This window comes from Arcicella sp. LKC2W (genome assembly GCF_034931005.1).
Taxonomy (GTDB): Bacteria; Bacteroidota; Bacteroidia; order Cytophagales; family Spirosomataceae; genus Arcicella.
The window spans coordinates 1-57,671 of record NZ_JAYGIN010000027.1; the positions used below are offsets into that span (position 1 = coordinate 1).

At 34.8% G+C, this 57,671-nt stretch carries 53 protein-coding genes (1 of these 53 running past the window's edge); 30 read left to right on the forward strand and 23 right to left on the reverse strand.

Annotated elements, in window-relative coordinates; all coding sequences use genetic code 11:
- Nucleotides 1-241: 241 nt before the first annotated feature.
- Together VB796_RS19725 and VB796_RS19730 are read right to left on the reverse strand one after the other, a co-directional pair.
- Complete coding sequence (locus VB796_RS19725; RefSeq protein ID WP_323348309.1) at nucleotides 242-778, reverse strand: RNA methyltransferase; 537 nt, start codon at nucleotides 776-778, stop codon at nucleotides 242-244.
- An 11-nt stretch (nucleotides 779-789) separates the two neighbouring features.
- Nucleotides 790-1,887 (reverse strand): hypothetical protein, encoded by a 1,098-nt coding sequence (locus VB796_RS19730; RefSeq protein WP_323348310.1) that lies wholly within the window; start codon nucleotides 1,885-1,887, stop codon nucleotides 790-792.
- Nucleotides 1,888-2,032: 145 nt separating this feature from the next.
- Between VB796_RS19730 and VB796_RS19735 the strand changes: the two genes are divergently transcribed.
- The 4 genes from VB796_RS19735 to VB796_RS19750 all read left to right on the forward strand — a co-directional run bounded on the left by VB796_RS19735 (nucleotide 2,033) and on the right by VB796_RS19750 (nucleotide 4,828).
- Complete coding sequence (locus VB796_RS19735; RefSeq protein ID WP_323348311.1) at nucleotides 2,033-2,221, forward strand: hypothetical protein; 189 nt, start codon at nucleotides 2,033-2,035, stop codon at nucleotides 2,219-2,221.
- A gap of 272 nt (nucleotides 2,222-2,493) precedes the next feature.
- A complete protein-coding gene (locus tag VB796_RS19740; protein WP_323348312.1) occupies nucleotides 2,494-2,763 on the forward strand; it encodes a DUF2934 domain-containing protein in 270 nt (89 codons plus the stop codon).
- A 54-nt stretch (nucleotides 2,764-2,817) separates the two neighbouring features.
- Nucleotides 2,818-3,855 carry a thioredoxin family protein gene (locus VB796_RS19745; RefSeq protein WP_323348313.1) on the forward strand — a complete coding sequence of 346 codons (1,038 nt, stop codon included), beginning with the start codon at nucleotides 2,818-2,820 and terminating at the stop codon, nucleotides 3,853-3,855.
- A gap of 73 nt (nucleotides 3,856-3,928) precedes the next feature.
- Nucleotides 3,929-4,828 (forward strand): ROK family protein, encoded by a 900-nt coding sequence (locus tag VB796_RS19750; RefSeq protein WP_416233533.1) that lies wholly within the window; start codon nucleotides 3,929-3,931, stop codon nucleotides 4,826-4,828.
- A 109-nt stretch (nucleotides 4,829-4,937) separates the two neighbouring features.
- On the opposite strand, the gene VB796_RS19755 is transcribed toward VB796_RS19750, so the two are convergent.
- Nucleotides 4,938-6,158 (reverse strand): ABC transporter permease, encoded by a 1,221-nt coding sequence (locus VB796_RS19755; RefSeq protein ID WP_323348314.1) that lies wholly within the window; start codon nucleotides 6,156-6,158, stop codon nucleotides 4,938-4,940.
- Between the two features lie 63 nt (nucleotides 6,159-6,221).
- On the opposite strand from VB796_RS19755, the gene VB796_RS19760 reads away from it, so the two are divergent.
- From VB796_RS19760 to VB796_RS19790, 7 genes are all read left to right on the forward strand, one after another.
- Nucleotides 6,222-7,124, forward strand: coding sequence for an Rpn family recombination-promoting nuclease/putative transposase (locus VB796_RS19760; RefSeq protein WP_323348315.1), 903 nt, complete (start codon nucleotides 6,222-6,224; stop codon nucleotides 7,122-7,124).
- Nucleotides 7,121-8,302, forward strand: coding sequence for a DUF1343 domain-containing protein (locus tag VB796_RS19765; RefSeq protein WP_323348316.1), 1,182 nt, complete (start codon nucleotides 7,121-7,123; stop codon nucleotides 8,300-8,302). Before VB796_RS19760 ends, VB796_RS19765 begins: the two co-directional genes overlap by 4 nt.
- 48 nt (nucleotides 8,303-8,350) lie before the next feature.
- A complete protein-coding gene (locus VB796_RS19770; protein ID WP_323348317.1) occupies nucleotides 8,351-9,304 on the forward strand; it encodes a hypothetical protein in 954 nt (317 codons plus the stop codon).
- A gap of 103 nt (nucleotides 9,305-9,407) precedes the next feature.
- Entirely contained in the window at nucleotides 9,408-10,298 is an 891-nt protein-coding gene (locus VB796_RS19775; RefSeq protein ID WP_323348318.1) for a hypothetical protein, read from the forward strand.
- A 4-nt stretch (nucleotides 10,299-10,302) separates the two neighbouring features.
- Nucleotides 10,303-11,778 carry an MBOAT family O-acyltransferase gene (locus VB796_RS19780; protein WP_323348319.1) on the forward strand — a complete coding sequence of 492 codons (1,476 nt, stop codon included), beginning with the start codon at nucleotides 10,303-10,305 and terminating at the stop codon, nucleotides 11,776-11,778.
- A gap of 96 nt (nucleotides 11,779-11,874) precedes the next feature.
- Entirely contained in the window at nucleotides 11,875-13,431 is a 1,557-nt protein-coding gene (locus tag VB796_RS19785; protein ID WP_323348320.1) for a sodium:solute symporter, read from the forward strand.
- A 24-nt stretch (nucleotides 13,432-13,455) separates the two neighbouring features.
- The gene (locus tag VB796_RS19790) at nucleotides 13,456-14,391 is read left to right on the forward strand and encodes a dihydrodipicolinate synthase family protein (protein WP_323348321.1); all 936 of its coding nucleotides are present in this window, start codon (nucleotides 13,456-13,458) and stop codon (nucleotides 14,389-14,391) included.
- 98 nt (nucleotides 14,392-14,489) lie between these two features.
- Here the strand turns inward: VB796_RS19790 and VB796_RS19795 are convergent, their stop codons facing one another.
- From VB796_RS19795 to VB796_RS19805, 3 genes are all read right to left on the reverse strand, one after another.
- A complete protein-coding gene (locus VB796_RS19795) occupies nucleotides 14,490-14,861 on the reverse strand; it encodes a glyoxalase (protein ID WP_323348322.1) in 372 nt (123 codons plus the stop codon).
- A 194-nt stretch (nucleotides 14,862-15,055) separates the two neighbouring features.
- Entirely contained in the window at nucleotides 15,056-17,308 is a 2,253-nt protein-coding gene (locus VB796_RS19800; RefSeq protein WP_323348323.1) for a DUF5916 domain-containing protein, read from the reverse strand.
- Between the two features lie 162 nt (nucleotides 17,309-17,470).
- Nucleotides 17,471-19,096: a sodium:solute symporter family transporter gene (locus VB796_RS19805; RefSeq protein WP_323348324.1), complete on the reverse strand. Its 1,626-nt coding sequence runs from the start codon at nucleotides 19,094-19,096 to the stop codon at nucleotides 17,471-17,473.
- 245 nt (nucleotides 19,097-19,341) lie between these two features.
- Between VB796_RS19805 and VB796_RS19810 the strand changes: the two genes are divergently transcribed.
- Complete coding sequence (locus tag VB796_RS19810) at nucleotides 19,342-19,950, forward strand: DUF4230 domain-containing protein (protein ID WP_323348325.1); 609 nt, start codon at nucleotides 19,342-19,344, stop codon at nucleotides 19,948-19,950.
- 12 nt (nucleotides 19,951-19,962) lie between these two features.
- On the opposite strand, the gene VB796_RS19815 is transcribed toward VB796_RS19810, so the two are convergent.
- From VB796_RS19815 to coaBC, 3 genes are all read right to left on the reverse strand, one after another.
- Nucleotides 19,963-21,510 (reverse strand): NFACT RNA binding domain-containing protein, encoded by a 1,548-nt coding sequence (locus tag VB796_RS19815; RefSeq protein ID WP_323348326.1) that lies wholly within the window; start codon nucleotides 21,508-21,510, stop codon nucleotides 19,963-19,965.
- 151 nt (nucleotides 21,511-21,661) lie between these two features.
- On the reverse strand, nucleotides 21,662-22,618 hold the full coding sequence (locus tag VB796_RS19820; RefSeq protein ID WP_323348327.1) for a DUF4835 family protein: 957 nt from the start codon (nucleotides 22,616-22,618) through the stop codon (nucleotides 21,662-21,664).
- A 22-nt stretch (nucleotides 22,619-22,640) separates the two neighbouring features.
- Nucleotides 22,641-23,855 carry a bifunctional phosphopantothenoylcysteine decarboxylase/phosphopantothenate--cysteine ligase CoaBC gene (gene coaBC / locus VB796_RS19825; RefSeq protein ID WP_323348328.1) on the reverse strand — a complete coding sequence of 405 codons (1,215 nt, stop codon included), beginning with the start codon at nucleotides 23,853-23,855 and terminating at the stop codon, nucleotides 22,641-22,643.
- 233 nt (nucleotides 23,856-24,088) lie between these two features.
- Here coaBC and VB796_RS19830 point away from each other — a divergent pair, with 233 nt between their 5' ends.
- Entirely contained in the window at nucleotides 24,089-25,147 is a 1,059-nt protein-coding gene (locus VB796_RS19830; RefSeq protein ID WP_323348329.1) for a sensor histidine kinase, read from the forward strand.
- A 39-nt stretch (nucleotides 25,148-25,186) separates the two neighbouring features.
- Here the strand turns inward: VB796_RS19830 and VB796_RS19835 are convergent, their stop codons facing one another.
- Complete coding sequence (locus VB796_RS19835; protein WP_323348330.1) at nucleotides 25,187-27,088, reverse strand: beta-N-acetylhexosaminidase; 1,902 nt, start codon at nucleotides 27,086-27,088, stop codon at nucleotides 25,187-25,189.
- 261 nt (nucleotides 27,089-27,349) lie between these two features.
- On the opposite strand from VB796_RS19835, the gene VB796_RS19840 reads away from it, so the two are divergent.
- On the forward strand, nucleotides 27,350-27,913 hold the full coding sequence (locus VB796_RS19840) for an isoprenylcysteine carboxylmethyltransferase family protein (protein WP_323348331.1): 564 nt from the start codon (nucleotides 27,350-27,352) through the stop codon (nucleotides 27,911-27,913).
- A gap of 62 nt (nucleotides 27,914-27,975) precedes the next feature.
- Here VB796_RS19840 and VB796_RS19845 read toward each other — a convergent pair whose 3' ends face one another.
- Together VB796_RS19845 and VB796_RS19850 are read right to left on the reverse strand one after the other, a co-directional pair.
- Nucleotides 27,976-28,617, reverse strand: a complete 642-nt coding sequence (locus VB796_RS19845; protein WP_323348332.1) for a T9SS type A sorting domain-containing protein — start codon at nucleotides 28,615-28,617, stop codon at nucleotides 27,976-27,978.
- A 271-nt stretch (nucleotides 28,618-28,888) separates the two neighbouring features.
- Nucleotides 28,889-30,649, reverse strand: a complete 1,761-nt coding sequence (locus VB796_RS19850) for an OstA-like protein (protein WP_323348333.1) — start codon at nucleotides 30,647-30,649, stop codon at nucleotides 28,889-28,891.
- A 191-nt stretch (nucleotides 30,650-30,840) separates the two neighbouring features.
- Between VB796_RS19850 and tilS the strand changes: the two genes are divergently transcribed.
- From tilS to VB796_RS19890, 8 genes are all read left to right on the forward strand, one after another.
- A complete protein-coding gene (tilS, locus tag VB796_RS19855; protein ID WP_323348334.1) occupies nucleotides 30,841-32,172 on the forward strand; it encodes a tRNA lysidine(34) synthetase TilS in 1,332 nt (443 codons plus the stop codon).
- A 271-nt stretch (nucleotides 32,173-32,443) separates the two neighbouring features.
- A complete protein-coding gene (locus tag VB796_RS19860) occupies nucleotides 32,444-32,950 on the forward strand; it encodes a sigma-70 family RNA polymerase sigma factor (protein ID WP_323348335.1) in 507 nt (168 codons plus the stop codon).
- A gap of 46 nt (nucleotides 32,951-32,996) precedes the next feature.
- Nucleotides 32,997-33,587: a hypothetical protein gene (locus VB796_RS19865; protein WP_323348336.1), complete on the forward strand. Its 591-nt coding sequence runs from the start codon at nucleotides 32,997-32,999 to the stop codon at nucleotides 33,585-33,587.
- A 26-nt stretch (nucleotides 33,588-33,613) separates the two neighbouring features.
- A complete protein-coding gene (locus tag VB796_RS19870; protein WP_323348337.1) occupies nucleotides 33,614-34,489 on the forward strand; it encodes a TraB/GumN family protein in 876 nt (291 codons plus the stop codon).
- 129 nt (nucleotides 34,490-34,618) lie between these two features.
- Complete coding sequence (locus VB796_RS19875) at nucleotides 34,619-35,455, forward strand: MOSC domain-containing protein (protein ID WP_323348338.1); 837 nt, start codon at nucleotides 34,619-34,621, stop codon at nucleotides 35,453-35,455.
- Complete coding sequence (locus VB796_RS19880; RefSeq protein ID WP_323348339.1) at nucleotides 35,448-36,269, forward strand: hypothetical protein; 822 nt, start codon at nucleotides 35,448-35,450, stop codon at nucleotides 36,267-36,269. Before VB796_RS19875 ends, VB796_RS19880 begins: the two co-directional genes overlap by 8 nt.
- 28 nt (nucleotides 36,270-36,297) lie before the next feature.
- A complete protein-coding gene (locus tag VB796_RS19885; protein ID WP_323348340.1) occupies nucleotides 36,298-37,548 on the forward strand; it encodes an MFS transporter in 1,251 nt (416 codons plus the stop codon).
- An 83-nt stretch (nucleotides 37,549-37,631) separates the two neighbouring features.
- Complete coding sequence (locus VB796_RS19890; protein WP_323348341.1) at nucleotides 37,632-38,630, forward strand: NADP-dependent oxidoreductase; 999 nt, start codon at nucleotides 37,632-37,634, stop codon at nucleotides 38,628-38,630.
- A 58-nt stretch (nucleotides 38,631-38,688) separates the two neighbouring features.
- Here the strand turns inward: VB796_RS19890 and VB796_RS19895 are convergent, their stop codons facing one another.
- Both VB796_RS19895 and VB796_RS19900 read right to left on the reverse strand, forming a co-directional pair.
- Nucleotides 38,689-40,029, reverse strand: coding sequence for a thioredoxin family protein (locus VB796_RS19895; protein ID WP_323348342.1), 1,341 nt, complete (start codon nucleotides 40,027-40,029; stop codon nucleotides 38,689-38,691).
- Nucleotides 40,030-40,198: 169 nt separating this feature from the next.
- Nucleotides 40,199-41,422 (reverse strand): thioredoxin family protein, encoded by a 1,224-nt coding sequence (locus VB796_RS19900; RefSeq protein ID WP_323348343.1) that lies wholly within the window; start codon nucleotides 41,420-41,422, stop codon nucleotides 40,199-40,201.
- Nucleotides 41,423-41,454: 32 nt separating this feature from the next.
- On the opposite strand from VB796_RS19900, the gene VB796_RS19905 reads away from it, so the two are divergent.
- Nucleotides 41,455-41,862: a DUF1801 domain-containing protein gene (locus tag VB796_RS19905; protein ID WP_323348344.1), complete on the forward strand. Its 408-nt coding sequence runs from the start codon at nucleotides 41,455-41,457 to the stop codon at nucleotides 41,860-41,862.
- 55 nt (nucleotides 41,863-41,917) lie between these two features.
- Here VB796_RS19905 and VB796_RS19910 read toward each other — a convergent pair whose 3' ends face one another.
- Entirely contained in the window at nucleotides 41,918-42,481 is a 564-nt protein-coding gene (locus tag VB796_RS19910; protein WP_323348345.1) for a hypothetical protein, read from the reverse strand.
- Between the two features lie 260 nt (nucleotides 42,482-42,741).
- Here VB796_RS19910 and VB796_RS19915 point away from each other — a divergent pair, with 260 nt between their 5' ends.
- The 6 genes from VB796_RS19915 (at nucleotide 42,742) to lpdA (ending at nucleotide 49,666) form a co-directional block, all read left to right on the forward strand.
- Complete coding sequence (locus VB796_RS19915; RefSeq protein WP_323348346.1) at nucleotides 42,742-45,480, forward strand: 2-oxoglutarate dehydrogenase E1 component; 2,739 nt, start codon at nucleotides 42,742-42,744, stop codon at nucleotides 45,478-45,480.
- Nucleotides 45,481-45,570: 90 nt separating this feature from the next.
- Nucleotides 45,571-45,774 carry a hypothetical protein gene (locus tag VB796_RS19920; protein WP_323348347.1) on the forward strand — a complete coding sequence of 68 codons (204 nt, stop codon included), beginning with the start codon at nucleotides 45,571-45,573 and terminating at the stop codon, nucleotides 45,772-45,774.
- Nucleotides 45,771-46,211 (forward strand): PIN domain-containing protein, encoded by a 441-nt coding sequence (locus VB796_RS19925; protein ID WP_323348348.1) that lies wholly within the window; start codon nucleotides 45,771-45,773, stop codon nucleotides 46,209-46,211. The genes VB796_RS19920 and VB796_RS19925 overlap by 4 nt, the downstream gene beginning before the upstream one ends.
- 47 nt (nucleotides 46,212-46,258) lie before the next feature.
- Nucleotides 46,259-47,803 (forward strand): 2-oxoglutarate dehydrogenase complex dihydrolipoyllysine-residue succinyltransferase, encoded by a 1,545-nt coding sequence (odhB, locus tag VB796_RS19930; protein WP_323348349.1) that lies wholly within the window; start codon nucleotides 46,259-46,261, stop codon nucleotides 47,801-47,803.
- 76 nt (nucleotides 47,804-47,879) lie between these two features.
- A complete protein-coding gene (locus tag VB796_RS19935; RefSeq protein ID WP_323348350.1) occupies nucleotides 47,880-48,179 on the forward strand; it encodes a hypothetical protein in 300 nt (99 codons plus the stop codon).
- Nucleotides 48,180-48,262: 83 nt separating this feature from the next.
- Nucleotides 48,263-49,666, forward strand: a complete 1,404-nt coding sequence (lpdA, locus tag VB796_RS19940) for a dihydrolipoyl dehydrogenase (protein WP_323348351.1) — start codon at nucleotides 48,263-48,265, stop codon at nucleotides 49,664-49,666.
- A 54-nt stretch (nucleotides 49,667-49,720) separates the two neighbouring features.
- Here lpdA and VB796_RS19945 read toward each other — a convergent pair whose 3' ends face one another.
- The 8 genes from VB796_RS19945 to nusB form a co-directional block, all read right to left on the reverse strand.
- Nucleotides 49,721-51,721 carry a M56 family metallopeptidase gene (locus VB796_RS19945; RefSeq protein WP_323348352.1) on the reverse strand — a complete coding sequence of 667 codons (2,001 nt, stop codon included), beginning with the start codon at nucleotides 51,719-51,721 and terminating at the stop codon, nucleotides 49,721-49,723.
- Between the two features lie 31 nt (nucleotides 51,722-51,752).
- Nucleotides 51,753-52,106, reverse strand: coding sequence for a BlaI/MecI/CopY family transcriptional regulator (locus tag VB796_RS19950; RefSeq protein ID WP_323348353.1), 354 nt, complete (start codon nucleotides 52,104-52,106; stop codon nucleotides 51,753-51,755).
- A gap of 147 nt (nucleotides 52,107-52,253) precedes the next feature.
- Entirely contained in the window at nucleotides 52,254-52,841 is a 588-nt protein-coding gene (gene coaE / locus VB796_RS19955; RefSeq protein ID WP_323348354.1) for a dephospho-CoA kinase, read from the reverse strand.
- Nucleotides 52,842-53,009: 168 nt separating this feature from the next.
- Nucleotides 53,010-53,684 carry a hypothetical protein gene (locus VB796_RS19960; RefSeq protein WP_323348355.1) on the reverse strand — a complete coding sequence of 225 codons (675 nt, stop codon included), beginning with the start codon at nucleotides 53,682-53,684 and terminating at the stop codon, nucleotides 53,010-53,012.
- A gap of 98 nt (nucleotides 53,685-53,782) precedes the next feature.
- Nucleotides 53,783-54,094 carry a preprotein translocase subunit YajC gene (gene yajC / locus VB796_RS19965; protein WP_323348356.1) on the reverse strand — a complete coding sequence of 104 codons (312 nt, stop codon included), beginning with the start codon at nucleotides 54,092-54,094 and terminating at the stop codon, nucleotides 53,783-53,785.
- A 108-nt stretch (nucleotides 54,095-54,202) separates the two neighbouring features.
- The gene (locus VB796_RS19970) at nucleotides 54,203-54,640 is read right to left on the reverse strand and encodes a DUF1573 domain-containing protein (RefSeq protein WP_323348357.1); all 438 of its coding nucleotides are present in this window, start codon (nucleotides 54,638-54,640) and stop codon (nucleotides 54,203-54,205) included.
- Nucleotides 54,641-54,737: 97 nt separating this feature from the next.
- Nucleotides 54,738-55,037, reverse strand: a complete 300-nt coding sequence (locus tag VB796_RS19975) for a YtxH domain-containing protein (protein WP_109743719.1) — start codon at nucleotides 55,035-55,037, stop codon at nucleotides 54,738-54,740.
- A 150-nt stretch (nucleotides 55,038-55,187) separates the two neighbouring features.
- Nucleotides 55,188-56,345, reverse strand: a complete 1,158-nt coding sequence (gene nusB, locus VB796_RS19980) for a transcription antitermination factor NusB (RefSeq protein WP_323348358.1) — start codon at nucleotides 56,343-56,345, stop codon at nucleotides 55,188-55,190.
- Nucleotides 56,346-57,063: 718 nt separating this feature from the next.
- Here nusB and VB796_RS19985 point away from each other — a divergent pair.
- A protein-coding gene (locus tag VB796_RS19985) for an ABC transporter ATP-binding protein (protein ID WP_323348359.1) crosses the window boundary here: on the forward strand, nucleotides 57,064-57,671 show its 5' portion. It continues 1,180 nt past the right edge of the window; only the first 608 of its 1,788 coding nucleotides appear in the window; it begins with the start codon at nucleotides 57,064-57,066; the stop codon falls past the right edge of the window.

Genomic DNA, 57,671 nt, shown 5'->3' on the forward strand with positions numbered 1-57,671 from the left:
GTTAAAATGAATATTTACGTCGATGAAAGAACAATTAACAAACAAAAATTTGGACAACAACTTGGACTTTTCTAAGTTTACAAATAATCAAAAAAGTCAACCTATTTTAGGACGGGACAACCCTTAACCCTTAACTCATAAACCCTTAACTCATAAACTCTTTACTCATAAACTCTTTACTCATAAACTCATAAACTCTTTACTCATAAACTCATAAACCCTTTACTCATAAACCCTTAACTCATAAACTCCTCAAAACCTTACTTACAAAATCCCAAGAAACTACGCCTGCTGTTACTGAAATATTGAGGGAATGTTTTGTGCCATATTGTGGAATTTCTAAACAAAAATCAGCTTGCTCTACAACACTTTGATTGACCCCAAAAACCTCATTACCAAACACAAAAGCATATTTCTGATTGACTTCAGGTTGAAAATCAAGTAATGATACACTGTTTTCTACCTGCTCAACGGCTGCCACAATATAACCTTCTGCTTGGAGCTTTTTTACTAATTGCACAACATCTTCAACGTGTTCCCAAGTTACGGTTTCATCTGCACCGAGTGCTGTTTTTTGAATTTCTCGGTGTGGCGGTGTTGCCGTAATACCACATAAATATACCTTTTCAACCTTAAAAGCATCGCTCGTTCTGAAAACCGAACCGATGTTATTCATACTTCTTATATCATCCAAAATAAGTACGTAAGGAAATTTATCCGTCTCTTTAAACTCCTCAACCGAAAGACGATTCAAATCGTCCATTGATAATTTTTTCATTTATATTTAATTTATCTAATTCCTAAATTTCTCATTTTTTCAATTGTAGAACTTTGCCACTTTTGTTGTTCAAAAACATTGATACTGTGGTTGGTTTCATCGTCATAATTTTTCTGAATTTTATTCATTTCACGGTACATTTCGATAAAAAGAAGCTGTAATTCGCTATCATAATTATCAACGGTCAAAATCTGTTTGGCTTTTTCTTTAAAGCGTTCAACGACGAGTTTTGTCAAATCAAAATGTAATTGTTCATGAGCAATACTATAATCGGAAAGACTCGTGGAGGAAGTCCAAGACATACTTTTCAACATATAAACCTTCATCTGTAAATCTATCGTCAAAATACCATCTTCCAATTTCAAAGGAGCTAAATACTCGAAATTATTAAATATTTGGGCAGAAAACTTTGTACTTCGAGGCATTTCACCCTTAAAATCATTCCAAGCCATTTTTCGTGTTGGCGACCAAAATATGGTGTCTCCTTTTTCTGGATTATCCAATAAATAATCTGGCTTAACAATCAAATTAATGGACTTTATCAGTTTAGGATTTTTATCATAATTTTCGTCCATCCATTCATCAAAATAATTGACTGATTTTTCGAGAACTTTACTTATCAATATTTCATAATTATTATAATCTCCCAACGAACGTGTATAAGTAATAGCAGTCTGAAAATCAGCCAATTCTATTTCGGTCGTATCCCGTTGAAAACTGTATGAAACTTTTATTTTACACTTCCCTTTTATGCTTGAATTTTCAATATTTTCATTCACAAATAACTCTTTAACTTTAAAAATAATAGCATAATCTGAGGCATTTTTACTAAATGCCTTTGACAAATAGGTTTGAAGCGTTTTTACAGTTCCTCCGCTTAATTTTAGTTGTTTTTCAAGTTTATTTATCCCATAAACCTCCCCTATCTTGCCTCTATCTCGACGCTCATCCAAAATCTTTGAGAAATAAAAATGATTAGGTTTATGCCTTACAGATTCGTATTTCAATGAAATCCATTTGTCTGAATATTGGGCAGATACTTTAAAAGATTCAATGAAAAAAATGGATAGAACAATCAAAAAAAGCTTGATTTTTTTATATTTATTCATATCTTGGGTATAATTTATAAACCAAAATTTTAAAGACCTCAAAAATACAATACTTTATATCTCAAAACAGAAATTTCAAACAGAATCAATTGCGTGTGTCAAACGCTAATTTGAATATTATTCTTTAATTCTAAAATCAAAAACTATGTCAGCATCACAACAAAGTCACCAAGACAGTAACGAACTTTCCACATTTCAACTCATCGCTATATTTTGCATATTTTCGTTCCTTCTCATTTGGTTGGGCGATACTTTCACGGCAACCGTAGGTATTCTTGGCGAAATTATCATATTTGCCTTTGCATACAATGAAAAACATAAATTAGTCGATTGATTTATAAAAAGCGATTTGCTATTTGCGACAAACAAAAAACTTAAACCCCTAATAAACAATCAGTTACCGCTTATTAGAATTATTAGTAGCCAATAGCGAAAATAGCTTATCGTAGAAAACAGACTAACAAAAAAGTGAGCTGAATAGAAATATTATTCAGCTCACTTTTTTATTTACCAAAATCTGAATTTACCTCGAAACGCACAGCTTTGTAGAATTTATTGATTTTATTTTGTTAATTCGCACCTGTGAAAAACTAACAAAATCCCCTTATGCCTTACGATATTACCATGTGCGGGGGCGGTGATTGCCCAATAAAAAAACTATGCTACCGTTATACTGCCGAAATTGAAGGACGACAAGATTTCTTCGGAAGTATTCCATTTAATTTTATCCTAAATAAATGCGAACATTTCTGGAAAGATGCTCAAATTGATGCAAAAATTCGGCTACGGGCATATCAAATTTGGGAAAGTTCAGGGCGAAACCCTCAGGCTGATTCTGTGGCTCATTGGCAACAAGCAGAACAGGAATTTTTGTAGCCTAAATGAGTTTCATACTAAACATTGTAAAACATTAAATTTTATCATCATATCATGTTAAAAAACATAACCCTATTCACCATTCTTTTATTTACGCAAACGTTAAATGCTCAAACCAAAGGCATTTCGTTTGTAAAAACAGGACTTAAAAGTGCGTTTGAAATTGCCAAAAAACAAAACAAACCCGTTTTTATAGAAATCTACGCAAACGGTTGTCCTCACTGCGAAAACTTCAAAAAAACTTTTGATACCAACCCCAAAGTTGGAGCATATTATAACCAACGTTTTGTATCGTATCAAGTAGAAGTTAATTCAGCAGAAGGACGTGCTTTACGCCAAAAACACAATATTTATGTGGTTGCAACGCCAACGATGAGTTTTTGGGATAAAGATGAAAACCTACTTCATATTCAACCTGCGGGCGATGAACAAAACAATGAAGCGTACCTAAAAACGCTGGCTGACCGTGCCATTGACCCAACTAAAAACACGGCTTCGTATAAAGGTTATTTTGAGCAAGGCGTTCAAGAAGATAATTTTTTGATAGAATACGCTTATATGTGTCGTATGATTTGTGATACAACGTACAACATTGCGGCGATGAATACTTACGCTAAAAAACAAGAAGCAGCAGGATTTACAAGTCCAAGTAACTTTTTAGTATTACAAAAAGTTGTACTTGATGATGAAAATACTTTATTTAAACACGTGGTGAATAATTTGGACAGTTATTACGCCAAATATGGTAAAAAAGAAGTGGTTTCTACCGTTGAAAATATCGTCATGTACAGTTTATATTGTAGCCGTGCCAGTAATTATTCTTTAGAAAAATTGGCAACGATGAAAGATAATTTACGTAAAATTGGAATTGATAAGCAGTCAATAGCAGGACGTTTTCTATTAATTGAAACCCGTGCATTATTCAAGGCTAACCAAGCAGCAAAAGCCATCGAAGTAATTGACGAATTCTATAAAGGCGTTAAGACCATTGATAAAAAGGATGCCGAATTTATCGAAAAATACGTGCGTGGATACGTACAAGACAATACACAATTGAGCAAATTACAGTGGATTTTCAATAAGACTAAATAGACACAAACTACTCATTTACAATAATTTATCATATTAAATATAAACTTATCATTAAAAATACAATTACAATCTGATGAAACTTTGGGGTATAGATTTAGGCGGAACAAAAATTGAATGTGCCGTATTAGACAGTGAAAATAATTTATCGGTAATAGCCAGAAAGCGTGTACCTACTGAGGCCGACCAAGGTTATGACCACATTCTCAGTCAAATTGTAAAATTAGTCAATTTAGTTTCGGAAGAATTGGGGGAAAAACCCAATAAAATTGGCTTTGCAACGCCAGGTGTTCTTGACCCAGCAACGCAAACCATGAAAAATTGCAATACGGTTTGCATGAACGGCAATCCGATGCACGAAGATTTAGAAAAAGTATTAGGTGTTCCTGTAAAAATTGCCAACGATGCCAATAGTTTTGCTTTGGCTGAGGCATTGATGGGTGCGGGCAAAAACTATCCAAATGCGGAGTTAGTTTTTGGCGTAATTATGGGAACTGGCGTTGGTGGAGGTTTGGTCGTTCACGGAAAAGTAATTGGTGGACATCACGGTATTGGTGGCGAATGGGGACATAATATTTTGGAAGAAAATGGTGATGCTTGTTACTGCGGAAAATCAGGCTGTGCCGAAAAAGTTATTTCGGGAAGTGGCTTAGAGAATTTTTACGAAAAACAAACAGGAAATCGCTTGAAATTAAAAGAGATTTTGGAAAGATACGAAGCCAAAACCGACATTCATGCAGAAGCCACAATAGACAGAATGCTGGAATATTACGGTCGTGGAATTTCAACTTTAATCAATGTCCTTGACCCTGATTTAATTGTGATTGGCGGCGGCGTTGGCAATATTGATTTACTTTATACTGAAGGCTACGAGCGTATAAAAAAATACATTTTCAATAACAAAAAAGTAACTACGCCCATCGTAAAACCACTTTTAGGGGATAGTGCAGGTGTTTTTGGTGCAGCGTTGTTGTAGTAGTAGTAACACAGACTTTAGTCTGTTTACATGAACAGACTAAAGTCTGTGTTACTTTACTTCCAAAACACTAACCACTACTCAAATACAGACTAAAGTCTGTGTTACTTTACTTCCGAAATACAATTGCCTTGACAGGTTCAATTCTTGTGATGACAAAAGTTGGAATAATTAAGACCAAAATTACTAAGGAAACCGTAGCGAGATTGAGTAAGAAAATTACTCGCCAATCCAACATAATCGGAACGGTATTCATATAATAATTAGCAGCATCAAGCGGAATAATTTTATAATATTTTTGGAGTAAACAAATGCCAATTCCTAAGATATTCCCGTAGGCTAATCCTCTAAAAATCATTGAAAATCCACTCCACAAAAAGACTTTCCTTATTTGCCAATCACTTCCTCCGAGAGCCTTCAAAACACCAATCATGGGCGTGCGTTCGAGCATCAACACTAAGAGAATTGAAATCATATTGAAACAAGCAACGAATAAAATTAAAGTCAAAAAAATAACCATATTTCTATCCAACATTCCGAGCCAATCAAACAAGCCCATAAATGTATCCGTGATTTTCTCCATCTTCATGTCGGGTTGCAGTTTATCTTGAATAATTTTAGTAGAAGCATTCAATTGGTCAAAATCTCTCACATAAATTTCATAACTCCCAACAGAATCTGCTCCCCAGCCATTTATTCGTTGAATCAATCCCATGTCACCAATGATAAGATTTTTGTCAAATTCCTCCAAACTGGTTTCATAAATGCCTTTTACATTCAATTTTCGGGGACGGTCAGGAGCATTCAAGAAATAAATAATAGGAGAATCTCCTACTTTCAGTTGTAATTTATTGGCTATAATTTTACTTATCAAAATGTCTTTTGAATAAGTGGTATCGGTAAAAGAAATTTGTTGTCCTTCAATAATATTTGGTTGAAAACGCTCAAAATCGAAGTCTTTACTAATGCCTTTCATCACAACACCCAAAATATCCTGACGGGTTTTCAAGATTCCTGCTTTTTGAATAACAGTCTGTAAATGAGTCACATCAGGAATATTTTTATAGTTTCTGAATAAATCAGATTGTTTCGTAATTGGGTATTCTTCGTATGATTCATTGGCTGAAAACTTAGCCACTTTAAGATGTCCAGAAAGACTAAATAATTTTTGATTGATGGCATCTTTGAATCCAAACAAAACGGCAAAGGCAAGAATCATCACCGCCAGCCCAACCGCAATACTACCCACACCAATTTTGGTAACAGTACCCGAAAAAGAGGAAGTTTTAGTATTTTGAATACGTTGGGAAATGAAATAGGGAAAATTCATGCGGTATTTTGTAAATTTGTTTTATCGTACAAATGACGTTTATTTCAAGTAAAAATCAAAAAGATGCTTAAAGATAAATATATTAACCCTTTTACAGACTTTGGCTTTAAAAAACTGTTTGGAACAGAGCCAAATAAAGATTTAATGATTGATTTTTTGAATCAGATTTTACCAGAAAAGCATCAAATCAAAGATTTAACATACACCAAAAGTGAATACTTAGGAAATACTGACCGTGATAGAAAAGCCATCTTTGACCTATATTGTACAAGCGAAAAAGGGGATAAATTTATTGTTGAAATACAAAAAGCAAAACAGAATTTCTTTAAAGAACGAAGTATTTATTACTCAACATTTCCTATTCAAGAACAAGCTGTTCGAGGGGAATGGGATTTTCAATTATCAGCAGTTTATACCGTAGGCATTTTGGATTTTGTTTTTGCAGAAGACAAAGAAGAGCAAAAAGTTCTTCATGTTGTTCAATTGAAAGACCAAGATAGTGAAATATTTTACGATAAACTGACGTATATCTATTTAGAAATGCCCAATTTTCAGAAGACTGAAGAGCAATTAGAAACACATTTTGATAAATGGCTTTATGTTTTCAAAAATCTTCATCGCTTAGAAAATATTCCCAATAGATTACAGGACAAAATTTTCAAAAAGTTATTCAAAGCAGCAGAAATTGCCAAATTTTCCAAACAAGAGTTTGAACAATATGAAGACAGTTTGAAGTATTACAGAGATTTGACAAATGTCACAAACACAGCTTATTTAGAAGGTGAGAAGAAAGGGAAAGAAGAAGGAAGAGAAGAAGGAAGAGAGGAAGGAATAATGGAAGGAATGAAGTTGAAAAACATTGAAATTGCTCAGAAAGCACTGACTGAAAATGTACCCATAAATGTTATTTCTGTCTTAACAGGGCTTTCGGAAGATGAAATCATCAAACTAAAAAATAATCTATGAAACTGCAAGCTATCAAAAACATCATCATCGCTTTTCTTTACTTTATGGCTTCTGCTTGTGCTTCGAGCCAAACAGAAACGAATAAAAACCTTAAAACTGGAGCAGAACAAACCAATCTTTACATTTCAGATTTGAAAAGTAAAACCGTCGCTTTGGTTGTTAATCACACTTCCACAATTGGCAAAACTCACTTAGCAGATTCTTTGATTTCTTTAGGAATAAAAATCAAGACGATTTTTGCTCCTGAACATGGTTTCAGAGGAACGGCTGATGCAGGAGAACACGTAAAAAATGGGATTGATAAAAAAACAGGATTACCGATTGTTTCTTTGTACGGTTCAAACAAAAAGCCTTCTGCGGCTCAATTGGAAGGTATTGACATCGTAATTTTTGACATTCAAGATGTTGGAACAAGATTTTATACGTACACTTCTACCATGCACTACGTTATGGAAGCGTGTGCGGAACAGACTAAAGAATTATTGATTTTAGACCGTCCAAATCCAAACGGACACTATGTTGATGGAGAGGTTTTGAACAAAAAATTTGCTTCATTTGTGGGTTTAAATACTATTCCAGTTGTACACGGTTGTACAGTTGGCGAATTGGCTCAAATGATAAATGGCGAAGGCTGGTTAGGGGGCAACAAAAAATGTAACTTAAAGGTTATCAAGTGTTTAAACTATAACCATTCAATGCCTTACTCCCCTCCTATTGCACCATCACCAAATTTGCCAAACTTACAATCAATGTTATTGTATCCTTCTATCTGCTTTTTTGAAGGAACTGTTGTGAGTGTGGGACGTGGAACGGATAAGCAATTTCAAGTAATTGGCTCACCAAATCCTAAAAACGGGAGCTTTACTTTCAAGCCTGAAGATAAAGCAGGAGCCACTAATCCACCGCAAGAAGGCAAATTATGTTATGGTTTAGACTTATCAAAAATCAACGCTCGTAGCTCTAAAATTAACTTAAAATACGTGATTGATTTTTACAATAATTCAGAAGATAAAACTAAGTTTTTCAGTAGTCCTTCATTTTTTGACAAATTGGCAGGAAGTGATTCTTTACGTAAACAAATTATTGCGGGCGTGTCTGAACAACAAATTAGAGCTTCGTGGAAAAATGATTTGGATAAGTACAAAGCTATTCGTAAAAAATACTTAATTTATGAATAATCAACAGTAAATCAATCACTTATATCTAAAGACAACACAATATTTATTTTGAAACTTATTCGTTTTTTTACAAAAATATTATTCATTGCCATTGTTCCTTTAATTACAATTGATGGACTACGAAAGGCAGATTTGACATTTGACCCTCGTTCTGGAAATGCTTATTTAGCTACTTTCATTGATAAAATGCACTTGCTTGACTCTGTACCTTCGCCACGACTGATACTAATGAGTGGCTCAAGCATGGCTTTTGGTGTGGATAGCGATTTACTATCAAAAGAGTTAGAAATCCCCGTTGTAAATGCTGCATTACACTTCAATTTGGGCAGTAAATTCATGATGGAACAACTTACGTCCACTGTCAAAAAAGGAGATATCGTGCTGATTACTTTAGAATATGTCACTACCTCTCAAGGTAAATATGAAGAACAATTGATTATTTCAGATTTTTATCCGCACGCAAAAAAATGGATTCATTTCGACTCTTTTACCGATGAAGTGAGTGCTTATACAAACCACCGACTTTCAGATTGTCGTTTATTAATTGGTGAATTTTGGGCAGGAACAAGAAATAAACCAATCAGTATTGAGGATACAACTTCGGTATTTTTCAGAAAGTGTTTTGACAAAAATGGCGATTTGGTAGGTCATTTAAACAACTCTCAACCTACTTTTAGTAATCCAGAATTATCTACCGACATAGAATTTAGCCAACAAATAAAAGACTTAAACGACTTTGCAACTTTTGCTCAACAGAAAGGTGTTAAGGTACTTTTCACCTTTCCGAGTTATACCGAAAGTGGTTATGAAAAAAATATGCCAGTGGTGAAAAAAATTGAGCAAGAGTACAGAACTCAACTCAAATTCCCCATTTTAGGAACGCCCGAAAATTCTGTTTTAGACGATAGTTTTTTCTTCGATAATGTTTATCACTTAAATGCACAAGGGCGTAAAATTTTCACGTCCAGATTAATCCAATTATTGGAACAAGAAGGAGTTTAAATAATTGATAATTATTTGCTGTCAATTATTAATGATTAATTATAAACTGTCAATTATTCTCATTTTGCTGAAATTTTATCTTAAAATAACATTATTATTCGCCTTGATAGCATCAACTATCTTTGGTATTATCTATTTCAGAGGAGATATTGAAACAAATTATTTTGCTTCAATTGCCGACAAACATCGTTTTGCCAAAACTATTCACAAGCCTAAAATTATCTTAGCGGGCGGTTCAAATTTAGCGTTTGGTATTGCCTCTGATTCTATCGAAAAAGCCCTTCGCATTCCTGTTGTCAATTTAGGTTTATACGCTGGGTTTGGCTTAGATTTCGTTTTAAAAGAAACCCTCAGTGAAGTACAAAACGGTGATATTGTGATACTTAGTCCAGAATATTACCTAAAGAAATCGGGCGATGATTATTCAAAAGAAATGGCCGCTTTTGCCTATGCTCCTGCTCATGGATACGTAGATTATCAAAATTATGCCGAGCGAATTGAGAAAGAAACGACCTTTTTGGTACGGTATGCCCGCAATATGATTTTCTTTCCAAATCGTATAAAATCACCCCAAATCAACGATACCATTTCAGATTATTATCGAAAAGGATTTTCTAAAAAAGGAGATTTATTGGCTCATTTGAATAATCCTCCAATCCGACCACTTGGCGATTTAGTCTCTATCCAAAACGACGATTATTCGTCTGAAATTCAATTAATTAATCAATTCATCGAAGCCGTTAAAGCCAAGAAAGCACAAGTTTATTGGTACTTTCCTTCGTTTTCTCAAACAGGTTTTGAAACGAATAAAAAAGCTTTAGGCATTTTTGAGCAGCTCATTCAAAAAGAAGTTAACTGCCAAAAAATCAACCGTTTAGCTGACGATATTTATCCCGATGATTGCTTTTATGATACGCATTTTCATCTTTACAAAGACTGTCGGATTGAACGTACCCAAAAACTCATTAAGTCATTAAAGAACACTATTCATTAATATTATGCTTTTTAATTCCATCGAATTTTTAATTTTCTTTCCCATCGTTACGATTCTGTACTTTGTACTTCCGTTTCGTTTTCGTTGGGCTTTATTACTGGCGGCGAGTTGCTATTTCTACATGGCATTCGTACCCATTTATATGCTTATTTTGGGTTTTACCATCGTAGTTGACTACTACGCAGGAATTTATATCGAACAATCGGAAGGTAAAAAGCGTAAATTCTACCTCACACTCAGTTTAATTGCTAATATTGGCGTTTTAGCAATCTTCAAATATTACAATTTTTTAAATGATAATATCTCGTGGCTTTTGAAAGGTTTTGCTCTCGAAAATCCGATTCCATATTTAAAGATTTTGTTACCAATCGGTTTGTCATTCCATACTTTCCAAGCAATGTCTTACACGATTGAAGTTTACAGAGGAAACCAAAAAGCAGAACGTCATTTCGGGATTTATTCTTTGTACGTCATGTTTTATCCGCAATTAGTAGCAGGTCCAATCGAACGTCCACAAAATGTTCTACATCAATTCTACGAAAATCACAGCTTTGATTATCAGCGAGTTACCGATGGGCTAAAACTCATGGCTTGGGGAATGTTCAAGAAAGTAGTCATTGCTGACCGCTTGGCAGTGATGGTGAATCAAGTTTATAATGACCCTTATCAGCAAACAGGAATACCTTTAATTGTAGCTACGGCATTGTTTTCTATTCAGATTTTTTGCGATTTCTCGGGATATTCAGACATTGCTTTGGGTTCGGCACAAGTAATGGGATTTGAGTTGATGAAGAACTTTGACCGACCGTATTATTCAAAAACTATCTCCGAATTTTGGCGACGTTGGCACATTTCACTTTCGACTTGGTTCAGAGATTATTTATATTTTTCATTAGGTGGAAATAGAGTTTCTAAATGGAAAAGAGAATATAACCTTTTCATCGTTTTCCTGGTGTCGGGTATTTGGCATGGAGCGAGTTGGAACTTTGTTATTTGGGGGGCAATTCACGGATTTTATTTGGTTTTTGCGAATCAAACGGCGGCATTTAGAAACAAAATCGTAAACACCATCGGGCTTCCGAAATTGCCAACACTTTATAAAATTATTCAAGTTATTACCATTTTCTGCTTGACTTCCTTCGCTTGGATTTTCTTCCGTGCGGTTGATTTCAAATCGGCTTCTTACATCGCTACGCACTTGTTTACGGGCTTGGGAGAGCAATTACAACAAATTGGAAGTAAGGCATTTATTGAGAAAAATATCTTTTTGGGACAAGGTATTACTAATTTTGCTATGATAGTTTTTGCTTTATTTGTAATGGAAATAGTTCACTTTTTCCAACGTGGTCAAAGCCTTAGAACTGTCATCAATCAAAAACCATTATTAGTACGTTGGGTTTTGTATTACGGCATTATTTTGGCCATTTTATTCTTAGGAATGTACGACGCACCTTCACAGTTTATTTATTTTCAATTTTAGAAAACATCATAATATCGTATAATATATCAGAAAAATGCTATAAGTTATCAGTACATTCGTATGCTAATTTTGTAGAAAAAACTGATATACTTAACGATGAAAAACCTGCCAATTTTCGACCTCTTAATCATTGTCCTATACCTACTGGGCATGATATTGGTTGGTTTTTACTTTTCTCGTACCAATAAAAATTCGGAGCAATTCACTACCGCTTCGGGTAAAATTCCTGGATGGGCAATTGGAGCATCTATTTATGCCACTTTCTTGAGTAGCAATACTTTTTTGGGTGTTCCAGGAAAAGCTTACGGAGGCAATTGGAACGCCTTTGTTTTTAGTTTATCCATGCCTTTAGCCGCTTGGATAGCCTCCAAATATTTCATTCCTTTTTACCGAAATACAGGCGAAGTTTCCGCCTATACTAACCTCGAAAAACGTTTTGGTTCATGGGCAAGAACTTACGCAGTTGTATGTTTTCTACTCACTCAATTGGCTCGAATGGGTTCAATTTTCTTCGGTATTGCCCTCAGTTTGCAAGCATTAACGGGTTTTTCAATGGAACTCATTATGTTGGTTATGGGTGTTTGTATCATTTTCTATACCGTTTTAGGAGGAATTGAAGCGGTTATCTGGACGGAAGTAGTTCAAGCGGTTGTCAAAACTTTTGGAGCTTTATTGATTTTTTATTTAATCATTCACGAGATGCCAAACGGTATTTCAAAAGTTATCGAAATTGGGCAGGCAAATGATAAATTTAGTCTCGGAACATTCAAACCAAACTTTGTAGAATCTTCTTTTTGGGTAGTGCTTTTGTACGGTTTTTTTATCAATCTCAATAATTTTGGTATGGATCAAAATTATGTGCAACGCTATCACACCACCAATTCTAATGAAAAAGCCACCAAATCGCTTTGGCTTTGTGTTTGGCTGTACATTCCTGCTTCGCTACTCTTTTTTATTATAGGTTCTTGCCTTTTTGCTTACTATCAATTGCATCCAGAATTGATAGATTTACTCAAATATCAAGTGGCTTTAGAAAAACTACCCAACGGCACACCTGATGAATTAAAGGCAATCATGGCAACACTACAACCTGCCGATTATGGCGATAAAGTAATGCCTCATTTTATGGTAACAAAAATTCCAGCGGGCTTGATGGGCTTAATTGTTTCGGCCATTTTATCTGCCGCCATGAGTACCATTAGTTCTGGAATGAATGCTTCAGCAACGGTATTTTCAGTGGATATTTATCAACGCTATTTCAAAAAAGACCTCAACGAAAAACAACATTTACGTTTATTACATTTGGCAACAGTTGTTTTTGGTTTGCTCGGCATGGGAACAGGCATAGCCATGATTGGCGTAAAGAGCGTTTTGGATGTTTGGTGGCAATTATCAGGCATTTTTGCAGCGGGAATGTTAGGGCTTTTCCTCTTAGGAATTATCAGCAAAAAAACTCAAAATCACGAAGCTATTTTAGCCACAATCATCGGTATTTTAGTCATTATTTGGATGACATTTTCAGTTGCTTTGCCAGACGAATACGCCTATTTACGCAATCCTCTCCACAAAAATATGATTATTGTGGTGGGTACGCTTACTATCTTTTTAGTCGGAATTATGCTGACAAAATTCAGAAGACATAACTCAAAATAAGCTTTTGGCTTATTGAAATCTATCATGGAAAATACAACAACAAAAAAGGGATTTATCCCCGTAATGCTCACGCCTTTTAAAGACAATGGAGCAATAGATTTTGACGGATTAACGCACCTCACCGAACTTTATTTGGAAGCAGGAGCAAGTGGTTTATTTGCCAATTGTCTTTCGAGCGAAATGTTTGAATTGACAGAAAAAGAACGTCTGCAAACCATTGAACATATTATTAAAATTACGAATGGAACTGCTCCTGTGGTGGCAACGGGTACTTTTGAGGGAAGTATTGAAACACAAGCAGATTTTATCAAAAAAGTACATAATACAGGAACTCAAGCGGTTATTTTATTGGCAGGACTAATTGCGAAGGAGTCAGATTCGGATGCAGTTTTTAATGATAACGTGTTTCGTTTATTAGATAAAACAGAGAATATTCCTGTCGGCTTTTATGAATGTCCTGTGCCTTATAAACGTCTGTTATCGCCCGAGCAATTGCGTTTATTTGTTGATACAGGACGGGTAATTTATCATAAAGATACTTGCTTGAATCTTGACACTATCAAGCAAAAATTAGCCGTAACCGCCGACGCTCCAACTTTCGGTTTGTATGATGCGTATATGGCTCATGCGGTGGATACTTTAAAGGCAGGTTCAGCGGGTTTATCGTGCATTCAAGGCAATTATTTTCCAGAACTAATCGTCTGGTTATGTGATAATTACAACAATGACGACTTACAAGAAGAAGTAACAAATGTTCAGCATTTTTTGATTAAAAACATGGACGTTATGCACCATGTTTATCCAACGGTTTCTAAATATTTTTTACAAAAAAGAGGCTTTGAAATCTCAACTTTTACTCGTCGAGAAGTAGGAACTTTTACGCCAAACATTGCGAAGCAGATTGAACAACTTTACGCTTCATATACTCAGTTACAGAATACTTTGGAGTTGGTGAGTTAGTTTTGTCTGAACTATGATTTATTGGATTGGATAATTGAAGGATTATTAAAACAGAAATCCAAAAATCTTTGAATCTAATAAATCATAGTTCCGATAAATTACATCGTACTTTGCAACCTTTGCACCAACAAATTCACCATTCGTTTTGTTAATTCTTCTTCATTTTTTAAGAAATTCTGGTATTCTTCCAACGTAAAAACTCCTGTAATGATGCCTTCAAGATAATGCTTGAACTTCATGTCTTTCCTAACGGCTTGGTCAACGTACATTAACTTGTCTTTATCTGAAAGTTTGTAAAATGTTCCCTTACGTTTATCGCAATAGGTTTTAAAAATTTGGCTCAATAAATCGTGTTGAAGTTTTAAAATTGGGCGTAATACTTCGTTCTGAAATTTCTCTAATTCACCTTCTGCTTCAATTTCAAAGGTCAGGATTGGGCGAATGTTTTTTATATCGGTTTCTCTATTCATTTATTTGTTATTGGTTATTGGTCACTGGTGTATTAGTTATTGGTAACTGGAAGCTTCGTATGCAATACAAACAGACTGTTTTTGAGAAAGTTTGTAAAGGCTTTTAAATAAATACATATTAGAATGTGTAAAATCACCAATAACTATTTAACCAATAACCAATCAACCACCTTAACCAATAACTAATCAACCACCTAAAACTGCTTTAAATAGGAAACCTTAATGATGCTTTGTTGTTCATTTTGACGAGATAATTCATTAGTTTTTATACGACTTAAACCGTCATTAGACAAATACGTGCGATAATCGTCGTATCCACGTTTATTCAGAACTAAATATATAAATGAAAGCGGACGGTATTCCCAAGAAAAACGCACATTCCAAACATCAAAATTATTGATAGAATTATGCTGATAAAACCCAATTAACTGCACTCTTGGGTTTAGAGCAAAACGTCCTGAAAGTGTATAAAGTTGCGTATTTCCTGACGCTGATTTTACGCCTAAATTATTATAACTATTATTGGCAAAACGTCCCTCTATCGAAACATGGGGAATCGGTGCAATTCTAAAATTTCCAGAAATGGTTGTTAAATTCCCATTATAATATTTTCCCGTTTCGGCATTGACAAAAACTGAAACCTTCTTCGACCTGTCACTAAACCAAACCGCACTATAACGAGTATAATTATATTTACCTTGTGGAATTTCTACGTTGAAAAACGAAAGCGGTTCGCTTCCATCTGAATAATCCAATAATTGATAATATGAATCTGTAAAAACACCAACTCCTGCACCACTTTGAAGACTAAACCAAATAGGATTAAAATTCAGTCGTTCCTCAACCAATTTTCCCGTTGTGGCAGAATAGTAATTATTGTAATACCCTCCAGGTTCAAAACTTCTGACAAATTTGGGCAACCATTTTCCACGATTCAGCCAATACCCTCCTATTGAATTTTCAACTACATCAGGGCGAGAAACGAAACCCATTTCGGGGTTAAAATCCTTATTATTAACATTTTGACTAAGCCAATAAATCCAGTTAATGCCCTTATGCAAAAATTGATAATGTCCTGCAAAACCCATATTTTGAGCTGTCCCACCCGAAAACATCACCATAGAATTAAGATTGGTACTTTCATTAATTCTAAAAAAACCATCGACTGCTCCAGTTACATTATTATGAAGTGCATCGTTTTTCCAAGCACCAATTAAACCTATTCTATTTTGTTTTCCTACATTTTGAGAGTAGCGTCCTACAAAAAAATTAGTCGCTAAATTATCATCAACTTCTCGCTGACGAACGTACAGAAGCCCTGCATTACTTTTCAAAGAACGATTTACCAATCTAAAACCAATATCAATTGGAATAGGTGTTCCTTTTCCATTCAAACCAATACTTCTACTAAAAAACGGTTGTATAATTTGCTGTCCACCAAAATTTTCATCAATTGGAGATATTCCTGCGGCAAATAAAGAGGCATTTTCTAAGAAAAACTGACGACGTTCTGGAAAAAACACAGAAAGTCGGCTCAAATTATTCACTTGTCGGTCGGCATCGGCTTGGGCAAAATCGGTATTATAGGTCAAATCCATCACGGTATTTGGTGTAACTGCCCATTTTATTTCGCCACCAACTTTTACCGAAGAACCATCTTTTTTATCGTATAATTCTGAGCCATTATAACGATTGTCTGATATTAAAAAATAAGGCTGAACTCTAATATTTGGCGAAGGTGGCGGAGCTTGTAAGTTTGTCAACTTCCCTGCATACTGCATCCTCGAAGGCGAAAATGCACGTGGCAAAGCCGACCAAATTGTTTGCTCATTGGTCATTCTACGAAGACGAAAAAAGTTAATACTCCACGTTTGTAAATCTTTATTAGGCTGATAACGAAGCGTTTGCCAAGGAATCGCAAATTCTGCAATCCAAGCGGTATCTGTGCGAGTAGTACGAACACGCCAAAGTCCGTCCCAATCTTCATCAAAAATTTGGTCATCAAAAGTCAATAAATCACGTTGCGAACCGTAAGGATTTGCCATAAAAACCATAGCATTTCGTTCATCATTGAAACCGTCAATGGTAACACCAATCTGGTCGCTTCCACCGTAATCAAAATCACGTTGGAGATTGGGAACCCGAAGAGCCTTTTTTCCTTCAGGTTCATACATAATTGCCCCAACATACAGATAATCAGCATTATAAAGAAGTTTGAATACTGTTTTTTGGTTAGCAGGTTCTTTTTGTTTGGGTTCAACTTGGACAAAATCAGTAATGGCTTGTGCTTGATTCCAAACCGTTTCGTCCAATTTTCCATCAACTTTTAAATTAATGTTTATGCGAGTTGCTTCCACATTCTTTTTAATTGAATCAGGTAAGAAAATATCTTGAGCAGAAATTTTGAACGTTGCGAAAAAAAGGATTAGAAGGTAAAATTTATTCATAATTTATTGATGATTAAGTTTTTGACTTACAAAGTTAGCCATTTAGCCAAGTCTAAAAAAAGTAGAAAATGTTAAAATAATGTTAATGATGGATGAATGGTTTAAGCAAAAAAATAGCGTCAAATTTCTTCGACGCTATCTATCTTTTTGAATATCAAAATTTTACCAGAATACAGTATAAAGTGTTACAATGGCAATCAAAACAATAGCTGCACCAATGGCAAAGCCTCTTGTCGTTTTGAACATTGAAGCATCAATTTCTAAGCCTTTGTTTTCGTCAGGTAATACAAGACTCAACACAAACATCACTGACACACAAATTACGAAAACCCAACCCATACGGTCAAGGAATGGAACTTGTGTCCAATCTGTTCCTGGTAACAAGTTCAAGTGCATCGACAAAGCGATTAGGAAACCACCCACAATAGCGAAAAATGCTCCTGCCGAGTTGGTTTTTTTCCAGAAGAAACCCATAATAAATGCCGCAAAAATACCTGGAGAAAGCAAACCTGTCATTTCTTGAATGAATTGAAAACCACCTTTTTTGTCAATACCCATGAATGGAGAAATAACAATTGCCAAAATCATTGACACAACGATAACGATTCTTCCAGTCCAAACTAATTTTTGTTCAGTCATATCTTTTGCAAAATATGGTCTAAAAACGTCCAACGTAAAAATGGTAGAAATACTGTTTGCCTTACCCGCTAATGAAGCCACAACCGCCGCCGTAAGAGCCGCAAATGAAAGTCCTTTCAAACCAGCAGGCAATAAATTTAACAATACAGGATAAGCTCTATCTTGATTAAACTGACCCGTTGCGTCTAACATTTCTTGTTGGAACATTCCTTTTTGATATAAAGCATAAGCCGCAATACCTGGCAATGTTACAATAATCGGCATCAATAATTTTAAGAAAGCTGCAAATAATAAACCTTTACGAGCCGTGTCCAAATCTGCACCTAAAGCACGTTGCGTAATGTACTGATTACAACCCCAATAGTTAAGGTTTACAATCCACATACCGCCAAAAAGAACTGTTAAACCTGGCAAAGCCATATAATTTGAATTTCCTTTTGGATAAATCATGTGGAAGTGGTCGTCGTGATTTTGAGTCATTAACTTAAAACCGTTCACTAAACCTTCCATTTCGTATTTATCAGATACTAAATTTACTGCCAAATACGTCGCTGCTAAACCACCAATTACCAAGAAAAACACTTGAATAACGTCAGTAAAACCAATAACTTTCATACCACCAACGGTAATGATTACCGCAAAAACAGCCAAGAAAATCATACAAGTATAAAAATCAATGCCAGAAATACCTGATACTGCTAATGCTCCTAAATATAAAATAGACGTTAAATTAACGGCGATGTAAAGAATCAACCAGAAAATTGCCATAATCAAACTCACCGTTTTGTTATAACGTTGGCTCAAAAATTGTGGCATCGTTGAAATTTTATTTTTCAAATAAATTGGCATGAAAAACACCGCAACAACAATAAGGGTAGCCGCTGCCATCCATTCGTAAGTTGAAATACCAAGTCCCATTGAAAACCCATTTCCCGACATACCAATCATTTGTTCTGCCGAAATATTTGATGCAATCAATGATGAACCAATCGCCCACCAAGTCAGTGAACCTTCAGCTAAAAAGAAATCTTGTGTATTTGTCTCTTTTGATTTTTTCTTGTTATAAATCCAGTAGCCGTAAAATGACACCACTACGAAATAGAATAAAAATACTCCATAGTCAAGTGCTTGTAATCCTTGTTGTTGCATGGGGTTAATTGTGTTTTGAATTAGTTTTAGGGAATGATATGAAATAATTACTTAATTTCAACTTCGAAATTACCATTTTTTTACAATTTTTTCTAATAAAATGCACATTTCAATCCCTGTAAATTTTGATTTCAGAAAATTATATTTCGTTTTATCATTTCTAATCAAAATATATTGTTGTTCTGTAAAAACTTTACAGTATATTTTATAAAATTGCTTGTTGCTAATTTCAAAAACTTCCTAAAATGTTATCAATCTTAAATATCATCTTTTGCTTAATCGGAATTGCCGCAGGTTTCGGGATTTTTTCTGTCTATCATAAATTCACGAATAAAGAAGGAATGCTCATCAAAAATGAGTCAACCGTTTTATTAGAAAAGATAGAAAAAGTCTTTAAAATCGTTTTGGCAGAAGGTCATTTCTCTGAAATATACGACCATACTTCCGAAAAAGAAGTCTTATTTGGCTTACATACACTCAATAAAAAAGCCTTAATTGTAGCAAAAGCGAAGGTTTTGGTAGGTTTTGACTTTGCAAAAGTGAAAGTGCGTTGGGAAGAAGGTTCTCGCAAAATGATTATTGAGGAGTTTCCAGAACCTGAAATTCTGAGTACCGATTCAGACTATAAATTTTATGACATCGACCAAGGACTTTTTAACAAGTTTAAGAATGAAGAATATACCGCTTTACTCGCTGATGCAAAACAGACCATGCAAAACAAGGCAATTGCCAGTGAATTACCCAAAATTGCCAAGAAACAAGCGGTGGTAATGCTTACGCAAATGGCAAGTTCAATGGGTTGGAATATTGATTTTCGTTTGCCTTCGGCTGAACAAAAATTGTTAGAATTGTAACCCGATGAGGGGTTACAATTGTGGCTCAATCATAATAACTTCTTCTTTCTCAACAATTACCTGCCCTTCGCCCAAATCACGAGTTTTTCTGACGAATTTTTTGGGTGTAACAATGACGGGACAAAGGGTATCATTTCTGCGTTTAGAATAATAGGCCGCCAAACCCGCAGCTCGTTCTATCACTCTGACGGGATAATTCTTACCCGCTTGCTTACGGATAACTACATGAGAACCAGACACATCACGAGCATGAAGCCATAAATCTTCTTTGCGTGCATACCGCTGCGTAAGCAAATCATTGTTTTTAGCATTGCGTCCAACCAAAATTTCGTAACCTTCAAAATGATAATATTTAAACAAATCCTGCACGGTATCCATTGCTTTTGGGACAACTTCCAACTGATTGGCTTTTTGGTATTTTCTAAATTCTTTGAGCGTTTCTATTTGTTCAATTGTAGTTATTTGTTGGTCAATCTCTGCTAAATCTTCTTCTTTGGCAGCAATATTTTCCATCAATTTCTGTATTTCTATCTTCTCATTTTTTGATTTTCGATAGTAATTTTCTGCATTTTTTTGAGGAGATAAATCTGCTTTCAGTCTGACCTTCAAAGGTTTATCACGATAAAAATCATAGAGTTCAATTACTTCGGTTCGCTCTGGAATGGCGTGTAAATTTGCCATGATAATATTGGCAATTTCATCGTGTTTTACGCCCGAATCAAGTCCGTTTAATTGTTGATAGTTTTTCTCAATATATGCCTGTGTTCTACTTTTTCGCTTCAAAATAGCCTTAATAACCTGCCCTTTTTCTTTGTCAAAAACGTTTATGCGAGTATAAGCATAGTAAAAATTATTACTCGCCTCAATGGGGTCATCAAATGTTTTTTGAACTTCTCCCCCGTCTTCTATCAACGACAAAACTGGCTGATAATCAATCGTTTTAAGGTAAAAAACAGGATTCTCTAACCACTCTAAAACAGCTTGAATATCTTGCCAATTAACTGTTGATTTTGGTTGTAGGTAGGTAGCTATTTCTTTTCCAAAAGTTGGAAAAAGTGCTTTCCAACCTTTTTCATTAAAAGCAGTTTCAGATTGTTCGATGGGACGGTCAAGCGTCGTAAGGTCAATATTATTATCAACTACCAATTTATTATGGAGCAAATCTATTACCTTATTTTCATGCAAAAGAATGATATTAGAACGATTACCGTACATTTTGAAAAGCAATACAAAATCATTCTCAAAGTAAATTCCGAAAGCTCTTTCGTTCAGAAATTGGCGAACACTCACAACTTTCAAATCAATCAAATTTTTAAATAAATCGACGGAATTCCGTCCTGCTCTTTTAAAATCATTTGGGAAATTTAAACAAGCAAAATCTGGATGTAAAGCCGCTTTGATGTAGAAATCTCGCTGCTGTTTCCATTGTTTTCCATCCGTACAGAAACCCAATAAAAGTTCATCTTTTTCTTGTGAAAAACATTCTGCCAAGACCATTCCTACTAATTCTTTTTCAAGACGTTTTGACAATTGGCGAAGAAAATAATAATTGGTTTGCACGTTATTGGAGATTAGATTTTAGAGGTTAGATTACAGAGAATAGATGAGATATTATGACCGATGGAAATTTAGAGTATAGAAAATATAAATTGGATGAGTATATAGTTTAAATTCTAATCTATATACTCTAATTACTATTCTCTCTAAAAATCTATTTCCCCAATTTCCGATAAGATTCTGAATTAGTTGGGTCGAGAGAAGTTAAAAGCGATACTATTTTTTTACGTTCATCTAAAGGAGCGTCTCCATAAATATTCAATAATTCTATGGATTTTGCCTCAAAGAATAAACGATACCAAACTTGTCCAGGACGTGATTGACTAATTTGCTTAATCTGATTCAAATACTCTGTAATTTGCTTACGCCCACCCACAGGATTGGTTGCATAATTATCCATTGCCAAACGGTGATATGTGTAAAAACCCTCACGGAGTGGCTGTAATTGCTGATTTAATAGATTTTCAGAAACCCAATAACGATTACGAATATCACTCGAAGAAGTCCACCCTCCTCCTGCCGACTGTGCAAGATTGACTACATTCAACGCTTTTTGTGCAAAGTTTGTCCCGCCCATTTTCCCGAAAGAATCATAGTCAAATGCCAAAGCTACATAGGCATAAAATGCCAACATTTGCGTCAAATTATCATTGAAGTTATTGTCATTATAAGTCAAAGGTGTTCCCGCTACATACTTGAAAGTGAAGTTTTTATCAACGTAATTTAACAAAACTGTTTCGTAAGCTGTACCAAAAATGGGTCTTCTCACTTGAAAATTAGCTGTTCCTTCATAATCTCCATTTGAAGATGCCTTAGTTAAAATTACCGACAATGAACAGTTGATTTTTTCTTCCGTAGAGAAATTATCATTCGACCAACGACGATTATTCAAGAATTCTTGCATCACGTTTTGAATCTCGTTATAGACATTTGAGCCACGTTGTTCGTTTACTTGCAGTTGGTCGGTTGACAAACTCACTTTACAGTTAAGTTCTTGAGCTTTGATAGAATTACCAGTTATCAATAAACAGTAAACAGTAAATAGAAGGAATATTTTATTTAAAAAAAACTGATATTTTTTCATCATTTGAATGCTTTTGTAAGATTCCATTAAATTGTATGCCCTTGACTGATTACTGTTTTCTGTTTACTGATAACTGGGAGGTAATTTCATTTACAATATCTTGGGCAACATCTTGTTTAGACTTCAAATCAAAGTCAATGATTGTGCCATCTCTTTTAATAATACTTATTTTGTTGGTATCATGCCCAAAACCTGCTCCTGCATTTTGTAAAGAATTGAGTATAATCATGTCCAAATTCTTTGATTTTATTTTGCCAATGGCATTTTCAACTTCATTATCGGTTTCTAAAGCAAAACCAACCATCAACTGTTCTGGGCGTTTTTGTTGTCCTAACGTTTTGGCAATATCGGTTGTCTTGGTCAGTTCTATATTAAACGTATCTTCTTTCTTCTTTATTTTCTTGTCCGCTACAACCGCAGGAGTATAATCGGCAACGGCAGCAGCTAAAATGACAATATCAGCTTGGTCAAAAGCTTTTTGCGAAGCTTCGTACATTTCTTTGGCAGAACGTACTTTTACTAAATTAATACTCGTATCAGGCAATTTCAAGGCAACTTGTCCACTCACAAGCGTAACATTCGCTCCTGCTTTCGCTAATTTATTGGCAATGGCATAACCCATTTTTCCAGTTGAATGATTACTTATAAAACGGACAGGGTCAATCGGTTCTTGGGTTGGGCCAGCCGTAATCAACACATTTTTGCCTTTCAGAACGGCATTTTCAGAGAAATGTTTCGTCAAAACTTCTACCAATTCCTCAGGTTCAGCCATGCGTCCTTCACCAACCAAACCACTTGCTAACTCTCCATAATTTGACTTTACTATCTGATTTCCAAACGCTTGCAACTTCTTCAAATTCTCCAAGGTACTTGGGTGCTGATACATATCTAAATCCATCGCAGGAGCAAACAGCACTGGACATTTAGCTGACAGATAAACGGCAGTCAGTAAATCGTCACAAATACCATTGGCACATTTTGCGAGCGTATGAGCCGTTGCTGGAGCAATCAGAATAACATCTGCCCAAAGCCCTAAATCAACGTGATTGTTCCAAGTTCCTGTTTGGTCTTTCACAAATTCTGAAAGAGCAGGTTTTTTCGACAACGTTGCCAACGTCAAAGGAGTAATGAATTCTTTGGCGGCTTGGGTCATCACAATTTGTACTTCTGCCCCTTCTTTCACCAAAAGGCGTATTAAAGTAGCAATTTTATAAGCGGCAATACTTCCTGAAATTCCGATTATTATTTTTTTATGTGTAAGCATTGAGATGTTATCTATTAAAAACTGGTCAAATTTAATAAGCAAAAGATAAATTCCGTTCAATTGTTCCAAATGGTTTAGGTAAAAAATTAGCAAATCAAAAAAGCCGTTAATACTTACAATTGAACGCTTAAACAATATTATACGAATGATGGATAAACACTCAAAAAAAAGATTATTTTTGCTTCAAGCTATATTTTCTTACGCTTAAATTTCAATTAACTAAAGTTATGCTTATGATAATAAAGAAAGTGTCCAAAAATCAAGAATCTATTTTCTGGAAATTACACCTTACTTGGTGGGTCATTTATCTTGGTTATAGAACCCTACCAACTTGTAAACTACCAGAAGGCCCTTTTAGTACAATATTATTTTTCTATGTACTAAACTTTAGCTCAATGGTAATCATAACCTATTTATATAGAGCCATTTACCTAAAAATAGATTTAGATTCTGTCAAAAAAAGATGGCAATTTTTAGCACTTCTCATAGGTATTTCAATATGCGGAGGAGTTTATTTTTTGATAAATTCTCATGGTTTTTTTTATCATTATAGTGTTTGGGAAGGCAAAAAAATTACGACAGAAATGCGTTTTGACTATCTGTTAGAATGTATATGGAACTCACTCCCTTGGTTTTTGGGATTTCATCTTTTTAGGTATGCACAAATTTTGAAGGAACGAGAAAGTAATTTATTGAAATCGTTACATGATTCTGAACTCGACCGCTTACGTAAACAATTAAACCCACATTTTCTTTTCAATGCCCTCAATGGAATACGAGCGTTGGTGCTTACAGAACCTCATTCAGCAAGAGAGGCTATCGCACAACTATCTGATTTACTGAGACTTTCTCTCAAAACGAAATTAGATGAAAACATTTCGCTTGGTGAGGAAATTGAAATATTAGATAATTATCTGTCTATCGAAAAAATTAGATTTCATGAACGCTTGACCGTAGAAATCAAAATTTCTAATGATTTAAAGAATTTTCATGTATTGCCATTTTGCTTACAAATATTAGCAGAAAATGCCATCAAACACGGTATTGGAAAGCAGAAAAAAGGAGGAACAATTAAAATTTATGGCGAGAAAAACCAAACGCATTTATTACTCAAAGTCATTAATGAAGGGACATTAGAAAGTAAGCCAAGTCTGATGGAGGAAAATACAGGAATTGGTATCGAAAACCTTCAAAAACGCTTAAAAATCAATTTTGGAGACAAGGCTTTTTTCAAACTTGAAGAACAAAATCATCTGATAACCGCTTCATTGGGTTTTCCTTTAGAAAACTAAGGCTGTTAAAGATTTCTCGATAACAGCCTTAATAATTAATCACTTAGCTCTTTTCTCTAATTCTGTTTTCGGAATACTCAACATTCTCCCCAAAGGTTGTCCATTCCGAAGCGTGATTACTTTTAAGTTAATATCGCCTTTAGGAATTTCAAAAGCTGTTGTAAATTTCGTAGCAAATTTATCAGGAAATGAATCATCCATTGAATAATAAATTTCTGTATTCGGAATATCACAAGTCATGTCGCAAATCAATTTATTACCGTCCTTTTTAGTCGTAACAATCGCATCAAAAACGGCTTTACTTACTTTCAAATTGGCAGCATCAAAACGAGCAAAATGATTTTCAGTTCTCTCTAAGAAATTAGCATAATTTTTCTTTTCTTTCGGACTCCAAACTGATTCTGCAATTGCCCATGCTCTCGGATAAGTCATGTACAAAGCGTGACGGTAATTTTGTACTTGTTCTGTCCATAAATTTCCCTGTCCACCCAAAATATATTTCGCATCGGTACTATCTGGAACTGGCTCAAATTGATACGATTTTCTCAAAGATAAACTGGCATAAATTGGTTTTTCAACCGTTGGGTCGCCTTGTACATAATCTAAATAAGCAAAAGTAGTAGGAGTCATTACCACATCATGTTTTTGACGAGCCGCTTCAATACCTCCTTTCATGCCTCTCCAACTCATTACAGTAGCATTTGGAGCAAGCCCACCTTCCAAAATCTCGTCCCAACCAATCATGGTTTTACCCTTTTTATTGATAATTTTCTCAACTCTTTTCACAAAATAACTTTGTAACTCATGCACATCTTTCAAGTTATTTTTCTTCATAAATGCCTGACAACCTGCATCTTCTTCCCAATATCCATGATAACATTCGTCACCTCCCATGTGGATATATTTATTTGGGAAAAGTGCCGCCACTTCTGTAAAAACCTTATCTAAAAACTCATATACTTTTTCATCCGAAGGATTCAACGTATTTTCAATTTTCATCTTAAAAGTTCCATTCGGAAACCAATCTGCAAACTCAGTTCCTGGATTTACATAACGCTTTAAATCTTTCTTGGTTGAAAGCTCAGGATAAGCCGCCAAAACTGCCATACTATGTCCTGGAACGTCAATTTCAGGAACAATCGTCACGTTTCTTTCATTAGCATATTGAATCACTTCTTTCACTTCTTCTTGCGTATAAAAACCACCATAGGTTGCAGTTTCTCCCTCTTTTGGGTCTTCACGCTTGCCAAAACCTCCTACTCTTGGCACTCTCCATGCTCCAATTTCAGTCAATTTTGGTAAAGATTTTATCTCTAATCTCCAACCATTATCATCCGCTAAGTGCCAGTGCAATGTATTGAATTTATAACGAGCCATTAAATCAATATAGCTTTTCACTTCATCTTTCGTGAAAAAATGACGGCTAACATCCAACATCAACCCACGCCATCCAAAACGGGGATAATCCGTTATTTTACAACCCATAATCGGAAACATTCCCATTGAAAATTCTTTGTTTTCCGCTTGTGGTGGCATCATTTGTCGAAGCGTCTGAAGAGCGTAAAAAAGTCCTGCGGGTTTGTTGGCAACACATTTAATCGTTGTTCCGTCCACTTCAAGCGTATAACCTTCGTTACCTAACTTTGTATCAGCATTTTTATTGATGGTAAAAATCATCACTTTATCCTGCATCGAAGGCGTTGCTACTTTCTTAAAGGCAGGTTTTTGTCCAGCCATAAAACCCAAAGAATTGATGAAATTCTCTGCAATTTTCTTGGCATCAGTGTTATCGTCAGTTACGTCAATACTTGTACGAGAATCAAGCATAAACATATTCATGCCCGAAGATGTTGATACTTCATAGCTCACAGGGGCAGGAATAATATTATTTTGGGCAAATACAGAAAAGGAACTTAGTAACAATAAAAAGATTTTCTTCATGGTTTTGTTGATTTTGAGCAATTTAAAATTGAAGTTAGTCAAATTTTCAAATTCAATTATCCTGTTGTCCTTATTAAACATCGGAAAATTAATTATTCGGAATTAAAATGGATAACATTTATTAGAAGATAAATATTTAGGTAGTTCATTATTAACATTTCCGTGATTTAATACTACTAAACATTGGTTATACAATTCGCAATTCGCTCGCTATAATCCCTCAAACATTAGTATTTTTACATCTCAATTTTAGAAATCTATATGCAAACAAACATTTATTTAGGAATAGCTTGGTTGATTTACGGAGCAATCCATTCGTTTTTAGCCACAGGTACGATAAAAAAAACATTCCCATCAAAATATTATCGACTGATTTACAACTTCTTAGCAATCATTTTAATAATTCCAATTCTTTATTTACAAATAACATTACCATCAGTTAAGATGATGTTAAGTTCGCTTTTGAGTCAAGTATTGAGCGGGATGATGATGTTATCAGGGGTTTATTTAATCTATGTTTCCTTTAGGAATTACAACTTGAAAGCGTTTTTGGGTATTGATTTTAACGAGCCAAAGAAAAAAAGTGAGTTGCAGATTGAAGGTGTATCAAGTGTTGTTCGTCACCCAATCTATACGGGCATTTTATTATTTTTATGGGGAGCATTTGGATATTTCACAACCGAATCATATCTTATAACTGCCATTGTATTAACCATTTATATAAGAATTGGAATCTATTTTGAAGAGAAAAAATTAGTGCAAGAATTTGGTAAGAAATACGAAAAATACCAAAAGGAAGTGCCAATGTTAATACCAAAATTTTAAAAATAAAAGAGGCTACATTCGTGATGAATATAGCCTCTTTTATTTTTGTTAAATCTTAATTATTATTGATGTCTAACCAACAACTTCTTCGTAACCAACGACTTACCGTCTGCTGATAATTGATAAAGATAAATTCCGTTGTTCCAGTCTTTCGTTGATATTCTTACTTTTCTTTGGTCTTTCTCTAAAACTTCCTCTTTCATTTCATTACCCAAAATATTGTAAAAAGTAATTTTCGCCTCTCCTACTTGCGAAGAAATCACATAATCAATATTCGCATGGTCGTCGGCTGGATTTGGATAAATATTAGAAACAGTCAATTTTTCACTTGAAAACAATCTATCTTCTGAAGAAATAAATTCATCAATTTTATTATCTGAATTTACAACTGGTTGGCTAACACCTGCTTCGTTCTTGACAACTTGCGTTTTAGCAGGTTGTAACAAAAATGAATTTGTAAAATATTGATTGATGTAAGCTGAGCGTTGATAATTGATATTTCTATCCAATGCCAAAGATGATGGCTGAAAAAGTGAAAAAGATGTCTTTTTAAACAATACCGACGACGATAATGTCGTTTTAGCCTTAGGTTTTATGTCCAAACGGCTTTTATATTTATTGTCAGTTTGTGCATGAGTTTCTAAGCCCGATAGCGAAACTATCGTCATTAAAAACATCAGCGTATTTCTTAGTATAGGTTTCATTGCATTGTAAATATTCTATTCAGATATTTTTATTTTATGCCGCTTAAATTGAATTATTTGGCTGTTTAATGTTTCGCAAAAATCATGCGAAGATTTTACTTTTACTTTCTTTATACTCTTTAGACTATAAAATTACGTAAAAGGTTGCACGTCGGACTCTTAAAAAATGTTAATTATTTTTACTTAATTCTATCAGGTTTTGATTAAACGTTGATTTTCAAACACTTAATCCTTAACCTTTAAACAAAAATATATTAAAATTATTCAATTTTCAAAGTTTAGGCCTTAATTTTTTCTTAGAATTACTCAACGGTAGCTTCTTCACTTCTTTTTCTACTTTCTTGATTATCACCGTATCTTTTTTGATTTGGGGAATTTTCACTTCAATTGGTGGCGAAACTACTTTCATAATCATTTCTTTGGTAGGTCTTTCTGCAAGTCTCCATCTAAAACCGTCTAATTCTTTATCATCAGATTTTATTTCTTTAGGAGGAATAAACTTTCCGTCTGGTTTGGCCAAAAAAGCAATTCTACTCACTTTGTTTTTGGCAAAATTGATATTCATTTTCCCACATTGTACCCGATTCATGCCTGTAACGGTATTTTTTTCGTCAATGGCATAATAAATACTTTCTCCGTTTCCTTCAACGGTTACTTTTTCTACTCGTGAACTATCGGTAAAATTAACTACCATTTTACGCCCTTTTATCTGATTATAATTCACCAAAGTATCAATCGAAATCACGAAAGATTTGCCTTTCATATTCATGATTTTGATTTTATTATGACGCAATCCAATATTAATTGAATCGGCTTCTGACTGATTTTTGGTGTTCCAAATAATAGGTTTTTGATAGAAATAAATCGTAGAATCTGACACATTATAACTCAATGAATCGCATTTTGCCGACATATCCGATTTGTACATCAAGACCTTTTTGTAAGCGTACAATTTCTTGACTTTCGTTTCTTTGTTGTCCAACGAAACCAGCGTATCTGCGTTCAAAAAGAGCGTATCATTTTCAAAAATATTCTTCAATAAAGCGTGTCCAAATACTCTTGTAATACCTGTTTTTTTAGAATAACGCCCTTTATCGCCTGTCAAAATGGCTTTGTCTTTTTTAGAAACGAATAAAATATTGCCATTTGCTACGCCGATTTCGGTAGGCGGGTCATAAATCATGGTGTCAGCAGTCATCACATAATCTTCAGTTTTTACCGTTGAACGCCCTTTCAAATTAGAAATTTTGGTGAGGGTGTTATACTGACTTCCAGGATTGGCATAAGTGGTATCTTTTTTATTAACAATGAGCGTTGGAGCAACAAAAAACGCTTCTTTTGACAAGGTGCTATATCGTAGTGAATCTGCCGAAAGGTTTCCGTCTTTATCCACAACTTTTACATTGGTCTTAAAATTTACCAATTTTGTAACTGTATTGTAATAGGCTTCTTTACTCGTAAGAGTGCTTTTTTTGTCTAAAACTTTTCCGCCTGTATTATAAAAAGCTACGCTTGAATTAAGGTCATAATCTAATTTATTGGTATTCAGAATAATTGTTTTATCATCCAATTTTACACGTCCATTAATCTTAGCTTTTCTTTCATTTCCGAAATAATAGGCGGTATCTCCCGTAATAGTTACAGTATCAGCTTGGATAATTTTTACTTTTCCATAAGCCTCCAAAATATTGGTTGTTTCGTTCAAAACCGCCAAATTACAGTAAAGCAGCGTTGTTCCTTGTCGCAAACCAACATTTCCCATTAGCTTTCTGATTTGCATAAACGGTAAATTCATTCCCACCAAACTATCAGCTTTGATAATTTCTAATTGATTGGGATTCACGGGCATGGCTGGCACTTGAGCCTGTGTATTTAGCGTAAAAAAAAGCAGAAATAAGGCAAAGCAACTCAATAAATATCGAGACATATTTTTCGGAATAAAGCTCAATAAAGTAGCATTAACTTTGGTCTGTAAAACCGAAGTCTTGTCTAAAATTGATTTTATTTGATGTATTTTTGTGGAATATTTCATAATCATGATAACGAACCTATTTGACCTGTCTCTTTCGGTATAAATTAGTTCATTCTGAATCTGATAATCCAAGATTTGTTCAACGTAGCTCTGCTTCACAAATTTTAAAATATCAAATTCAAAATGAATCAAATTTCTCATCAAAAGAGACAGGTCAAATAGGTTCTGTACAAAATTACCTAAATAAAACGATGCTCGACGAGTTTTTAACCTTTATTAACAAACAAAACCTGATTCAACCTACGCAAAAAGCCCTTTTGACGGTAAGTGGCGGTATGGATTCAGTAGTGATGTGCGACCTTTTTAGCAAAGCAAAGCTTGATTTTGTGATTGCTCATTGCAATTTTGGGCTTCGTGGCGAAGAGTCGAATGAAGACGAAATGTTTGTTAAAAAGTTGTCTATCAAATATAAAGTTCCTTTCATTACCACGACTTTTCAAACGGCTGAATTTGCGGAAAATGAAAAAATTTCTACGCAAATGGCTGCTCGAATTTTGCGTTATGAATGGTTTGAGAAAATCAGAAGAGAACAAAATTGTGATTATATCGCTACGGCACACCACCAAAATGATGTGTTAGAAACGGTTTTATTAAACCTCACCAAAGGAACAGGCATTGCGGGTTTGCATGGAATTAAAGCAAAAAATGGATTTATTATTCGTCCGTTGTTATTCGCTGAAAAAGAAAATATTTTTGACTATGTAGTTGAAAATCAGATTATTTGGAGAGAAGATTCTTCCAATGAATCCAATAAATATCAACGCAATTTAATTCGTAATGAAGTTGTGCCTTTATTAAAACAAATTAATCCAAATCTTGAAAATACCATTCAACAAACCGTAGAGCGTATTTCGGCAGTTGAGGATATTTTTGAACAAGAAATGGAAATGTTGCGTAAACAAATTACATGGTCAGACGCTCAGGCAACTTTTGTAAATTATAAAGCAATCCAAACGCTTTCTCAGCCTGTCATCAAATTGGCAGAATTGCTGAAACCGTACAATTTTACATATCAACAATGTCAAGATATTTTTGATGCTTTTGACAAAGAAGCGGGTCGTAGTTTTCTCACGCCTACGCATACTTTGGTGAAAGACAGAACGGAGTTGGTTATCACTCCAAAAAATCTAAAACCCTTTGAAAGTCAAACGATAACGGCTGATGATGAGCTTTTAGAAATCAATCATTTGAAATTATCATTCGGAAAACCATTTGATAAAGCGGAAGATTTTACCGTTCCAATGGCTAAGAGAACCGCTTGTTTGGATGCGGCAAAAGTGCGTTTTCCACTACAAATCAGAAAGTGGAAGGAAGGCGACTGGTTTTGTCCTTTGGGAATGAATAAAAAGAAACTAATTAGCGATTTTCTGATTGACCAAAAAGTACCTTTAAACCTCAAGAAAGACGTTTATTTACTGACTTCAAACGGTTCGGTGGTTTGGGTAATCGGTATGAGAATCGACGATAGATTTAAGGTAACTGATAAAACGGAGAAAATTGTTTTGTTTGAAAATATTAAGTAATTTTCAGACCACAGATTTGACGGATTTGACGGATTTACACTGATTTTATATTTTTGAGTAAGATACACTTTAAGAGTGGTTACGAGTTACTTTATCTGTTAGATTGATTTTATTAAAATCATAAAATTATCTTAACTCTAAGAATCATGATTCTGAAGAAAATACCAAAAATCAGTGTAAATCCGTCTAATCCGTAAAATCTGTGGTCTCCAATATTTTTCTGTAATTCTACGCCCGTCCTTGCGACTAATCTCCTAAAAACCTCAAAAAATTGAATCAATCCACTGAAAATCAATTTATTGAAATCATCAAAATCAATCAGGGCATCGTGCATAAAGTGTGCGGAATGTATCGGCATGACCCTGACGATAGAAAAGATTTATTTCAAGAAATTATTATTCAATTGTGGCGTGCCTTCCCAAAATTTCGACAGGAGTCCAAAATCTCAACTTGGATTTACCAAATTGCCCTAAATGTTGCTATTTCGGATTTCAGAAAAGAAAGTCGCCGACCTCAACGAGTTGAATTAAGCGAAAATATCCTTAACATTTCAGACAATATTTACGATAATTCTACCGAAGAACAAATCAAAATTTTACATCATGCTATTGCCCAACTTTCAGAAATTGAAAAGGCAATTGTGATGCTTTATTTTGAAGAAAAAGACAATGAAGAAATTGCTGAAATTGTGGGTATTACCCAAAATAATGTACGAGTAAAAATGACCCGAATTCGGGAAAAATTAAGATTATTGGTAACACAGGAATCTTTCCTGTGACACGTTTTTGAATTACAGGAAGGATTCCTGTACTACCAGATACTTTATGGAATTAGACAAGTTAAAAAATATTTGGCAATCACAAACCATTTTTCAAGAAAATCTTGATAATGAAAGAATTACGTCCATAATTCAACAAAAATCAAAGGCAATTTCTGATAAATTATATCAAAATTTAAAATTTGATGTAATGGTTAGTTGCTTGCTTATTTTGCCATTATTGTACATTATTGTAGGGACAGAACTTGGATTTTACCATAAATTAACTGCCTTATTTTTCATTATTTTGACTTGTATCGGTATAGTTTTATATCTAAAAAATCAGAAAAAGTATCAAGAATTTTCCACAAAAAATGATTTAGTTTCTACCTTAAATTTCACCGTTAAAAAGTTCGAAAAACAAATCAAAACGATTACTATTCTGAATAATATTTTGCTATTACCTTTGATGTTTTATGGAACAATTGTAGCTGCCCAAATAGCAGAAATAGAAATTGAACTACGAGAATTGATAATTTTGCCTTTAATAATCAGCCCAATTGCCTATTTTTACAATAAATATTTCATTAAAACTTTGTATAGAAATCATCTCGATAAACTAAAATCTCACCTTTCTGAATTACAAAACCAATCTTAAACCAGTATCATAAAATCCTTGCAAAAATGACCAATCCTATTAAATTTTTCATCATTTCGCTGATTTTCAGCTCCTTGTATTTTACCAAAATTTACGGACAGAAAGAAGACAAATCATTACTTTACGAAATTTCGGGGAATGGACTTGTACAACCTTCTTATCTATACGGTACAATTCACGCCATCTGCAAAAATGATTTTATCATGACAGAGGCAACTAAAAAGGCATTTTCGGAAAGTCAGCAGGTTTATCTTGAAATAGATATGGACGACCCGCAAATGATGACTGAAATGCAAAAGAATTTGATGATGACGGATGGCTCTACGTTAAAAACTTTGCTATCAGAAGCTGATTATCAAAAAGTTAGCACATTTTTCAAGGATTCTTTGAAAACAAATATTACGATGTTTGAACAGATGAAACCTTTTGTCTTGAGTTCTTTTACCATTCCAAAAATGTTGAATTGCCCGATGCAAGGTTACGAAGAGGTTTTTGTAAAAATGGCAAGTCAAGAACATAAAGAGGTTTTAGGATTGGAAACAGTACAAGAACAATTTGCGGCAATTGATAAAATGGGCATGAAAAAACAAGCTGAAGAAATGCTCGTACAATTAATCACGAATTGGAATGAAGGGAAAGCTGAATTGAAAAAGTTAATCTCGGATTATAAAAAACAAGACGTGGATTTGATGATGGAAGATATGGCTAATTCAAAGTTTTCGAGCGATGGATTTGAGAAAGATATTTTAGAAACTCGCAACCAAAATTGGATTAGCAGAATTGCAAAAATCACGAAAGAAAAACCTACTTTCTTTGCCGTTGGTGCTGGTCATTTAGGCGGTTCAAAAGGGGTAATTGCTCTCTTAAAAAAAGAAGGTTATACTGTAAAAGCAGTTAAATAAGTGGTTATGGAGAACTGGTTATTGGTTAATTGGTTAATTGGTTAATTGGTTTTCGTAAGATGTTCATCCTTTAAAGGCAGCTTATTCATTTTTACAAGGCTAAAACTTATTAGCTTTTCGCTTAGAACTATGTTAAAACTATCAGAAATATACATTTATCCCGTAAAATCTTTAGGAGGAATTGCTCTTTCAAAAGCTAACATAACTGACCGAGGACTTGAAAATGACCGCCGTTTTATGTTAGTTGATGTAAACGGACGTTTTTTGAGTCAGCGTGAATTCCCTATTTTGGCAATTTTTCAAACGCAAATCATAGACGATGGTTTAGTAATTACTCATCGTAAAACGGGTGAGAATTTAATCGTAAACCTTGGCAAACCACAAGCTTCAAAGGCTCTCAAAATAACTGTTTGGGATGATGAAGTTGGAGCTTTGGAAGTAAGTGATGAAGCTACACAATGGTTTACGGAGATATTAGGTTCGCCTACTCGTCTTGTATATATGCCTGAAGAAAGCCATAGAAAAACAGATGCTAATTATTCCTTAAAAGGCATCGAAATTACTTCATTTTCAGACGGTTATCCAATTTTAATTGCGGGACAAGAATCGCTTAATGATTTGAATAATCGCTTAGTATCGAAGGTCAATATCAACCGTTTTAGACCTAATTTGGTCTTTACGGGCGGAGAGGCATTTGAAGAAGACGCTTGGCACGAATTTACCATTGGTGGAGTGCGTTTCTTTGGCGTAAAACCTTGTGCAAGATGTATAATGACGACGATTGACCAAGCCACTGGCGAAAAGGTGGGGAAAGAACCACTTTTGACTTTAAATAAATTTAGAAAAGCAGGAAATAAAATTTTATTCGGGCAAAATGTATTGATAAGTCAGTTGGGAGCAATAGCCGTTGGAGATTCAATAGAAGTGAAAAGTCGTCAGAAATTAGCCAAATTTGAAATTGCTTAAATTACTTAAAATAGCCCATTTGCTAAGTTTGGATGTAGTTTTCGGGGCAATGGTTTGTAATATCATGTTCTGGAAACTATCTCTTTCCAATGCTCAAATTCCGATTTCAATTATTTTGATTTTGGGATTTTCGGTTTGGATTATCTACATTTTAGATAGGTTATTAGATAATCAAAAGCCAAGTCAAGTTGAAACAGAAAGGCATTTTTTTCATCAAAAACACCGTAAAGTTTTAACAATCTGCCTATTTATTTCGATTGTCTTTTGTGCGATTTTGTTATTTTATCTTCCTTATAACATTCTCATTTTAGGCATATTAACAACAGCTATAACAACTATTTACCTTTATCTTACCAATCGATTTTCTGCTGAAAACCATTTCCAACATTATAAAGAACCCATTACCGCAACCGTATATACAATGGGCGTATTTAGTACAACAGTTTTAAATGATTTCTCTATGCCAAGTTTGTTTGTAGGCATACTTTTTTTACTCATCACATTCCAGAACCTTCTTCTTTTTTCTCTTTCAGAATTAAAAAAAAATCCCGAATGCCATAATCTTGCCAGTTATTGGGGAACTAAAAATTCCCATAAAATTATTATCCTTATAAGTGTTGTAGTGATGTCAATTGGCTTTTATTGGATGAAGACCAATGGTCTGGCATATTTTAGCAAAGTATTTTTTATTGAAATACTTATGAGTTTTATTCTTTTGATAATCAGTTTATTCAACAATATTTTTCTCACAAATGACCGCTACCGTTGGGTAGGAGACGGCATTTTTTTATTACCTTTATTTATTATTTTTTGAAAAATTAGCATATCCAATCATTCAACAAATGAATCAAGCCGAAAACAAACAGTCCCCATATATTGCCCTCAAATACCCTCAATTTGTTGCTTTTATTTTTGCCAATAGCTTTGTAACGATGGCTTTGTTAATCCAAGAAGTTGTTTTGGGATACGCCATTTATAAAATTACGCACGACCCTCTTGCTTTAGGTTTAGTTGGTTTGGCAGAAGCATTGCCTTACATTTCGTTAGCTCTTTTTGGTGGACACTTAGCCGACCGTCGCAATAAAAAAACACTTATGCAAGCCAGTCTTGCCTTTATAATTGTAGGCTCTTTGGTATTAATTTGGGCAACGTCCCCCAATTCTGGACTTTCTCAAACGCAATTATTGACCGTTGTTTATGGCGTAATCATGTTAATTGGTTTTGCCAGAGGCTTTTATAGTCCCGCATCTTCATCACTCAATCCCTTTTTAATTCCGAAAGAGGTTTTTGCTAATGCAGCCACTTGGCAAAGTTCTTTCTGGCAAGCAGGGGCAATTTTAGGCCCTGGATTAGCAGGTTTTTTATACGCTTATTTGGGTTTAACCAATACACTTTGGGTAGTTGTAGGTCTTTTTGGCGTAGTTATGTTATTAATTTCGACGATAACTTCTCCTCCTATTCCTGTACAAAATGAGCAGAAAGTCAATATTTTTTATTCTTTACGTGAAGGAATTGCTTACGTTTTCAAAACAAAAGTGATTTTATATTCTATTTCTTTAGATTTATTTTCGGTGCTTTTTGGTGGTGTAATTGCCTTATTACCAGTCTATTCCGAAGATATTTTGCACGTCGGAGCAGAAGGCTTAGGTATTCTACGAGCAGCACCATCTATTGGGGCGGTACTTACGATGTTGGTCATGGTTTATTTTCCACCATTAAATAATGCTTGGAGAAATCTCCTTTTAGCCATTGCAGGTTTTGGAATTGCCACTTTGGTTTTTGCTCTTTCTACTAACGTTTGGCTTTCGGCAGGTGCCTTATTTTTTACAGGAGCATTTGACAGTGTTAGTGTAATTATTCGCCAAACAGTTTTACGCTACTTTACGCCCGATGAAATGCGTGGAAGGGTTTCATCTGTAAATGGTATTTTTGTAAGTTCTTCCAACGAGTTAGGAGCTTTTGAATCTGGACTTGCTGCAAAATTATTAGGGACAGTTCCATCGGTAATTTTCGGTGGAGCAATGACCATGATTATCGTTACCATCGTATGGTTTCGTTCAAAAGAATTATTTAATTTGAAATTCGATAAGTAGGTATTTGTGATTGAGTGAATGTTTTTAAATCACTAAATCACCATTCACTCAATCACTAAATCTTCATTCACAACTCCAAAAACATGACTAATACACAAGTAAAATTGGCGGCTCGTCCCGTTGGAAATCCTAAAGACAGCGATTTGATTATCGAGGAATCAGCCATTCCAATAATTCAAGAAGGTGAAATTCTTATCAAAACCAAATATATTTCTCTCGACCCTGCCATGCGTGGTTGGATGAACGAAGGCAAATCGTACATCAAACCAATTCAAATTGGTGAGGTTTTCAGAGCAGGAACGGCAGGACAAATCATTGAATCGAATAACCCAGATTTTACTGTTGGACAATACGTTACGGGCGGTTGGGGCGTACAAGAATATGCCGTTTCAACGGGCAAAGATTTGGTAAAAGTTGATACAAATATTGCTCCTCTCACCACCTATTTATCAACTTTAGGAATGCCAGGAATGACCGCATATTTTGGCTTTTTAGATACTGGAATGCCTAAAGAAGGTGAAACGGTAGTCGTTTCGGGTGCGTCGGGTGCGGTTGGAAGTGTGGTTGGACAAATTGCAAAAATCAAAGGTTGTAAAGTTGTTGGTATTGCAGGTGACCAAGAAAAATGTGATTATTGTGTCAATGAATTAGGTTTCGATGCCTGTATCAATTACAAAACTGAAGACGTAAGAAAAGCCCTTAAAACAGCTTGTCCAGAAGGAATTGACATTTATTTTGATAATGTTGGCGGTGAAATTTTGGATATTGTTTTGGGACAAATCAGAATGAAAGCCCGCATTGTTATTTGTGGAGCAATTTCTCAATACAATAATACTGAACCCGTAAAAGGCCCTTCAAATTATCTTGCTTTATTGGTAAATCGTGCCAAAATGGAAGGTATTGTGGTTTTTGATAATGCCGCTAATTACGGAAAAGCAGCTCGTGAAATGGCAGGTTGGATTCACGAAGGGAAATTGCAATCGAAAGTACATATCGAAAAAGGAATTCGTAATTTTTTACCAACAATGATGATGCTATTCTCAGGGGAAAATTTTGGAAAACTAATTTTAGAAGTTGAATAGGACATAAATAAAATACCCCGAAGATTTTAAAACCTTCGGGGTATTTTTATGCTATTAGTTACCTCATTTTTTCCAAAGCTGCGGTAAATTTTTGTGTGTCTAATTTCTCTCGCAGAGCCACATCATAAGCTTTTTGTTCAATATCCAAAGCCATTTGCTTATCACCAAGTTTCAACATCAATTGTGCGTAAGAATGATAACTATCGGGTGTTTCCACCAATTCTAACGAACGTTTTGCCCATTCAATGGCTTTTTTCAATTTAACTTTATCATCAACTTGGTCATAAAACGCTTTCACAACTTCGTTCAATTCATTTGCTGTCAAACGAGCCATCGTGTATTTGGCATTCTTTTTCAAATTTTGATAAAGTGCCGCTCCTGCTCCAACCGAATCACGAATACCTAACTTATAATTCTGCATAATTTTTTCATATTCCCACAAATCTTGCTTACGAATACTTTCAACTTGTACAAACATTACATATTGGTCAAGATATTGTTCTGCCGCTTCCGAGAATTTATTAACGTCTTTCATCGCTAAATAAAATGCCAATTTATTTTTGTCGTTCACACGGTCAGCAGTGTTGGGCAATGCTTTCAAATTGGCAGCTAATGCTTTATCAAACATCACCTGATTCTTCGTTTTCAAAGCAACATCAAATACTTCATTGATACTTTGAGAAAACGCTCTATTAACTTTTTCAACGCCACCTTCAAATAAACTTTCCGCTTTTTCACGGAATTTCAATAATAAATCAAACGCTTTTCCGTCAATTTTAAAGCCATTGTTGACAATGATACGAAGCGTTTTATCTGACGAATATTGAATTGGGGTTAACGATTTCACATATTCTTCAACCAAATTCGTATTATCAATCGTGTATAAAGAGTTGACAGAAATAAACTCACTCAAAAATTCAGAGTCTCTACGTCCTTCATTGTACAATTTTTCCAATGCCCAACGAGGTTTTGCGTTCGCCTGATTATTCAAGACCATATCAGCCTCTTTTAATAAATCAGGAGCTCTCAAAAGACCTTCTTGTTTGTACATTAAATTTTCGGTAGCATCTACAAATAGACAGGTTGGATAAGATGTAACATTGTAGCGTTTTGCTAAATTGATACCAAAGCCTTTTTCAGCATCAACTTTATAGTTGATAAATCTGGCATTAAATTTGTCGCCAACCGATGACTCTGTAAAAGTCTTTTTATCCATTTCTTTACAGGGTCCGCACCACGTTGTGTAGATGTCCACGAAGATTAATTTCTTCTGGGCTTTAGCTTGCATCAAAACGTTTTGCCAATCATCTTGCCGAAAAATAATCCCCTGCGAAAAGGTCTGAGTTGTAGCCAACAAACTGACCGTCAGACAGATTAGTAACAGGTAAAATCTTTTCATTTTTTCTTAATGGGTTTGAAAAATTCATTAGGGCGATGTTTTTTTGGCGGATTAAACATTCTTTATTCAAACAAAATATAGTACAAATAATATACCAAAATTAATTTGAATTTTATTCTATTTGTAAAATTAAAAGTGTTTTCTTTTTGTAAAATTAAATATTTAAACGTTAACGTTTCATATTCGTAAGTTCATTATTCAATAAATTAAGGTAATCGTTGTTGGCATTTTCTTTCTTGGCTAATTCCAAAGCTCTGTCCATCAGCCGAATAGCTTCCATTTTACTGCCTAAAGTAAACAAAAGTCTCGAATAAATTTCGCTATTACTTGATTTTTCTTCAATTTCTAACGATTTCCTTATCCAAACAACTGCTTTTTCTAATTTTTCACGCTCTTTAAAACGCTCTACTACAAATTTGGCAGCTTTCCTTAGCTTCAGATTATATACGTCGCTGAGTTCTGGAAGGTTTTTAAAACTGGTGATATTTTTCTTTAAAATATAAGTTTCCATGAAAAAATCTGCCGTTATGAAAAACTTTTCTGGTTGATTGGTCAGCATAAAATAATTCATTTTTGCTTCTGTATTCCATTCGTTTGCCTCCGCAAAAGTCTTGCTCAGTCGCCCATTGGCTGTCAAGACTTCATTGAGCATTTTTTCGTTTTTTTGATTAACCGCTTTATTCAGATTTTGAGAAATTATTCCTTTGATTTTTCGCTCAAAAATCAACTCATTTTTCCGAGTCATCAAATATTCAAAAGTTCGTCCACGAAGTAAAGACGCATTTTCTAAAATAAGTTTCTCTGTCTTTTCAGATTTTAATTGTTCAGCCGTAATTTTTGTCAAATATTCATCTAATAATAAGCCGTTATCTAATTTTTGGAAAGCTCTCGCTTTAATATATTCATACAAAAAAGGGGCATCTCGTTTTCCTTTTGAGTAGGCTTGTTCCAAATCATCATCTGAACCACTGATTTTCCCTCTTTCTTTTACTTGTTCGGCTGATTCCAATAATCTTTCTGTCGGACGAAAACCTTCTAATTTCATCACCACATTCCAATCGCCATCAATAAACATACTGGTTGGGTAACTATCCAACTCGAAATAATCTACTAAATCTCTTCCTTCGCCTTTTTCTCCGTCAATTTTGTAATTAATAAAATTTTCGTTGAATAATTTTCCTACTGTCGGATTGGTAAAAACCTCTGCATCCATTTGCTTGCAAGGGCTGCACCAAGTGGTATAAATGTCAATATAAATTAGTTTTTTTTGAGCTTTAGCTTTATCCAAAATACTCTCAAAACTGCCAGTTTGCCACTGTATTCCCTGAGCAACTAAATCATTGGTGATGATTGAGATAGGAATTAAGAAAAAATATATAATTTGCTTATTCATTATTTTGTGTTCAATAAACCTCTAATAGTAAAATGCCAAAATATCTTGACATCGACGATTTTATCCAAAGCAAAGATATGTCTCTACGACCGCTGCTCTTACAACTACGAAAAGTCATCATGCTCGCCCATCCCAATATCCGAGAGCAGGTTTCTTGGAATACTCCTTTTTTCTATTGTTTCGACCACCTTTGCTATTTGAATGTCATCAAAAAAACGAATGTTGTTGAAATATGTTTTGCAAAAGGTTTTCACCTAAGCAATGAATCTGGATTATTGGATGCCAAGAAACGGAAATTGGTAAAAGGGATTAGTTTCAAAGATTTACAAGATTATAAAGAAAAAGAAGAAGGCTTTTTAGAAACCTTACAAGAAGCTATTTTATTTAACGAAATGAATCCTAATGTTAAGTTTTATAATATGGTGATGAAGAAGAGGTAGAACAGGTTTTCAACCTGTTTGTATGCTAATTGACAGGTTGGAAACCTATCCTACTTTAACGATATTTTTTCTCATTCTGATACACCGCCTTAATATTATCCCTCGCATCAAATTCAAACATAAAAACCATTGCTTTCTTGCCCCAAGTATTCCCTGCTTGATTGTTACAAAAATAACGGAGTTCTACCATCACACAATTTTTATATAAATCCGAAAACATGATGGCATAACCAAGCTCAGGTTCACGGGCTTTATTATACATTATACTTTGGTTAAATGGGATTGGCTTTATTTTGGAAATCTCTCTAAATACCGAATCAGAGGCAAGTGTTATTAGCCGACCTTCCTTCATATTAATTTGTGAACACGATATTCCCTCTTTTTTATACTTCTTTTGGATAAAACTACACATCACATTATTAATATCGAAGGCAATTTGCTGAGGCGAAACCACTATCTTTTGAGATTTAGATATTTTTGAACATTCAGCAAGTAAAGTATCTTTTTGTGCATAAAGATTTACGAATTCAAACGCTTTTGTCAATTGAGTATCGCCTTCTTTGGGTGAAATTATTGCTGATACCATGAAAAAATATAAATAAAGAAGTAAGCTATTCATTTTGTAGTGCTTTAAGAGGAAATGATGAATAAATCAGGAAAACAAAAAAAACAAGTAAGGAACTATGTTTATTTTGCATTTTACCAAGAAATTAAATCTTTTTAAAATGATACTTTTCCTACTTTATAAATTTGAAGAACTTATAGTAAAAAACAAATAAAATATATGCTTTATTTTAAAAGCATAGCTTAACTTTGCCTTTAGTAAAACATTCTTGAAAATAAAACGTAAAATCAACTAAGATTAACGTAAAAATTATAATGGATCAATTTTCATACATTGCTAACGCCGATACCGCAGCGATTTCTGACCTTTATGAATCGTACCTGCAAGACCCCAATTCGGTAGATATCAGTTGGCAAAACTTCTTTAAAGGGTTTGATTTTCATGCTGCATGGAGTGGCTCATCTAACGGGCAAACTAATGTTGCATCTGCACCTGCTGATTCTTCGATGATTCAGAAAGAGATGGCAGTTATTAGTCTTATCAAAGCGTTCCGTTCTCGTGGACACTTGATGGCTAAAACCAACCCTATCCGTGAACGTAAAAACCGTCAGCCACGCTTAGATTTGAAAGACTATGCTCTTTCAGACGCAGATTTAGATACTAAATTCCAAGCAGGAAATTTCTTGGGAATTGGTGCTGTTTCATTACGTACAATCCTCGAATCTCTTAACAAGATTTATGCGGGTTCAGTAGGTTTTGAATATGCCTACATCCGTGAGCCAGAAGTAAAAGAATGGTTACGGGCAAAAATCGAAAAAGAAGCATTGGCTTTTAATCCTTCGATTGATGAGAAAAAGCAGATTTTAGAAAAACTCAACGAAGCTGTCGTTTTCGAAAACTTCTTGGGTACTAAATACTTAGGTCAAAAAAGATTTGGTTTGGAAGGTGGCGAAAGTACCATTCCTGCTCTTGATGCTATTATCAACCGTTCGGCTGAGTTAGGCGTTCAAGAAGCCATGATTGGTATGGCTCACCGTGGACGTTTGAACGTTCTTGCCAACATCATGCACAAATCTTACGACGCTATTTTTGATGGTTTTGAAGGAAATCTTCCTGACCAAATTCATGGCGATGGTGACGTAAAATATCACTTGGGTTATTCTTCAAAACATATCACTCCTTCGGGCGTTGAGATTTCATTGAAGTTAGCACCAAATCCATCTCACCTTGAAGCAGTAAATCCTTTAGTAGAAGGTTTTTGTAGAGCAAGAGCCGATGTTCACTACGAAGGAGATTACGACAGAATTCTTCCGATTTTAATTCACGGAGATGCTGCCGTAGCTGGGCAAGGTATTGTGTATGAAGTTACGCAAATGGCTAAATTGAAAGGTTATGAAGTAGGTGGAACTATTCACTTTGTCATCAATAACCAAGTAGGTTTTACCACTGACTTTGAAGATGCTCGTTCATCTATCTATTGTACAGACGTTGCGAAAATTATTGATGCTCCAGTTTTCCACGTAAATGGTGACGACCCAGAAGCAGTGGTTTTTGTTTCTAAAATGGCAGCAGAATTCCGTCAGCAGTTCAATCGTGATGTATTTATTGATATGGTTTGTTACCGTAGAAATGGTCACAATGAGTCTGACGAACCACGTTTTACTCAGCCTACTTTGTACGCAAACATCACTAATCACCTAAATCCAAGAGAGTTATACAACCAAAAATTGATTGCTCGTGGTGATATTGATGCCAAATTAGCGGCTGAAATGGACACTGAATTTAAGGCAGAGTTACAAGCTCGTTTAGATTTAATCAAGCAAAAAATTCGTCCAGAATATCATCCATTAAAATTGGATAACCGTTGGGCAGAATTACGTTATGCAGAATCTGTTGATTTTGAAAACTCACCCAAAACAGGTATTTCAAAAGAAACGATTGATAAAATTGCGGCTTCTCTTTCTAAATTACCAGAAGGATTCACGGCGTTGAAACAAATCGAAAAAGTTCTTTCGGATAGAAAAGCATATTTTGACAATGGAGCATTGAACTGGGCAACTGCTGAGGCATTAGCTTACGGTTCATTATTAGTAGAAGGAAAATCAGTTCGTGTTTCGGGTCAAGATGTACAAAGAGGTACATTCTCGCACCGTCACGCAGTATTGCATGATGCCAACACGAATGAGTCTTATATTTCATTAAATCATATTCAACCAGACCAAGAATTCTTACAGATTTATAACTCGTTATTATCTGAATATGCGGTACTTGGTTTTGAGTTTGGTTACGCTTTAGCTCATCCAGATGCTTTAGTTATTTGGGAAGCACAATTTGGAGATTTCGCAAACGGTGCTCAAACGATGATTGACCAATTTATTTCTTCGCAAGAATCTAAGTGGGGAACTATGAATGGTTTAGTAATGCAATTGCCACACGGATACGAAGGACAAGGGCCAGAACACTCAAATGCTCGTCCAGAAAGATTCTTACAATTGGCAGCGGAAGAGAATATCATGGTAACAAACTTGACAACTCCTGCGAATATTTTCCACGCATTACGTCGTCAATTAGCTTGGAATTTCCGTAAGCCATTGGTTACAATGTCACCAAAATCTTTATTCCGTCATCCAAAAGTAATGTCTCCAATCTCTGAATTCATTGATGGTTCATTCCAAGAGGTTTACGGAGACAATTTCGTTGATGCGAAGAAAGTGAAAAAAGTATTACTTTGTACAGGAAAGGTTTATTTTGATTTGTTGGAAAGACAAGAAAAAGAAAACCGTACCGATGTAGCCATTGTACGTGTAGAACAATTACACCCATTCCCAGCTACGAAAGTACAAGCTGAACTTGACAAATATCCAAAAGCAAAAGTTTTATGGGTACAAGAAGAGCCAGAAAACATGGGATATTGGTCATTTGTTATTCGTGAATTTGGATGGAAACCATTTGATAGTTTGGTAGCTCGTAAAAAATCAGCTTCTCCTGCAACAGGTTTCTTAAAAGTTCATAATATCGAACAAGCAGAATTAGTTGATAGAGCTTTTGCTTAGTATAGCGAGCAGAAAGCGATATGTGAAAGACAAATATAAACGTCTGATTTTAAAATCTCTTTTTGCTCACTATATTTAATATTAAAAATCATGTCAATAGAACGTATCAATAATGAATTCTTAATCAAAATACCTTCATCTGTCGATATCGGTATTTTACAGCAGTTTTTAGATTATGTTCGGGTAAAAACGATTGCTTCTCAAAGCACTGCATCAGACGAGGATATTTTGGGAATTGCAGATGATATAAACAAAAATTGGTGGATTGAGAACAAACAACATTTCATCAAATGAAAGTAGTTATTGATACAAGTGTAATTATGAGTGCTTTGATGAGTTCGAAAGGTAGAGTAGCAGATGTTTTGATGAATCCGATGAATGATTTTGAAAAATTCTCATGCTATTTTATGCAGGTGGAAATTTTTAAACACAAGCAACGAATTCTTAAATACTCGAAATTAGAAGAATCAGAATTATTAGAAATTGTTTATTTGACTTTAAAGAAACTAAGTTTAGTAAATGAAAACCAAATAAGTTCAGAGCATTGGCAGATTGCAGACAAATTGACGAAAGACGTTGACAGTAAAGACATTGCATTTGTAGCTTTATCACTCGAATTAAATGCTACACTTTGGACACTCGACAAAAAACTGCAAGAGCATCTTATTGAAAAAGGATTTACAAATGTGGTAAATACTTATGAATTAGAACAGTTATTTCATAGTAGATAATTTATTAAAAATACATTACAAAGGATAAAACAATCCAGCATTGAGATATGGCAATTGAAATGAAAGTTCCGCCAGTAGGCGAATCAATAACCGAGGTAACTATCGCTACTTGGAATAAAAAAGATGGCGATGTAGTAAAAATGGATGAAGTTTTGTGTGAATTAGAATCAGACAAAGCTACGTTTGAACTTCCTGCTGAAGCAGAAGGAGTCTTGAAAATCGTTGCCAAAGAAGGCGAAACTTTACCAATCGGTGCTGTAATTTGTATTATTGAACCTGTTGGTGCGAGTGCAAGCCCTGCTCCTGCCGTTCCAGTAGCGACACCAAGTGAAGCTCCAGCTCCCGTAGCTGAAACTCCTGCTGCACCAGTGGCTACTGCAAGCCAAGTAATTGAAATTAAAGTTCCTGCGGTTGGTGAGTCAATCACAGAAGTAACCATTTCTGCTTGGAGCAAAAAAGAAGGTGATTCTGTGAAAATGGATGAGGTCTTATGTGAATTAGAATCCGATAAAGCAACCTTTGAACTTCCTGCTGAAACTGCGGGTGTTCTTCATATTGTAGCATCAGAAGGTTCAGTATTGCCAATCGGTGCCGTGGTGGCAACTATTACTGTTGGTGCAGGAGCAAGTTCTCCAAGTCCAGCACCTGTGGCAGCTCCACAAGCAACTGCATCAGCTCCACAATCAGGAAATTATGCTGCTGGTCACGCATCACCTGCTGCTGCTAAAGCTTTGGCAGAAAAAGGTATTGATGTAAGTTCGGTATCAGGAACAGGCGTAGGTGGACGTATCACGAAGGAAGATGCTAATGCTGCCGTTAAACCAGCTCCAGTAGCAACACCTTCTGCTCCTGCCGTTGCTTCAGCTCCAGCAGTTGTCTCAGCATCAGGAAACCGTTCTCAACGTCGTGAAAAAATGACGTCACTTCGTAAAACAGTTGCTCGTCGTTTAGTTCAAGTAAAAAATGAAACGGCCATGTTAACAACTTTTAACGAAGTTGACATGAAGCCAATCATGGATTTACGTGGAAAATACAAAGATAAATTCAAAGAAAAACATGGCGTTGGCTTAGGCTTTATGTCATTCTTCACAAAAGCAGTTTGTGTTGCCTTGAAAGAATTCCCTGCGGTGAATGCTTCAATCGACGGTGAAGAAATTGTTTACAATGATTTCTGTGACGTTTCAATTGCAGTATCTGCTCCCAAAGGTTTAGTAGTTCCTGTAATCAGAAATGCTGAAAACTTATCATTGGCAGGCATTGAAGGCGAAGTTGTTCGTTTGGCTACTTTGGCTAAAAACAATAAGTTGACTTTACAAGAAATGTCAGGTGGTACCTTCACCATTACGAATGGCGGTATTTTTGGTTCGATGCTTTCGACACCAATTATCAATGCACCACAAGTAGCAATTTTAGGGATGCACAACATCGTTGAACGTGCAGTTGTGATGGATGGACAAATCGTAATTCGTCCAATTATGTACGTTGCTCTTTCTTACGACCATAGAATTATTGACGGAAAAGAATCTGTTTCATTCTTGGTAAGATTAAAGCAATTATTGGAAGACCCAACTCGTTTGTTGTTGGATGTTTAGGAAAATATTAAGTACAATGTATTAGGGGTTAAGTATAATTTATATTTAATCCTTAATGCTTATCTCAGATTATAAAATGAACATTATTAAATGGGATTACCTTACCGTTATAGCAGATTTAAGTCCTACTCTTTTTGATGCCAATGGAAAAGGAAAATTTGGACTTGATGCCAAAGAAGTTAACAATATGCTTGCTCAGTTCGGCTCTGAAGGATGGGAATTAGTGAATACCACTTCCATTAATTCGAGTGGTACAACTGTTCAAGTTTCATTCATTTTCAAAAAAATAGGCTCTTTAAAATCTCAAAGTGAATTCCGTAGAATTGGGTTTGACATTGATGGAGACGGAGAATCTGAAATTGTTGATAGAGGGTAAATAGATTACAGAGAATAATTAATAGAGAATAGATGTATTAAGCAATTTCTTAATACTTAGTATCTGATACATAATACTTAAATATGCAATACGACGTAATAGTAATCGGTTCGGGCCCTGGGGGTTATGTTGCCGCCATTCGTTCAGCTCAATTGGGCATGAAAACTGCTCTTATCGAAAAATACAGTGTTTTGGGCGGAACTTGCCTAAATGTTGGCTGTATTCCTTCAAAAGCACTTTTAGATTCTTCTGAACACTTCTTTAATGCTTCTCATTCTTTTGCAGAACATGGAATTGAGATTTCTGCTCCAAAAATCAATATGGAGCAAATGATTAGTCGCAAGACTGGCGTTGTGAAGAAAATGAACGATGGAATTACGTTCTTGATGAAAAAAAATAAAATCACGACTTACAATGGTTTAGGCTCTTTTGTGGATAAAAACACCATTAAAGTAACCAAAGCTGACGGTACTTCGGAAGATTTGACCGCTAAAAACGTAATTATTGCAACGGGTTCAAAACCTACGGCATTGCCATTTATTCCAGTTGATAAAAAGCGTGTTATCACTTCTACTGAGGCTTTAAACTTACAAGAAGTGCCAAAGCACCTTATCGTTATCGGAGCAGGCGTTATTGGTGCTGAATTAGGTTCAGTTTACGGTCGTTTAGGAGCAAAAGTTAGCTTTGTAGAATTTGCGGATTCAATGATTCCAACGATGGATAAAACAATGGGAAAAGAATTGCAGAAGAGTTTGAAAAAAGAACTTAAAGCAGAATTTTTCTTCCAACATAAAGTTACTAATGTTGTAAATAACGGTGATGATGTAACGGTAACTGCTACCAATTCAAAAGACGAACAAGTTACTATTTCAGGTGACTATGTTTTGGTTTGTATTGGTCGTCGTCCGTTCACAGAAGGCTTGAACTTAGAAGGTGCAGGCGTTGCGGTAGATAGAGGTAAAGTTGTTGTTGATGAACATACTTTACAAACAAATGTACCCAATATTTATGCCATCGGCGACGTAGTTCGTGGTGCAATGTTGGCTCACAAAGCAGAAGAAGAAGGTGTTTTTGTAGCTGAAACTATTGCAGGACAAAAACCACATATCAATTATAATTTGATTCCAGGTGTAGTTTATACTTGGCCAGAAGTAGCTTCAGTTGGTAAAACAGAAGAAGAATTGAAAACGGCTGGTATTGCTTATAAAGCAGGTTCATTCCCATTCAAAGCATTAGGTCGTGCAACAGCTTCAATGGATACAGATGGTTTGGTGAAAGTATTAGCTGACAAAGCAACTGACGAAATTTTGGGCGTTCATATCATTGGTGCAAGAGCAGCGGATATGATTGCGGAGGCAGTTGTAGCGATGGAATACCGTGCAAGTGCAGAAGACGTAGCTCGTATGTCGCACGCACACCCAACATACACAGAAGCGATGAAAGAGGCTTGTTTAGCAGCAACTGAAAATCGTGCTATTCATGCGTAATTGTTGAGATATTTATAAAAAAGGCTTCTGAGGTGATTCAGAAGCCTTTTTTAATTATTGATTAAATTTCATAATTGCTTCAATTGGTTTGCCATTTATTTTCATACCAAGTTTCTCAATTGTTTTTTTCTCCTCACTCGCAAAAACTGTACTACCTAAAAGTTGAGAGTTAATTTCTTTCATTTCATCTTCTGTTTTAACCACATCTCCGACTTGAAACAAAATTTGCCCGCCCTTAGAAACTGTAGCAGAAGCACGTTCGCTTCCATCTTTATAGACTACTATTTCATCCTTTTCATTCCCGTTAAAATCTTTCAAAGTGACTCTCGTTAAACTTTTTCCAGAAGAGCGAGCTTCTCGCCTTTTCCTCTCATTTTCGACAGCAATATTGAGTTGTTTTTTTGACAAAAATAAATCCTCATTTGACCTGTTGAAAGTGTTTATTTCAATAGCTCCATCCGTATTTTCTACACCAAACTTTTTCAGAACACCTTCACGCTTATAAATTGTAGAATTTGATATTTTAGTCGGATTGAGTTTATACAAAACATTAGATGGATAGCTTTTTCCATTAATAAATACCAAAGGATTTTTCCCAAGCTGTCCCTCACCAATTAATTTTACAGAATCTGAAAAAGCATTATTCAAAAACCCTAATTTCGGTGCTAATGGTGGTTTAGGCGGTGCGGGCAATATTGGCGACGCTTTGGGTGCTTTAGGTGCTAACGGAGGTCTTGGTGGTGCTGGTGGCGTTGGCGGAATATGACCTAAATTTACCGTATGAATTCCTGTTTTCTTATTAGCTCTAATTGACAGAAACATTCCTTTATCTTCCTTAGAAAGTTTACGGTATTCCTCTAAATCAAATTTCCCCCCATCGTTATACATTTCATAATTTCTGTTTCTGTTTTTTTCTTTCTCAGTTTTATCATCTTCTAATAAACTAAACTCAATATTTGTCAAAACATTCTTCTTATCTACTTGATAATCAATCATATTTAAAGAAAAACCATAATCTTTAAAGTAGCTTTTGGCTTCTTCAATCGACTCGTTTGTTAGCTTATCAAAACCAATGAAAAGTTGTATTTCATCATCCATTAATCGCATAATGGCTAACTTAGACATGTCACTTTCCGAAATATTAATTTTATTTCCTCTCACAATTTTAAAATGCTTAGAACTATCTTCAATTTCTTGATACTTCACAACTTTCTCCAATGAAAAAGCCATGAATAATACCCCTAAAATGGGTAAAATGGATAAATACGCTAATCGTTTCATAGGTACGGATTTTTGTTTAGTGAATATAAAATGAATACGGTCGGTCAAGGGCTTACGACTGAAATGATGAGTGGTTGCCAATGTAGAATTGGACGTTGCTAATTTCAGTAAGAGTTGAGCGTATGACTGTGGATTATAATTTTGTATCATACGTGTATCTACCTCATACTCATGCACTTCCGAGAGTGAACGCTGATACAACCACAAAATCGGATTAAACCAAAATAGTATTTTCAGTATTTCTACAAACAACAAATCATAAGAATGGAAAAGCTTTATGTGCCATTTTTCATGAGCTAAAATCTGCTGAATTTCATCTTGAGTAAGGTTAGAATCATCAATAAAAATTAGGTTAAAAAATGATGAATTGGCAAATCGACTTTGGGTAGAAATATAATCACCGCCAATAGATATTCTTTTGATTTTCAATAATTTATAAATCATTATTAAGAATCTAAAAGCCATTAAAACGATTACTAAAACATAAATAATTTCTATCATAAAATCCCAATCAATCACATTTTCGACAGGCTCATTCACAATTAATGAAGTAGAACTATTCACCATTACTGGTTGAAAATTACGCTCAGAATAAACTATTTGATTGACAGGAACTTTCACAATTTCTTCGACTTCATAAGAAATCAGCGGAAAAATCAAACCTATGATTAGGCTTGAAAGTAAATAGACACGATTGAGTCTAACGAAGGTAAATCGTCTAAAAATCAATAAGTAAAGCCCATAGAAAATAGCAATACAGGCGGTAGACTCCATCAAGTAATTCATAGTTTTAATAGTTGAGATTTTATCCGATTATTTTACGTAATTTCTCCAATTCCTCTTCGCTGATTTGCTCTTCTTGCACCAAAAATGACATCAAACTGGTAGCAGAATTATCAAAATAGTTATTCAGCACCTTCTTGAAAGTCTGCTTTGCGTAGTCTGCTTTAGAAATTATCGGGAAGTATTGATATGTTTTTCCGTAGGCTTTGTAACCAACGTACCCCTTTTTTTCCAAAATTCTGACAACCGATGAAATCGTATTGTATGGAGGTTTGGGTTCTTCATCAATATGCTCAATAATGTCTTTCACAAAAGCAAGGTCCAATTGCCAAAGTGTTTGCATAATTCGTTCTTCTGTTCTTGTTAATTCTTCCATGAGTCAAACTTATAACTTATTTTTCAGTTATACAACTAAATTTTAAGTTATTTAACTTATTTTTCAGTTTACTCAATTTTGACATAAAAAAAGACCCATGATTTTCAGTTTCATGAGTCTCCTTTAACAATTTTTATTATGAATTATCTACTGCAAAATCTCTTGATATAAACGCAAAACCTGTTCTAAAACAGGGTGCTTTTCATCATTTTCAATGACATAATCAGCAAATAAAAGTCTTTCTTCATCAGAAATTTGTCGGTCGATGATGTCTTTAATTTCTTGTTCTGTTCGCTTATCTCGGTGTCGTACTCGTTTGATTCTGAGGTCGATGGGAGCATTCACAACAATTACTTTATCGAAGAAATTACCGTCACCTGCCGCTTTCATTAAGGCGGCTTCGTAGAGTAAAAAGGGAGCTTTAGGATATTTTTGAATCCAAGATTGGGAATCTTGACGTACTCTTGGATGCACAATGGCATTGAGTTGCTTTAATAGTTCTGGATTATTGAAAACTTGTGAGGCTACCCACGTACGGTTGTATTCACCCGAAGACGTGTAGGATTGTTCTCCAAGAAGTTTCTGGATTAAATCTTTCATCTCTAAATCATTGTTCATCAATAATTTAGCCCTTGAATCGGCATCATAAATGGGTATTCCCAAAATAGAAAAAACCTTGCATACGAGACTTTTCCCTGAGCCAATTCCGCCTGTAATTCCAATGACTTTTTGCATAATTAAATTAGATTATAGAGAATAGAGGTTAGAGAAAAGAGTATAGAAGACATTAAAGGATAGAAAATAACTAATAATTTCAAACAATACCAACTCTTTAAATAGTCTAATCTCTTTTCTCTAAAATCTATCATCTAAACTCTTTTCTCTATCATCTATTATCTAAACTTATTTTAATAACTCAGAAACTTCAAAACTTACAGCTACACGGTCTTTGCTTGGCTTAATGAGTGAGTTTTGGGAAATTGGTAATTTTATCTCATCGTCAAAATTATCTTGTAGCCTTTTCCCTGGAATTTTTACGTAAATAACGCTTCCCATTCCTTCTAATACTGATTCTGGACCTTCAAGTGTAACGGTACGAGGATTCACGTTTATCAAACTCGAAATCACATAACGTTCTTTCAATGGAATTGAGGCACTATCCACTTTTACGGTAAATTGTTTGGAAACTTTACGGTCAAATTCTAAATCGAAACGGTCGGCTACAACGTAATTAACTTTTACATCTTTGATATATTCAGAAAGCGAATCTGCCAATGAACCTGTATTTAAGTATTTAGTTTTCAGTGGTTTTTCTACTGAATATTTTACTGGCGTAATATCTAAGGCAAAAGCTTTACGCAAGAGATTCCAACCATTACCTGATACATTTACGGATATTTTTTCGGGAAGTGGCTGCGTTGGGATATAAAGAGAATCGTTGTAAGAGAATTGAAGCGGAAAGGACATTCTTTGAGAATAACCATCTTTGTTTAAAGCATTCATTACCCAAAAAATAATGGCGGCTAAAAGGCTTATAAAGATAGCTTTAAGGTCAGTTTTTGAAGTAGCGGTTTTCATGGGAAATTGTTAAAGGGTTAGAAAGATAAAGAAGTTAGAAAGCTTAAAGTACCTACTTTTAACCCTCTAACTTCTTTAAAACTTAAACTTTAAGAAAACTATTCTGCAAGTTGTGAAGACGAATCTTTTGAGATAGCAGTTTTCAAGAAAACCATTCTAACTCCTTTGTTAGCATCAACTTCTAACACAACTGATTTATCACGTACTGAAACAACCGTACCGTGTAATCCTCCGATTGTCACTACTTTATCGCCAGCTTTCAAGGCATCAATATAAGATTGCTGTTCTTTTTGCTTTTTTTGTTGTGGACGAATCATGAAAAAATACATGATTACGAACATTCCTCCGATTAAAAATAACGAAGAAGCTCCGCCTCCGCCAAATCCTTGTAATAAAATACTATTGTACATTCTATTTAATGATTAATGATGAGTTATAAATTATGAATGATAGGTTCGTAGCCATGAAAATAAATTCATAACCGCAGCGGTGGACCGCTCATCATTCATAATTTATAGTTATTTTGCTAAAACTTCTATTTTGAACGAAACTACATTTTCGGCTGGTTTGGTATTGGCAAAAGCCGTCACAGTTTTATTCAATTTACCTTCTTTTCCTTTACTGTTAAATTTCACAGTGATAAACCCTTTTTCTCCTGGAGCAACAGGTTCTTTAGAATACGAAGGCGTTGTACAACCACATGAAGCACTAACATTGCTCAATACCAAAGGCATATTGCCCGTATTTTTGAAATTATAAACGTGCATGACAGTATCACCTTCTGTGATTTTGCCTAACTCAACCGATGGCGTATCAATTGCCATTACTGGAAATTTATCATCCGTTGGTTCAAGAGCTTTCTGTCTTTCTTCAAGTGTTTGGGCATCTGTGCGTTGTTTATTTTCACAAGCAACAAAAACAGCAAACGACAGGGCTAAGATTAATACTTTTTTCATGGGCTATTAAATCGTTTTTGTTCGATATTTGATAAAAATGGGGCTTTAAGATTTCAACTAAAACGAATATCTAACATCGAAAACCAAACATCGGAATTTACGCTTTTGCTTTGATTTGGCTCATCATGCTTTCTACGTCTTCCAAAAGTCTTTCGGCTTTTTCACGAGCTTCATTTACCACTTTTTTACCTTCCGATTTTGCCATTGTTTCTGGTATTTCTTTGCCTTCAATCAAATCAGAAATTAAACCCTGTAATTGGTCTCTGTATTTTTGAAGTTGATAGAACAGTTTGTTACGAGTATTTTCGCCTTTGTCTGGAGCATACAAAATACCTAAGATTGAACCCACTGCGGCACCTGTCATAAATGCCCAAAATGTTTTTGATGATTTGCTCATTTTTCAGTTATCAGTTATCAGTTATCAGTTATCAGTTATCAGTTATTGGATATTAATGATTGGTTATCAGTTAATAAATTTAGAGTCATATCGAATCTAAATTTATTAACATAGAAAGCCAGTAACTAATAACCAGTAACCAATAACTAATCACTTATTGTCTATTAATCCACGTCCAGATTTTCTGACAATGCCTTCTTTTTGTAATTTCTGAGAAAGTACATCCAAAAGACCGTTGACAAATTGTCCAGATTTTGGTGTTGAATAATTCTTTGCTAATTCAATGTATTCGTTAATTGTAACTTTTACAGGAATACTCGAAAAGTGAATCATTTCGGCTAAACCTAATTTCAGAATCAACAAATCGGTCATTGCTAAACGGTCACCTTCCCAATTTTGAGTTTGGTCTAAGATGATTTTTTCGTAAGATTCTTCGTTATCTAAAACGTTGTTGAAAAGGTCAACGAAATATAATTTATCGTCTTCCCAATTCATAGCTAAAGGTTGCAAAGCAAGTTCTTCGATGCTGGTAATCTTAAAAGTTTTAACAATCATACTTTTAAGAACGTCCTTATTTTCGCCCCAATTTAAGTCTTTTTCTTCAAAATAATCCGCAATAGAATGATGTTTCAAAACAAAAGTCTTCACAAGGTACATAACTAAGGCTAAATCTTCCTCGAAAGTATGTTTTGTGCTACGAAGGTACGACTGGAATTCGGTATCAGGCAAGATGCCATCTAAGAAAAGTTTACGGAGGAGATTTTGGTCATCGTCAGTCCAATTTACATTTCTTCGGATTGACTCAGTTTCTAAAGTTTTAAGATTTTTGAGTGCCTTTAATACACTATTTTCGGCTAATCTGGCAGTACGGAAATCCGTTTCAACCAAACGGCGTTGCTCATCCCAAACGGCAATATCCGTGATTTCAAGCAACAAATTAAGCATTTTCAAATAGACATGATAGATATTTTCTACTTCGTCCACCATTGTTTGCGTAATTTTTGCACGGTCTCTTTTTACGGCATCACGGTAAAGGAGTATATTCTTTTTTGCGGCATTTTTAGCCTCAAGAGGATAATCATCTTCTAAGTCTTTCTTATTCAAGATTGCTTCATAATGAGATTCCGCCAACTTACGCAAGCCTTCAAGCTTAGGCATTTGTTGCTCTTTAGGAATCATTAAATCAAGATTGGGAAGGAAAGATTCTGAAATCAAATCGTGGTATAACTGATAATCAGCTCGCTCGGCTGTGCGGAAGGCGTAAAGGTTTTGGAAAGCCTTTGTTCGGAGAAGTCGTCTATTTACCATTGTGTACTGAAAGAACGTTTTTTTTTAGACATGAACGGACTGCGTGTCCGTGTTACAAATAATGTTGCAAAATTAGTATTTTTTTAAGAAAATAGAGCTATTTTAAGTAAATTTATTGTGTTAAAAGAGTTTTATAGCTACATGAGTCATCCCGAATTTTTCTTTTGTCTTAGGTATTTGAGGGAATTCATAAGTTTTTGGACTTATTCTCGTCCTTACTTTTTGTCTTGAAACAAAAAGTAACAAAAAATTCAAGAATTCCTAAACTCGCTACGCTCAAACAGTAGGAATTCAGTGTCCCATCAATCATAAAAAAGTGTTCTAAAACTAATTTTGACCGTTTTTTTATGATTTTAAAATTCAGGATGATTCATGTTTATATGGTCATGTGTCTGAGACGCAAAACCAAACGACGCCTGATTGCAAATCGAGGTTAGCGAGATTAAGAATTTTAAATTAAGAATTCTTAATAAAGAATGTAGATTTTAGAAGTTTTACGGAGGATATTTTACTCCTTCATTCTCAATTCCATGTTATAAATTCTGACTTATTTCCTTAACTAAATGACATTGGACGCTTGACCATATAAACCCCAATTGCAAATTGAGGTTAGCGAGAACGAACAAATCAGGGTGAGTGAAATTAGTAAAGCAAGTACAGAATTATTAATTTTAGAGCATCAATGAACAATTGAAAGAATTGACACGTTCAATATTATATGAAATACCTAAAGCATCTCAACAAATACTTTCTGAAATATAAATGGTACTTAATTTTGGGTACATTATTTACGTTTGTTTCCAATCTTTTCGGGGTTGTTCCTGCCCAAATTGTTCGGTATGCACTTGATTTGGTAAAAGAAACCATTGATTTATATTTCCTCTTCGATGGTTTTAAACTCCAATCTTCTATTTACGAATTTTTCGCTTTTTCAATTCTGCTTTACGGATTGATGATTTTGGTGTTGGCTCTACTGAAAGGTTTTTTCCTGTTCTTGGTTCGGCAGACACTCATCGTGATGTCTCGACACATTGAATATGACTTGAAAAATGAAATTTATCATCATTATCAAACGCTTCCTTTGAGTTTTTACCGTAAAAATAATACGGGAGATTTAATGGCTCGTATTTCGGAAGATGTCAATAAAGTTCGGATGTACGTTGGACCTGCCATTATGTACGGTTTGAACTTGATTACGGTATTTGTACTTGTGGTTTGGTATATGCTTTCGGTAAATCAAAAACTGACATGGTTTGTGCTTTTGCCCGTGCCGTTTTTGTCGTTCAGTATTTATTTTGTGAATACAATCATCATGCGGAAGTCGGA

Excerpts from the sequence above, each read along its gene's own strand:
- VB796_RS19725 (WP_323348309.1), bottom strand. The coding sequence starts at position 778 with ATGAAAAAATTATCAATGGACGATTTGAATCGTCTTTCGGTTGAGGAG.
- VB796_RS19730 (WP_323348310.1), bottom strand. The coding sequence starts at position 1,887 with ATGAATAAATATAAAAAAATCAAGCTTTTTTTGATTGTTCTATCCATT.
- VB796_RS19735 (WP_323348311.1), top strand. The coding sequence starts at position 2,033 with ATGTCAGCATCACAACAAAGTCACCAAGACAGTAACGAACTTTCCACA.
- VB796_RS19740 (WP_323348312.1), top strand. The coding sequence starts at position 2,494 with ATGCCTTACGATATTACCATGTGCGGGGGCGGTGATTGCCCAATAAAA.
- VB796_RS19745 (WP_323348313.1), top strand. The coding sequence starts at position 2,818 with ATGTTAAAAAACATAACCCTATTCACCATTCTTTTATTTACGCAAACG.
- VB796_RS19750 (WP_416233533.1), top strand. The coding sequence starts at position 3,929 with ATGAAACTTTGGGGTATAGATTTAGGCGGAACAAAAATTGAATGTGCC.
- VB796_RS19755 (WP_323348314.1), bottom strand. The coding sequence starts at position 6,158 with ATGAATTTTCCCTATTTCATTTCCCAACGTATTCAAAATACTAAAACT.
- VB796_RS19760 (WP_323348315.1), top strand. The coding sequence starts at position 6,222 with ATGCTTAAAGATAAATATATTAACCCTTTTACAGACTTTGGCTTTAAA.
- VB796_RS19765 (WP_323348316.1), top strand. The coding sequence starts at position 7,121 with ATGAAACTGCAAGCTATCAAAAACATCATCATCGCTTTTCTTTACTTT.
- VB796_RS19780 (WP_323348319.1), top strand. The coding sequence starts at position 10,303 with ATGCTTTTTAATTCCATCGAATTTTTAATTTTCTTTCCCATCGTTACG.
- VB796_RS19785 (WP_323348320.1), top strand. The coding sequence starts at position 11,875 with ATGAAAAACCTGCCAATTTTCGACCTCTTAATCATTGTCCTATACCTA.
- VB796_RS19790 (WP_323348321.1), top strand. The coding sequence starts at position 13,456 with ATGGAAAATACAACAACAAAAAAGGGATTTATCCCCGTAATGCTCACG.
- VB796_RS19795 (WP_323348322.1), bottom strand. The coding sequence starts at position 14,861 with ATGAATAGAGAAACCGATATAAAAAACATTCGCCCAATCCTGACCTTT.
- VB796_RS19800 (WP_323348323.1), bottom strand. The coding sequence starts at position 17,308 with ATGAATAAATTTTACCTTCTAATCCTTTTTTTCGCAACGTTCAAAATT.
- VB796_RS19805 (WP_323348324.1), bottom strand. The coding sequence starts at position 19,096 with ATGCAACAACAAGGATTACAAGCACTTGACTATGGAGTATTTTTATTC.
- VB796_RS19810 (WP_323348325.1), top strand. The coding sequence starts at position 19,342 with ATGTTATCAATCTTAAATATCATCTTTTGCTTAATCGGAATTGCCGCA.
- VB796_RS19820 (WP_323348327.1), bottom strand. The coding sequence starts at position 22,618 with ATGGAATCTTACAAAAGCATTCAAATGATGAAAAAATATCAGTTTTTT.
- coaBC (WP_323348328.1), bottom strand. The coding sequence starts at position 23,855 with ATGCTTACACATAAAAAAATAATAATCGGAATTTCAGGAAGTATTGCC.
- VB796_RS19830 (WP_323348329.1), top strand. The coding sequence starts at position 24,089 with ATGATAATAAAGAAAGTGTCCAAAAATCAAGAATCTATTTTCTGGAAA.
- VB796_RS19835 (WP_323348330.1), bottom strand. The coding sequence starts at position 27,088 with ATGAAGAAAATCTTTTTATTGTTACTAAGTTCCTTTTCTGTATTTGCC.
- VB796_RS19840 (WP_323348331.1), top strand. The coding sequence starts at position 27,350 with ATGCAAACAAACATTTATTTAGGAATAGCTTGGTTGATTTACGGAGCA.
- VB796_RS19845 (WP_323348332.1), bottom strand. The coding sequence starts at position 28,617 with ATGAAACCTATACTAAGAAATACGCTGATGTTTTTAATGACGATAGTT.
- VB796_RS19850 (WP_323348333.1), bottom strand. The coding sequence starts at position 30,649 with ATGAAATATTCCACAAAAATACATCAAATAAAATCAATTTTAGACAAG.
- tilS (WP_323348334.1), top strand. The coding sequence starts at position 30,841 with ATGCTCGACGAGTTTTTAACCTTTATTAACAAACAAAACCTGATTCAA.
- VB796_RS19865 (WP_323348336.1), top strand. The coding sequence starts at position 32,997 with ATGGAATTAGACAAGTTAAAAAATATTTGGCAATCACAAACCATTTTT.
- VB796_RS19870 (WP_323348337.1), top strand. The coding sequence starts at position 33,614 with ATGACCAATCCTATTAAATTTTTCATCATTTCGCTGATTTTCAGCTCC.
- VB796_RS19875 (WP_323348338.1), top strand. The coding sequence starts at position 34,619 with ATGTTAAAACTATCAGAAATATACATTTATCCCGTAAAATCTTTAGGA.
- VB796_RS19885 (WP_323348340.1), top strand. The coding sequence starts at position 36,298 with ATGAATCAAGCCGAAAACAAACAGTCCCCATATATTGCCCTCAAATAC.
- VB796_RS19890 (WP_323348341.1), top strand. The coding sequence starts at position 37,632 with ATGACTAATACACAAGTAAAATTGGCGGCTCGTCCCGTTGGAAATCCT.
- VB796_RS19895 (WP_323348342.1), bottom strand. The coding sequence starts at position 40,029 with ATGAAAAGATTTTACCTGTTACTAATCTGTCTGACGGTCAGTTTGTTG.
- VB796_RS19900 (WP_323348343.1), bottom strand. The coding sequence starts at position 41,422 with ATGAATAAGCAAATTATATATTTTTTCTTAATTCCTATCTCAATCATC.
- VB796_RS19905 (WP_323348344.1), top strand. The coding sequence starts at position 41,455 with ATGCCAAAATATCTTGACATCGACGATTTTATCCAAAGCAAAGATATG.
- VB796_RS19910 (WP_323348345.1), bottom strand. The coding sequence starts at position 42,481 with ATGAATAGCTTACTTCTTTATTTATATTTTTTCATGGTATCAGCAATA.
- VB796_RS19915 (WP_323348346.1), top strand. The coding sequence starts at position 42,742 with ATGGATCAATTTTCATACATTGCTAACGCCGATACCGCAGCGATTTCT.
- VB796_RS19920 (WP_323348347.1), top strand. The coding sequence starts at position 45,571 with ATGTCAATAGAACGTATCAATAATGAATTCTTAATCAAAATACCTTCA.
- VB796_RS19925 (WP_323348348.1), top strand. The coding sequence starts at position 45,771 with ATGAAAGTAGTTATTGATACAAGTGTAATTATGAGTGCTTTGATGAGT.
- odhB (WP_323348349.1), top strand. The coding sequence starts at position 46,259 with ATGGCAATTGAAATGAAAGTTCCGCCAGTAGGCGAATCAATAACCGAG.
- VB796_RS19935 (WP_323348350.1), top strand. The coding sequence starts at position 47,880 with ATGAACATTATTAAATGGGATTACCTTACCGTTATAGCAGATTTAAGT.
- lpdA (WP_323348351.1), top strand. The coding sequence starts at position 48,263 with ATGCAATACGACGTAATAGTAATCGGTTCGGGCCCTGGGGGTTATGTT.
- VB796_RS19945 (WP_323348352.1), bottom strand. The coding sequence starts at position 51,721 with ATGGAGTCTACCGCCTGTATTGCTATTTTCTATGGGCTTTACTTATTG.
- VB796_RS19950 (WP_323348353.1), bottom strand. The coding sequence starts at position 52,106 with ATGGAAGAATTAACAAGAACAGAAGAACGAATTATGCAAACACTTTGG.
- coaE (WP_323348354.1), bottom strand. The coding sequence starts at position 52,841 with ATGCAAAAAGTCATTGGAATTACAGGCGGAATTGGCTCAGGGAAAAGT.
- VB796_RS19960 (WP_323348355.1), bottom strand. The coding sequence starts at position 53,684 with ATGAAAACCGCTACTTCAAAAACTGACCTTAAAGCTATCTTTATAAGC.
- yajC (WP_323348356.1), bottom strand. The coding sequence starts at position 54,094 with ATGTACAATAGTATTTTATTACAAGGATTTGGCGGAGGCGGAGCTTCT.
- VB796_RS19970 (WP_323348357.1), bottom strand. The coding sequence starts at position 54,640 with ATGAAAAAAGTATTAATCTTAGCCCTGTCGTTTGCTGTTTTTGTTGCT.
- VB796_RS19975 (WP_109743719.1), bottom strand. The coding sequence starts at position 55,037 with ATGAGCAAATCATCAAAAACATTTTGGGCATTTATGACAGGTGCCGCA.
- nusB (WP_323348358.1), bottom strand. The coding sequence starts at position 56,345 with ATGGTAAATAGACGACTTCTCCGAACAAAGGCTTTCCAAAACCTTTAC.